Source organism: Lactiplantibacillus nangangensis (assembly GCF_005405065.1).
In the GTDB taxonomy this organism is placed as follows: Bacteria; Bacillota; Bacilli; order Lactobacillales; family Lactobacillaceae; genus Lactiplantibacillus; species Lactiplantibacillus nangangensis.
Window position 1 is genome coordinate 1 of sequence record NZ_BJDI01000003.1, and the last position, 56487, is coordinate 56487.

General features: G+C 43.8%; 62 protein-coding genes (1 of these 62 only partly in view). 43 read left to right on the forward strand and 19 right to left on the reverse strand.

Features of this window, described 5'->3' with window-relative positions; genetic code table 11:
• The 3 genes from tnpC to asnS form a co-directional block, all read left to right on the forward strand.
• On the forward strand, positions 1 to 869 hold an 869-nt coding region (gene tnpC, locus FFM70_RS03220; RefSeq protein WP_137615415.1), incomplete at its 5' end, for an IS66 family transposase.
• 276 nt (positions 870 to 1145) lie between these two features.
• Positions 1146 to 3512 carry a phosphoketolase family protein gene (locus FFM70_RS03225; RefSeq protein WP_137615416.1) on the forward strand — a complete coding sequence of 789 codons (2367 nt, stop codon included), beginning with the start codon at positions 1146 to 1148 and terminating at the stop codon, positions 3510 to 3512.
• Positions 3513 to 3984: 472 nt separating this feature from the next.
• Positions 3985 to 5376: an asparagine--tRNA ligase gene (gene asnS / locus FFM70_RS03230; RefSeq protein WP_137615417.1), complete on the forward strand. Its 1392-nt coding sequence runs from the start codon at positions 3985 to 3987 to the stop codon at positions 5374 to 5376.
• A 79-nt stretch (positions 5377 to 5455) separates the two neighbouring features.
• On the opposite strand, the gene FFM70_RS03235 is transcribed toward asnS, so the two are convergent.
• Together FFM70_RS03235 and FFM70_RS03240 are read right to left on the reverse strand one after the other, a co-directional pair.
• Positions 5456 to 6358, reverse strand: a complete 903-nt coding sequence (locus tag FFM70_RS03235) for an RluA family pseudouridine synthase (RefSeq protein ID WP_137615418.1) — start codon at positions 6356 to 6358, stop codon at positions 5456 to 5458.
• Between the two features lie 61 nt (positions 6359 to 6419).
• Positions 6420 to 6869: a universal stress protein gene (locus FFM70_RS03240; RefSeq protein ID WP_137615419.1), complete on the reverse strand. Its 450-nt coding sequence runs from the start codon at positions 6867 to 6869 to the stop codon at positions 6420 to 6422.
• 550 nt (positions 6870 to 7419) lie between these two features.
• Here FFM70_RS03240 and FFM70_RS03245 point away from each other — a divergent pair.
• From FFM70_RS03245 to FFM70_RS03260, 4 genes are all read left to right on the forward strand, one after another.
• Entirely contained in the window at positions 7420 to 10185 is a 2766-nt protein-coding gene (locus FFM70_RS03245; protein ID WP_171002285.1) for an SH3 domain-containing protein, read from the forward strand.
• A gap of 506 nt (positions 10186 to 10691) precedes the next feature.
• On the forward strand, positions 10692 to 11705 hold the full coding sequence (locus tag FFM70_RS03250; protein WP_137615420.1) for a lipoate--protein ligase: 1014 nt from the start codon (positions 10692 to 10694) through the stop codon (positions 11703 to 11705).
• Between the two features lie 13 nt (positions 11706 to 11718).
• Positions 11719 to 12102 (forward strand): hypothetical protein, encoded by a 384-nt coding sequence (locus FFM70_RS03255; protein ID WP_137615421.1) that lies wholly within the window; start codon positions 11719 to 11721, stop codon positions 12100 to 12102.
• Between the two features lie 12 nt (positions 12103 to 12114).
• Positions 12115 to 12564 carry a hypothetical protein gene (locus tag FFM70_RS03260; protein ID WP_137615422.1) on the forward strand — a complete coding sequence of 150 codons (450 nt, stop codon included), beginning with the start codon at positions 12115 to 12117 and terminating at the stop codon, positions 12562 to 12564.
• 138 nt (positions 12565 to 12702) lie between these two features.
• Here FFM70_RS03260 and FFM70_RS03265 read toward each other — a convergent pair whose 3' ends face one another.
• Complete coding sequence (locus tag FFM70_RS03265; RefSeq protein WP_137615423.1) at positions 12703 to 13350, reverse strand: VTT domain-containing protein; 648 nt, start codon at positions 13348 to 13350, stop codon at positions 12703 to 12705.
• A 421-nt stretch (positions 13351 to 13771) separates the two neighbouring features.
• On the opposite strand from FFM70_RS03265, the gene FFM70_RS03270 reads away from it, so the two are divergent.
• From FFM70_RS03270 to FFM70_RS03295, 6 genes are all read left to right on the forward strand, one after another.
• Positions 13772 to 14383: a hypothetical protein gene (locus FFM70_RS03270; protein ID WP_137615424.1), complete on the forward strand. Its 612-nt coding sequence runs from the start codon at positions 13772 to 13774 to the stop codon at positions 14381 to 14383.
• A gap of 214 nt (positions 14384 to 14597) precedes the next feature.
• Complete coding sequence (locus FFM70_RS03275; protein ID WP_137615425.1) at positions 14598 to 14891, forward strand: hypothetical protein; 294 nt, start codon at positions 14598 to 14600, stop codon at positions 14889 to 14891.
• Between the two features lie 137 nt (positions 14892 to 15028).
• Positions 15029 to 15874, forward strand: coding sequence for an aldo/keto reductase (locus tag FFM70_RS03280; protein WP_137615426.1), 846 nt, complete (start codon positions 15029 to 15031; stop codon positions 15872 to 15874).
• Between the two features lie 118 nt (positions 15875 to 15992).
• On the forward strand, positions 15993 to 16469 hold the full coding sequence (locus FFM70_RS03285) for a flavodoxin family protein (RefSeq protein WP_223877428.1): 477 nt from the start codon (positions 15993 to 15995) through the stop codon (positions 16467 to 16469).
• A 78-nt stretch (positions 16470 to 16547) separates the two neighbouring features.
• Positions 16548 to 17201, forward strand: coding sequence for an NAD(P)H-binding protein (locus FFM70_RS03290; RefSeq protein ID WP_137615427.1), 654 nt, complete (start codon positions 16548 to 16550; stop codon positions 17199 to 17201).
• A 12-nt stretch (positions 17202 to 17213) separates the two neighbouring features.
• Entirely contained in the window at positions 17214 to 17630 is a 417-nt protein-coding gene (locus FFM70_RS03295) for a MerR family transcriptional regulator (protein WP_137615428.1), read from the forward strand.
• 455 nt (positions 17631 to 18085) lie between these two features.
• Here FFM70_RS03295 and FFM70_RS03300 read toward each other — a convergent pair whose 3' ends face one another.
• On the reverse strand, positions 18086 to 18964 hold the full coding sequence (locus FFM70_RS03300) for a LysR family transcriptional regulator (protein WP_137615429.1): 879 nt from the start codon (positions 18962 to 18964) through the stop codon (positions 18086 to 18088).
• A 120-nt stretch (positions 18965 to 19084) separates the two neighbouring features.
• Here FFM70_RS03300 and FFM70_RS03305 point away from each other — a divergent pair, with 120 nt between their 5' ends.
• The 3 genes from FFM70_RS03305 (at position 19085) to FFM70_RS03315 (ending at position 21071) form a co-directional block, all read left to right on the forward strand.
• Positions 19085 to 19306, forward strand: a complete 222-nt coding sequence (locus tag FFM70_RS03305) for a hypothetical protein (protein ID WP_137606654.1) — start codon at positions 19085 to 19087, stop codon at positions 19304 to 19306.
• 19 nt (positions 19307 to 19325) lie between these two features.
• A complete protein-coding gene (locus FFM70_RS03310) occupies positions 19326 to 20327 on the forward strand; it encodes an alpha/beta hydrolase (protein ID WP_137615430.1) in 1002 nt (333 codons plus the stop codon).
• A 105-nt stretch (positions 20328 to 20432) separates the two neighbouring features.
• On the forward strand, positions 20433 to 21071 hold the full coding sequence (locus tag FFM70_RS03315; RefSeq protein WP_137615431.1) for an NAD(P)H-binding protein: 639 nt from the start codon (positions 20433 to 20435) through the stop codon (positions 21069 to 21071).
• A gap of 356 nt (positions 21072 to 21427) precedes the next feature.
• Here FFM70_RS03315 and FFM70_RS03320 read toward each other — a convergent pair whose 3' ends face one another.
• The 7 genes from FFM70_RS03320 to FFM70_RS03350 form a co-directional block, all read right to left on the reverse strand.
• Positions 21428 to 22603: an MFS transporter gene (locus FFM70_RS03320; protein WP_137615432.1), complete on the reverse strand. Its 1176-nt coding sequence runs from the start codon at positions 22601 to 22603 to the stop codon at positions 21428 to 21430.
• Positions 22604 to 22910: 307 nt separating this feature from the next.
• Positions 22911 to 23582: an NAD(P)-dependent oxidoreductase gene (locus tag FFM70_RS03325; protein ID WP_223877437.1), complete on the reverse strand. Its 672-nt coding sequence runs from the start codon at positions 23580 to 23582 to the stop codon at positions 22911 to 22913.
• Between the two features lie 18 nt (positions 23583 to 23600).
• Positions 23601 to 24275, reverse strand: coding sequence for an NAD(P)-dependent oxidoreductase (locus tag FFM70_RS03330; protein ID WP_137615434.1), 675 nt, complete (start codon positions 24273 to 24275; stop codon positions 23601 to 23603).
• Between the two features lie 24 nt (positions 24276 to 24299).
• Complete coding sequence (locus tag FFM70_RS03335; RefSeq protein WP_137615435.1) at positions 24300 to 24947, reverse strand: NAD(P)H-binding protein; 648 nt, start codon at positions 24945 to 24947, stop codon at positions 24300 to 24302.
• A gap of 13 nt (positions 24948 to 24960) precedes the next feature.
• Complete coding sequence (locus tag FFM70_RS03340; RefSeq protein WP_137615436.1) at positions 24961 to 25914, reverse strand: DMT family transporter; 954 nt, start codon at positions 25912 to 25914, stop codon at positions 24961 to 24963.
• A gap of 107 nt (positions 25915 to 26021) precedes the next feature.
• Complete coding sequence (locus FFM70_RS03345; RefSeq protein ID WP_137615437.1) at positions 26022 to 26372, reverse strand: hypothetical protein; 351 nt, start codon at positions 26370 to 26372, stop codon at positions 26022 to 26024.
• 143 nt (positions 26373 to 26515) lie between these two features.
• Positions 26516 to 27403 (reverse strand): LysR family transcriptional regulator, encoded by an 888-nt coding sequence (locus FFM70_RS03350; protein WP_137615438.1) that lies wholly within the window; start codon positions 27401 to 27403, stop codon positions 26516 to 26518.
• Between the two features lie 125 nt (positions 27404 to 27528).
• Between FFM70_RS03350 and FFM70_RS13900 the strand changes: the two genes are divergently transcribed.
• The 17 genes from FFM70_RS13900 to FFM70_RS03430 all read left to right on the forward strand — a co-directional run bounded on the left by FFM70_RS13900 (position 27529) and on the right by FFM70_RS03430 (position 43128).
• A complete protein-coding gene (locus FFM70_RS13900; RefSeq protein WP_179951158.1) occupies positions 27529 to 27924 on the forward strand; it encodes a DNA-directed RNA polymerase subunit beta in 396 nt (131 codons plus the stop codon).
• Entirely contained in the window at positions 27905 to 29197 is a 1293-nt protein-coding gene (locus FFM70_RS03360; RefSeq protein WP_137615716.1) for a Y-family DNA polymerase, read from the forward strand. Before FFM70_RS13900 ends, FFM70_RS03360 begins: the two co-directional genes overlap by 20 nt.
• A gap of 12 nt (positions 29198 to 29209) precedes the next feature.
• Positions 29210 to 29557: a hypothetical protein gene (locus FFM70_RS03365; RefSeq protein ID WP_137615439.1), complete on the forward strand. Its 348-nt coding sequence runs from the start codon at positions 29210 to 29212 to the stop codon at positions 29555 to 29557.
• 241 nt (positions 29558 to 29798) lie between these two features.
• Positions 29799 to 30707, forward strand: a complete 909-nt coding sequence (locus FFM70_RS03370) for an amidohydrolase family protein (RefSeq protein WP_137615440.1) — start codon at positions 29799 to 29801, stop codon at positions 30705 to 30707.
• Between the two features lie 27 nt (positions 30708 to 30734).
• Positions 30735 to 31319, forward strand: coding sequence for a sugar O-acetyltransferase (locus FFM70_RS03375; protein WP_137615441.1), 585 nt, complete (start codon positions 30735 to 30737; stop codon positions 31317 to 31319).
• A gap of 29 nt (positions 31320 to 31348) precedes the next feature.
• Positions 31349 to 32020 (forward strand): putative quinol monooxygenase, encoded by a 672-nt coding sequence (locus tag FFM70_RS03380; protein WP_137615442.1) that lies wholly within the window; start codon positions 31349 to 31351, stop codon positions 32018 to 32020.
• A gap of 31 nt (positions 32021 to 32051) precedes the next feature.
• Positions 32052 to 33059 (forward strand): aldo/keto reductase, encoded by a 1008-nt coding sequence (locus FFM70_RS03385; protein ID WP_137615443.1) that lies wholly within the window; start codon positions 32052 to 32054, stop codon positions 33057 to 33059.
• 157 nt (positions 33060 to 33216) lie between these two features.
• Positions 33217 to 34149: a DMT family transporter gene (locus FFM70_RS03390; protein WP_137615444.1), complete on the forward strand. Its 933-nt coding sequence runs from the start codon at positions 33217 to 33219 to the stop codon at positions 34147 to 34149.
• 635 nt (positions 34150 to 34784) lie between these two features.
• Positions 34785 to 35531 carry a WxL domain-containing protein gene (locus FFM70_RS03395; RefSeq protein WP_137615445.1) on the forward strand — a complete coding sequence of 249 codons (747 nt, stop codon included), beginning with the start codon at positions 34785 to 34787 and terminating at the stop codon, positions 35529 to 35531.
• Positions 35532 to 35618: 87 nt separating this feature from the next.
• On the forward strand, positions 35619 to 35753 hold the full coding sequence (locus tag FFM70_RS14035) for a hypothetical protein (RefSeq protein ID WP_263390598.1): 135 nt from the start codon (positions 35619 to 35621) through the stop codon (positions 35751 to 35753).
• A complete protein-coding gene (locus FFM70_RS03400) occupies positions 35754 to 36680 on the forward strand; it encodes a WxLIP family cell surface protein (protein ID WP_137615446.1) in 927 nt (308 codons plus the stop codon).
• Between the two features lie 25 nt (positions 36681 to 36705).
• Positions 36706 to 37155 carry an LPXTG cell wall anchor domain-containing protein gene (locus FFM70_RS03405; RefSeq protein WP_137615447.1) on the forward strand — a complete coding sequence of 150 codons (450 nt, stop codon included), beginning with the start codon at positions 36706 to 36708 and terminating at the stop codon, positions 37153 to 37155.
• Positions 37152 to 38720 carry a hypothetical protein gene (locus FFM70_RS03410; RefSeq protein ID WP_137615448.1) on the forward strand — a complete coding sequence of 523 codons (1569 nt, stop codon included), beginning with the start codon at positions 37152 to 37154 and terminating at the stop codon, positions 38718 to 38720. Before FFM70_RS03405 ends, FFM70_RS03410 begins: the two co-directional genes overlap by 4 nt.
• Before the next feature lie 233 nt (positions 38721 to 38953).
• Positions 38954 to 40294: an MFS transporter gene (locus tag FFM70_RS03415; protein WP_137615449.1), complete on the forward strand. Its 1341-nt coding sequence runs from the start codon at positions 38954 to 38956 to the stop codon at positions 40292 to 40294.
• Positions 40295 to 40364: 70 nt separating this feature from the next.
• Positions 40365 to 40727, forward strand: a complete 363-nt coding sequence (locus FFM70_RS03420) for a nuclear transport factor 2 family protein (RefSeq protein WP_137615450.1) — start codon at positions 40365 to 40367, stop codon at positions 40725 to 40727.
• A 69-nt stretch (positions 40728 to 40796) separates the two neighbouring features.
• Entirely contained in the window at positions 40797 to 41402 is a 606-nt protein-coding gene (locus FFM70_RS03425; RefSeq protein ID WP_307722486.1) for an NAD(P)H-binding protein, read from the forward strand.
• Between the two features lie 151 nt (positions 41403 to 41553).
• A complete protein-coding gene (locus FFM70_RS03430) occupies positions 41554 to 43128 on the forward strand; it encodes a cation:proton antiporter (RefSeq protein WP_137615452.1) in 1575 nt (524 codons plus the stop codon).
• Between the two features lie 56 nt (positions 43129 to 43184).
• Here the strand turns inward: FFM70_RS03430 and FFM70_RS03435 are convergent, their stop codons facing one another.
• On the reverse strand, positions 43185 to 43619 hold the full coding sequence (locus FFM70_RS03435; RefSeq protein ID WP_137615453.1) for a MerR family transcriptional regulator: 435 nt from the start codon (positions 43617 to 43619) through the stop codon (positions 43185 to 43187).
• 219 nt (positions 43620 to 43838) lie between these two features.
• Between FFM70_RS03435 and FFM70_RS03440 the strand changes: the two genes are divergently transcribed.
• The 3 genes from FFM70_RS03440 (at position 43839) to FFM70_RS03450 (ending at position 46171) form a co-directional block, all read left to right on the forward strand.
• Positions 43839 to 44540 (forward strand): hypothetical protein, encoded by a 702-nt coding sequence (locus tag FFM70_RS03440; protein WP_137615454.1) that lies wholly within the window; start codon positions 43839 to 43841, stop codon positions 44538 to 44540.
• Between the two features lie 64 nt (positions 44541 to 44604).
• Positions 44605 to 45861: an APC family permease gene (locus tag FFM70_RS03445; protein WP_137615717.1), complete on the forward strand. Its 1257-nt coding sequence runs from the start codon at positions 44605 to 44607 to the stop codon at positions 45859 to 45861.
• Positions 45862 to 45940: 79 nt separating this feature from the next.
• Positions 45941 to 46171, forward strand: coding sequence for a hypothetical protein (locus tag FFM70_RS03450; RefSeq protein ID WP_137615455.1), 231 nt, complete (start codon positions 45941 to 45943; stop codon positions 46169 to 46171).
• Positions 46172 to 46232: 61 nt separating this feature from the next.
• On the opposite strand, the gene FFM70_RS03455 is transcribed toward FFM70_RS03450, so the two are convergent.
• Positions 46233 to 46439: a type II toxin-antitoxin system prevent-host-death family antitoxin gene (locus FFM70_RS03455; RefSeq protein WP_137615456.1), complete on the reverse strand. Its 207-nt coding sequence runs from the start codon at positions 46437 to 46439 to the stop codon at positions 46233 to 46235.
• 787 nt (positions 46440 to 47226) lie between these two features.
• On the opposite strand from FFM70_RS03455, the gene FFM70_RS03460 reads away from it, so the two are divergent.
• Positions 47227 to 48348, forward strand: coding sequence for an aminotransferase class I/II-fold pyridoxal phosphate-dependent enzyme (locus FFM70_RS03460; RefSeq protein ID WP_137615457.1), 1122 nt, complete (start codon positions 47227 to 47229; stop codon positions 48346 to 48348).
• A gap of 81 nt (positions 48349 to 48429) precedes the next feature.
• Positions 48430 to 48750, forward strand: a complete 321-nt coding sequence (locus FFM70_RS03465; protein WP_137606635.1) for a thioredoxin family protein — start codon at positions 48430 to 48432, stop codon at positions 48748 to 48750.
• Between the two features lie 56 nt (positions 48751 to 48806).
• Here FFM70_RS03465 and FFM70_RS03470 read toward each other — a convergent pair whose 3' ends face one another.
• Entirely contained in the window at positions 48807 to 49613 is an 807-nt protein-coding gene (locus FFM70_RS03470; protein WP_137615458.1) for a MerR family transcriptional regulator, read from the reverse strand.
• Positions 49614 to 49711: 98 nt separating this feature from the next.
• Here FFM70_RS03470 and FFM70_RS03475 point away from each other — a divergent pair, with 98 nt between their 5' ends.
• The 3 genes from FFM70_RS03475 to FFM70_RS03485 all read left to right on the forward strand — a co-directional run bounded on the left by FFM70_RS03475 (position 49712) and on the right by FFM70_RS03485 (position 51893).
• On the forward strand, positions 49712 to 50656 hold the full coding sequence (locus FFM70_RS03475; RefSeq protein WP_137615459.1) for a zinc-binding dehydrogenase: 945 nt from the start codon (positions 49712 to 49714) through the stop codon (positions 50654 to 50656).
• A gap of 23 nt (positions 50657 to 50679) precedes the next feature.
• Positions 50680 to 51021, forward strand: coding sequence for an MmcQ/YjbR family DNA-binding protein (locus FFM70_RS03480; protein WP_137615460.1), 342 nt, complete (start codon positions 50680 to 50682; stop codon positions 51019 to 51021).
• An 86-nt stretch (positions 51022 to 51107) separates the two neighbouring features.
• On the forward strand, positions 51108 to 51893 hold the full coding sequence (locus FFM70_RS03485; protein WP_137615461.1) for an alpha/beta fold hydrolase: 786 nt from the start codon (positions 51108 to 51110) through the stop codon (positions 51891 to 51893).
• Between the two features lie 160 nt (positions 51894 to 52053).
• Here the strand turns inward: FFM70_RS03485 and FFM70_RS03490 are convergent, their stop codons facing one another.
• On the reverse strand, positions 52054 to 52479 hold the full coding sequence (locus tag FFM70_RS03490) for a hypothetical protein (RefSeq protein ID WP_137615462.1): 426 nt from the start codon (positions 52477 to 52479) through the stop codon (positions 52054 to 52056).
• Positions 52480 to 52661: 182 nt separating this feature from the next.
• On the opposite strand from FFM70_RS03490, the gene FFM70_RS03495 reads away from it, so the two are divergent.
• Positions 52662 to 52949, forward strand: a complete 288-nt coding sequence (locus FFM70_RS03495) for a LasU family protein (protein ID WP_137615463.1) — start codon at positions 52662 to 52664, stop codon at positions 52947 to 52949.
• A 121-nt stretch (positions 52950 to 53070) separates the two neighbouring features.
• Positions 53071 to 53562 (forward strand): LasU family protein, encoded by a 492-nt coding sequence (locus FFM70_RS03500; RefSeq protein ID WP_137615464.1) that lies wholly within the window; start codon positions 53071 to 53073, stop codon positions 53560 to 53562.
• 81 nt (positions 53563 to 53643) lie between these two features.
• Here FFM70_RS03500 and FFM70_RS03505 read toward each other — a convergent pair whose 3' ends face one another.
• The 4 genes from FFM70_RS03505 to FFM70_RS03520 form a co-directional block, all read right to left on the reverse strand.
• Positions 53644 to 53844 (reverse strand): hypothetical protein, encoded by a 201-nt coding sequence (locus FFM70_RS03505; protein WP_137615465.1) that lies wholly within the window; start codon positions 53842 to 53844, stop codon positions 53644 to 53646.
• 133 nt (positions 53845 to 53977) lie between these two features.
• Entirely contained in the window at positions 53978 to 54835 is an 858-nt protein-coding gene (locus FFM70_RS03510) for an SAM-dependent methyltransferase (protein WP_137615466.1), read from the reverse strand.
• 12 nt (positions 54836 to 54847) lie between these two features.
• Complete coding sequence (locus FFM70_RS03515; RefSeq protein ID WP_137615467.1) at positions 54848 to 55261, reverse strand: helix-turn-helix domain-containing protein; 414 nt, start codon at positions 55259 to 55261, stop codon at positions 54848 to 54850.
• A 17-nt stretch (positions 55262 to 55278) separates the two neighbouring features.
• Positions 55279 to 56487 carry the 3' portion of a M3 family oligoendopeptidase gene (locus FFM70_RS03520; protein WP_137615468.1) on the reverse strand. Its footprint extends 594 nt past the window's final position, so 1209 of the gene's 1803 nt are visible here — the last part of the coding sequence; the start codon falls outside the window, past its right edge; the stop codon is at positions 55279 to 55281.

Sequence of the window (56487 nt, forward strand, 5' to 3'; positions counted from 1 at the left end):
GGCTTCAACCACTCAATGAGTTATGCCGGAATGAATTAATGAAACAAACACATATCCATGGCGATGAGACTTCCTATAAGGTATTGCATGAACCGGGAAAATCAGCAACGACCATGTCATACCTTTGGTTAGCTTGTTCAATTCAGGATGCGAAAAAACCTGTTGTTTATTTTAAGTACGATCCGCACCGTAGTGGTGCGGTCGCACAGAAATTGTACAACAGTTATACTGGCAGTCTGCAATGTGACGGCTATCAAGCATATGGAACCTTGCCTGGAACAATCCAACGTTCAGGATGTTGGGCACATGTTCGCCGAAAATTCATCGAAACAGGGCCGACACCAAATAAAGTCGTGGGCAAAGCCAACGTAGCACTGGATATGATTAACAAGTTATTCAAAATCGAACAGGACCTTAAGACAAAATCATTCCAGGAACGGCTTAAAATTAGGCAAAGTGAAAGTAAACCAATCGTGGATGAATTCTTCGATTGGCTCAATAAGACGCCCGTAATAGAAAAGTCGGGACTTGGTAAAGCTGTTAGATACGCTCTCGGGCAACAAACGTACTTGATGCATTTCTTGGAAGATCCAGAAATTGAGTTAAGTAATAATACAGCCGAAAGACATATCAAAATAGCAGTTATGGGACGTAAAAACTGGCTGTTCAGTACTAGCCAAGCTGGTGCCCACGCCAACACTTTGTTTTTAAGCCTAATTGAAACTGCAAAAATGAATGGGCTAAACCCTTCTAAATATATCGAGTACCTCCTAGAAAATATTCCTCAGTTACCCATGGTTGATTATCAGGAACAACTGAAGGCTTATTTGCCATGGACCGAACAGGTACAGACAAATTGTATTAAATAAATTGACGCCCCCTTTAGTCACAGAATACGTGACCAGAGGGGGCGTTTCAATACGTCATCTTATTTACTGCTTACAAAAAATATCGTGATGAGAACCAGCGCGGCCCTAAGGCTGATACTGGTTCTTTTAAGCTAAAAAAGGGCAGAATTAAATAATTGGACCGTTCCAATTAACAAAAAGGTTGATTTTTAAAAATAAGCTGTTAAGATAGAACTTGTAAACGATGTCAGTTACAGACAGACAATAATCAAAAGCAAATTAAGGAGTGTTTTGAATATGGCTACAGATTACTCATCACCAGCATATTTGCAAGAAGTTGACAAGTATTGGCGGGCTGCGAACTACCTATCCGTTGGTCAACTTTATTTAAAAGCTAATCCATTATTACAACAACCATTAAAAGCAAGTGACGTTAAAGTCCATCCAATCGGCCATTGGGGCACGATTGCTGGTCAAAACTTTATTTATGCCCATTTAAACCGGGTCATTAATAAATATAATTTAAAGATGTTCTACGTTGAAGGTCCTGGTCATGGTGGCCAAGTCATGGTTTCTAACTCATACTTGGACGGTACCTACACTGATATTTATCCTGAAATTACGCAGGATAAAGCTGGGATGCAGAAATTGTTCAAACAATTCTCATTCCCTGGTGGCGTGGCTTCACATGCTGCCCCTGAAACACCAGGTTCAATCCACGAAGGTGGCGAACTTGGTTATTCGATCTCACATGGTACTGGTGCGATCTTGGATAACCCAGATGAAATTGCTGCCGTTGTCGTTGGTGATGGGGAATCCGAAACTGGCCCATTAGCAACGTCATGGCAATCGACTAAATTCATCAACCCAATCAACGACGGGGCCGTTTTACCAATCTTAAACTTGAACGGGTTTAAGATTTCTAACCCAACGATCTTTGGTCGGACTTCTGATGAAAAGATTGCGAAATACTTTGAAAGTATGAACTGGGAACCAATCTTTGTGACTGGTGACGATCCTGAAAAAGTTCATCCACTTTTAGCTAAAGCGATGGATGAAGCGATTGAAAAGATCAAGGCCATCCAAAAGAATGCTCGTGAAAACAATGATCCTAGTTTGCCAACTTGGCCAATGATCGTCTTCCGTGCGCCTAAAGGCTGGACTGGTCCAAAGTCATGGGATGGCGAAAAGATTGAAGGCTCGTTCCGGGCCCATCAAATTCCAATTCCTGTTGACCAAACTGACATGGAACATGCCGATGCCTTAGTTGACTGGTTGGAATCATACAAGCCAGAAGAACTTTTCAATGATGACGGGACTTTGAAGGATGATATCAAAGCGATTATCCCAACTGGTCAAAGTCGAATGGCTGCTAACCCAATCACGAACGGTGGGGTTGATCCAAAGGCCTTGAACTTACCTAACTTCCGCGATTACGCTGTGGATACTTCCAAGCGTGGCGAAGATGTTAAGCAAGATATGATTGTTTGGTCAGACTATCTCCGTGATGTCATTAAAAAGAACCCAGATAACTTCCGGTTATTTGGTCCTGATGAAACGATGTCAAACCGGCTCTATGGGATTTTCGAAGCGACTAACCGTCAATGGTTGGAAGATATTCATCCAGATAGTGATCAATTCGAAGCCCCAGCTGGCCGAGTTTTGGATGCTCAGTTATCTGAACATCAAGCTGAAGGTTGGCTTGAAGGCTACGTTCTGACTGGTCGGCATGGTCTGTTTGCAAGTTATGAAGCGTTCTTACGCGTCGTGGATTCAATGTTGACACAACACTTCAAGTGGTTACGGAAAGCCAACGAACTCGATTGGCGTAACAAGTATCCATCATTGAATATTATTGCGGCTTCAACCGTTTTCCAGCAAGACCATAACGGTTATACCCACCAAGATCCTGGTGCCTTGACCCATTTGGCTGAAAAGAAGCCTGAATATATTCGTGAATATTTGCCAGCCGATGCCAACACCTTGTTAGCCGTTGGTGATGTGATTTTCCGGAGTCAAGAAAAGATTAACTATGTGGTTACGTCTAAGCACCCACGTCAACAATGGTTCAGCATTGAAGAAGCTAAACAATTAGTTGATAACGGCTTGGGTATCGTTGATTGGGCAAGCACTGATCAAGGTAGCGAACCAGATATCGTCTTTGCTTCAGCCGGGACGGAACCAACTTTGGAAGCGTTAGCCGCAATTCAATTGTTGCATGACAGCTTCCCTGACATGAAGATTCGCTTTGTCAACGTGGTCGATCTATTGAAGTTACGCAGTCCTAAGAAGGACCCACGTGGCTTATCTGATGAAGAATTCGACCATTACTTCACGAAGAACAAGCCAGTTGTCTTTGCTTTCCATGGCTATGAAGATTTGGTTCGTGATATCTTCTTTGACCGTCACAACCATAACTTACATGTGCATGGCTATCGTGAAAATGGGGACATTACGACCCCATTCGATGTTCGGGTCATGAACCAAATGGACCGCTTCGACTTGGCAAAAGCAGCGATTGCGGCACAACCAGCAATGGAAGATACCGGTGCAGCCTTTGTTCAAGACATGGATAACATGTTAGCTAAGCATAATGCTTACATTCGTGATGCTGGGACCGACTTGCCAGAAGTTAACGACTGGCAATGGAAAGGCTTGAAATAAGCTTTAGGTCAATTTAATTAAGTTAATTTAACTGCGATCAATTCGATGAAGTGTGCCTGTCGAATGATCGCAGTTTTTTTGATGATTGAAGTATGCGTATTGGTTGAGATGACAGTTTGTAACGTTGGATTGAGTTGTATTTAATCACTATTTGTGATACCCTGACAAAAGTTGAATAAAACTAAAAAGAATTGAAACGGCCAACGTCAAATCGGCCCCGGTGTATAGCGAGCTAAGGATAGTGAGAGCTTAGTCGACCGTCCGATTTGGATAACCCCGTTTTTGTTGCTAGCTGAAAAATTGTAGTAGGCTAAGCCGTAACCGACACGTTATCAAGCGGAACGTCTATTTGGACGTTATTTAAAGTTGGTTTTGAAATAAAAACAATTTGGGTGGTACCGCGGAAAGAGCTTTCGTCCCTAGTGATTAGGGAGGTAGGCTCTTTTTTAGTTGTCACAGGAGGAGAATAGGAATGACCGAAGTTTTAGTTAAAGAATTATTTAGTGATCAGCATTTTGCTGAAGATGAAGAAGTTGTTTTACACGGCTGGGTAAAAACCGTCCGGGGTTCTAAGCGCGTTGGGTTTATCGAATTAAGCGATGGGTCGACCCTCAAACACGCTCAAATCGTTATGACGAGTGACTTGGCTGGCTATGATGAGTTAAAGAAGTTGCCATTGAGCACGACTATCAAGGTTACTGGGACCGTTGCATATACGCCAACGGCTAAGCAACCTTTGGAAATTCATGCAACCGCAATCGAAGTTGAAGGGGCGTCAGATAACGACTATCCTTTACAAAAGAAGAAGCATACGTATGAATATTTACGGACGATGGCCCACTTACGGCCACGGACGGATACGTTCTATTCAGTTTTCCGGATTCGTTCTTTAGCTGCATTTGCCATTCATCAATATTTACAAGAACACGGTTTTACTTACGTGAACACGCCAATTATTACGAGTAGTGATAGCGAAGGGGCCGGGGAGATGTTCCGGGTCACGACGCTAGACATGAACAACTTACCAAAGACGGCGGATGGCAAAGTTGACGACCATGAAGATTTCTTTAAAAAGGAAACCAACTTAACGGTTAGTGGTCAATTGCCGGTTGAAGCCTTTGCTTTGGCTTTACGGAACGTTTACACCTTTGGGCCAACTTTCCGGGCTGAAGATTCACACACGCAACGGCATGCTTCTGAATTCTGGATGATTGAACCAGAAATGGCCTTTGCTGACTTGCACGATATCATCGTGACCTCTGAAGCCTTGTTGAAGTCAGTTGTTAGCTACTTGCTTGAACATGCCAAGGACGAATTGGAATTCTTGAACAGTTCAGTTGATGAACATTTGCTCGAACGGTTGCACCAAACGGTTGACGAAAAGTTTGCACAAATTACGTATACCGAAGCAATCGAAGAATTGAAAAAAGCACCAGTTAAATTTGATGTTCCTGTTTACTGGGGGTTGGATTTACAAGCTGAACACGAACGTTACTTGTGTGAACAAGTTTACAAACGGCCAACCTTTATCACGGATTATCCAAAAGAAATCAAAGCTTTCTACATGCGTGATAACGAAGATGGCAAGACGGTTGCGGCCGTTGATATGCTGGTCCCTGAAATTGGGGAATTAGTTGGTGGGAGTCAACGTGAAGAACGACAAGCCCAACTTGCCAAGAAGATTCAGGATTATAAATTGCCACCAGAAGAATATGCTTGGTACTTGGAACTCCGGAAATACGGTGAAACGGTCCACTCTGGTTTCGGGATTGGTTTTGAACGCCTATTGATGTACGTCACTGGGATGGAAAACATTCGTGACGTGATCCCTTACCCACGGACACCAGGTAACGCTGATTTCTAATAATTTGTATTGATTAATTTAAAACTGCTCATTGCTGGCTTAGTTTCAAGTCAGTGATGAGCGGTTTTTTGAATGTCATTTAAAAGGACTCAATCTGCGAATCGTCTGAAAAAAGTGCTGGTAGTGGCGCTTGCACATCGATCGTATCAGTGCTGAACGGCCGTTGTAAATGTAACTGAATCGCGTGTAACATTAAGCGTGGCGCAGTGCTGGCGGCGTTATCGTAGAGTGGGTCGCCAATAATCGGATGCCCACTCGCGGCGAGATGTACCCGTAATTGGTGAGTGCGACCGGTTTGCAAGGTAAGTTTAACGAGACTTTGATGTGGTGTCGTCCTGATCACTTGATAATCAGTTATCGCTGATTGCGCACCAGGAACATCAATCCAGCGTTTCCGTTTATCGGTCGGGTGTCGTCCGATTGCAGCAGTAAATTGGCCTTGGGTAGCTTCAAAATGACCGCGAACCCAAGCATAATAGCTGCGGCGAATCTGTTTCGTGCTAATCAACCGGTCCAGGATGGGGACGACGACCGGATTTAAGGCCACTAGCATGGCGCCAGAGGTCATTTGGTCGAGTCGATGAACCATATAAGGTGCTTGACCAGCAGGAGCAAGATACGCTGCCAGATGATTCAGAATTGAGCCAACTTCACCGGGCTGGTTAGGGTGAGACTTCACACCAGCTGGCTTGTTAACGACTAGTAAGTCTTGATCTTGGTATAAAATGGCGACCGTTGCGGCACTATCAGGTAAATAGTTTGACGTTGGCGTCCGAAAGTCGGTTGGGACAAATTGAAGCGTCAACTGGTCGCCGGTGTGGACGAGCGTCGCTACCGAGGCGGGCAGTTGGTTGACCCATAGTCGTCGACCTTGACGTAGCTGCCCCTGAATCCGTTTTGGCAACAGCCATTGCTTCAGACAATCGCGGACAGTTTGCTGATTGAGAGTTGTGGGAATTGTTAACTGATAAGTCCATTGCATCCGGTGATTACCAACTTTCTTGGGTCAAAAAAATAGCGCAATATTGCGCTATTTAAAGAGATTATTTGTCAGGTTTAACGATCAAAACGTCGCACACAGCGTTCCGGCTGACATAGGTTGTGACTGAACCGACCATTAAGCGTTCCACTGCGGAAAGCCCGGTCGACCCAATCATGATTAATTCATTGTGGTGATCAGCTGGAAATTCGCGCGCAATAACCGTCTTAGGATTCCCAAAACGAACGTGCATTTCAACGTCGGTCACGCCGGCATCGATAGCTTCTTGCTTGAGTTCTTCAAGTCGTTTTTGAACGTCTTCTGAAAGTTTATAGATGACATCACCACTGACCGCACCGCCGTACGTGTCGCTGAATTGATTAACTTCCAAGACATTTAAAATGTCCAAGTGGGTCTGGTTACGTTTGGCAACTTCAATGCCGCGCTTTAAAACTTCTTCGGTGACCTTGGACCCGTCAACTGGTACCAAGATATTTTGATATTGTTGTAACATAATGGTTACCCCCGTTTGTGTATGCTCATTAATATGTTCATTTTAGCATTAATTTTCATAACTGTAAGCCTTTTAGTTTAGAAGTTCATAGGCTAGGAGCCACTTTGTTACAAAATGTAAAATTTTTTATTGATATCTTAATTATCATTACAATCTAAAATTTTTTATTGCTGGACTCCCATGTCGTCTTGGTCGTAAAACTAATCAATAATTGAGATTGGTAATTAGTTGATAAATGGGTATAAATAATATATCTTATAACAAGATGTCATGGTAACCGCTTAACTATGCAGTTGAAATTTAGCGAAACCAATTTTAAGGCCAAGAATTTAGTGCAATTATTTAATAAAAGTAGAAAATAGTTTATTAATTAAAACGATTATTATTGGGATTAATTAATATCACGTAATTTATATTACAATATTCGAATTGAATGTAACACGGCTAGATGCTACTATAATTGCTGTAACAGCAAAGCTCGGGAAAATTAATTAAGTGTTGGAATGAACAACATAACACAAAATTCAATGAAAGATTTGGGGAATTTGAATTGAAAATCGGAATGACAAAAGTAATTGCATCGCTCATGCTTAGTACTGCGCTCTTACCTGTAGTTGTAAGTAAGGCTGACTCGGCAACGTCTGGGACAAAAACACCCACGGCTAAGGCGAGTCAAACGGATGCCACTAACGATAAATTGACCAGTGATCACCAAACCAAATATGTACAGGCCAGTGAAACTCAAGTTGAAGAAACTGCAGTTGCGGTTGCTTCAACACCGTTAAAGGCAGTTCAGCCGGCTAGTGAGGTTGCCAAAGCGGTAGCCGCTAATAGTGCTGCAACGGCCCCGGTTTCAGCCACTAGCCAAGCTGTTGCAACTGACGCTTCAGCTAGTTCTGAGGTGGGAAGTCAATTTGCCACAAAGAATTCGACTTCACAATCAGCTTCAACAAGTGCTAGTCAAGAGAGTGCCACAAGTAGTAGCTCACAAGCAGCGACTGCAACGAGTCGTACGATTTCCGTCAAACAAACAAGTGCAACTGCGGCGAGTCCTGCAAGTGCTACTAGCCAAAGCTCGCAAGCAACCAGTGCTAATTCAGCCACAAGTCAGAGCTCACAAACCAGTGCCAGTTCAGCCACAAGTCAAAGCTCACAAACGAGTGCCAGTTCAGCCACAAGTCAAAGTTCACAGACGAGTGCCAGTTCAGCGACCAGCCAGAGTTCACAAGCGAGTGCTAGCTCAGCTACAAGTCAGAGTTCACAAGCCAACGCCAGTTCAGCGTCGACTAGAAGCGCTAGGGAAGCAGTTGCTGAGCCAGTGCCAGCTCAATCTAACATTCAAGCAAACCAAACGATTGGACCGGGCGCTTATGACGACAGCGTCTTAATTAGTTCAGCATTGTTTGGCTATCAAGACAAATTCTTTAGTGAAATTAAAGCTGGCTCTATTTCCGGCTGGCATAAATATGGCGTGTTGCCATCTGTCACTGCTGCTCAAGCTATCCTTGAAAGTGGTTGGGGTCGTTCACAGCTATCAACACAAGGTAATAACCTATTTGGGATTAAAGGTGATTATAATGGTCAGTCTATTTGGTTCCCAACGCAAGAATGGGGTCCAAATGGGTACTACTATGTTAATGCCGCCTTTAGAAAATACCCTAACTGGTCAGCCAGTGTTGAGGATCATGGGCGCTTCTTAGATGAAAATTCACGTTACCGTAACTTAATTGGTGAACGCGATTATCACAAAGTTGCCAATTACTTGCAACAAGATGGTTATGCCACTGCACCAGACTATGCGCAATCTCTGATTAACATGGTTGAAAGCTATGGGTTACAGAGTTGGGATCAAGAAGTTGCCAACGTGAAACCCGGCCAAGAACCACTTCCAGGTAATACCAATAATGGTAACAACAATAACACGAATACGGGCAACAATACGGCTGGCCGTTATGTGTTCAAAGCCAAAACCGATATTCATGCGGAAGCAAGCATGAATTCAGCGGTGGTTGGAACGTATGATGCTGGTGAAGCAGTTAACTATACGGCTAAAGTTGATGCCGGTGGTTATACTTGGTTGAAGTATCTAGCCTATTCTGGCAAGACACACTATGTCGCAATTAGCGGCAATGGTAATCAAAATACTAACAATAATAACAACCAAAATAACAATAACAATCAGAACACCAATAATAACAACGGTGGTCAAACCAATGTGATTGCTGAAAATGGTAGCTTCAAGTTTAGTGCCAAGACGAATATTCGAAACAGTGCCAGCAAGTCTGCCCAAGTGGTTGGGACTTATAATGTCGGTGAAAGTGTTCGTTACAATGGTAAGGTCAATGCCGAAGGGTTAACTTGGTTGAAGTATGTGGCTTACTCTGGCGCAACTCACTACGTTGCCATGGCTGGTGACACGATTCAGGCACCAAGCCAACCAGTCGTTGTACCAGCTTCTGGCGCTTACCGTTTTAACTATGATACGGCGATTAAGACTGCACCACAAACTAATGCACAAACAGTTGGAACTTATCGTGCCGGTGAAACGGTTTATTATAACGGTAAGGTCTCAGCTGAGGGTCAAACTTGGTTACGTTATCAGTCATACTCTGGTGCAGTTCATTATGTTGCCATGAGTGGCAATAACACGAACTCTGGATCAACACCAGTAGTGACACCGCAAAGCGGGACTTATCGTTTTAGTGGAACCACCGCGATTAAGAGTGCGCCTGACAACAATTCACAAACGGTCGGGACATACTATGCCGGTAACACGGTTTATTACAATGGTAAGGTCTCAGCAAATGGTCAAACGTGGTTACGTTATCAATCATATTCAGGTGCGTTGCACTACGTTGCCATCAGTGGCAATACAAGCAACTCAGCGCCGTCACAAACGATTGCTCAAAGTGGCGCTTACCGCTTTAGTGGCACCACTGCGATTAAGAGTGCTCCAAGTGCCAATGCTAGTACTGTCGGCTCATACAATTCTGGCGAAACCGTTTATTATAATGGTAAAGTGATCGCTAATGGACAGACTTGGCTGAAGTACCAAGCCTATTCTGGGGCGACACATTACGTGGCAATTAACGATGGCGGCGCGTCTGCCGGGACTTATAATGTCACAAATAGTCGCGGCGCGTTCCGCTTTGCGAATGCCACTTCGATTCGGAATGCACCTAGCATGAGTGCTGGGGTCGTTGGTCGCTACAATCAAGGTGAGACTGTTTACTATAATGGGACGGTCGAAGCTGAAGGTCGGACTTGGCTGAAGTACTTGAGCTATTCCGGCGCGACCCATTATGTCCCACGTTAATTGAAATAACGAGCAACCAAATTGTCTTTTAAATGACAAGGCTATATAATAAATGTAACGAGATGAATAGCGATTACGACCGCTATTAACTTCAGACAACCTGGTCGGCAATAGTGCTGACTGGGTTGTTTTTTGGCTAACATTGTAATCGCTTACATCGTGTGCTATAGTGGATACATCGGAAGAATCTCAGGTCAGACTCAACGTTACCCAATTGTTGTAACAAACCCGTCAAGTGATAGCTAGTGCAGTATGCAGCGTTTCCGCTAATTTCGGATAACCAGCTGACCAACTTCCATCTATTGATGGCACGAAATATCCATGGAGAGCGTGTAGCCGCCAATCAGAGCGCTCAAGGATGTGGATTGTGACTCAATGATGTTTGGGGGATGAAGAATTCCACACTCAATTTTATGATTCTTCCAAAAAATGGGCTCACATGGTGGGCTCTTTTTTAATTCGTAGCGTATGATTAAAGTAACCTAAAGCTGAGGAGCTGATATTAAATGTACTATGTTTCAATGAAAGACCATGAAATTGGTCGCAATTTAGCAACTGAACAGTATTTGATGAACAATGTTGAATTTGATGAACCATTAGTCTTGTTCTATTACGAAGAACCTTGCATTATTGTGGGTCGCAATCAAAACACATTGGAAGAAATCAATGCGGACTATGTGCGTGAACATAACATTACCGTAACACGGCGCTTATCCGGCGGTGGGGCGGTCTATCAGGACCTTGGAAACTTATGCTTTAGCTTTGTGGTCGACAGTGACAGCCAAGAATTTGGTGACTTTAAGACTTTTACACAACCCATTATCGATGTCTTACATGAAATGGGTGCGACAACGGCCAATGTCAGTGGTCGTAATGATCTTTTAGTCGATGGGAAAAAGTTTTCTGGTAATGCGATGTACTCTCGCAATGGCAAGACTTTCTCACACGGAACGTTAATGCTTAATGTGGATCTCAATGTGGTTCCAAATGCGTTGACCGTGCCAACTGACAAGATTGCGTCTAAAGGGATCAAGTCAGTTCGGAGTCGTGTCACCAACTTACGACCGTTCTTGGCACCAGAATATCAAAATATTACCGTACCAGAATTTCGAGATACCTTACTCACAAAATTATTCCACGTGGATTCTTTAGATGAAATTAAAGATAAGGAATACCAAGTTTCACCAGAACAACAAAAAGCCATTGATAAAATTTATGAAGACTATTATGCTAATTGGGACTGGGTTTACGGTAAATCACCGGAATTCTCAGTAAAACGGCGTCAACATTTTGATATGGGGACAATCGATGCACGGTTACAGGTTACCGATGGCCACATTCAAAATATTAAATTTTTCGGCGATTTCTTTGGTAGCGGGGATGTGCATGACGTTGAAAAAGCTTTAACTGGCTTACGTTATGATCATAATGTGATTTCTGAAAAATTAGCGGACCTTGATTTAAACCGTTACTTTACCGGCATTCCTCGTGAAGATATCATTGACTTAATCGCCGAGTAACAGGAGTGATTTAGTGAAACTCACACGACTAGTCGCATTTGCGTTTGTTTCCTTTTTTTGTTACGGTATCGTCAATTGGATGATGTCGACCAGTCACTTGCAGCTACAGGCGACCAAGATTGCGAGTGGTCAAATGTGGCAAGGCTTGTTGATTGCCCTAGTGCTTTACTTGATAGGTGTCTTGGCAGTTTACTTAAATCGAATGCTAGGCTTTTATGTACTCGGCCTAGTCTTAGTGATTTATTCACTCGGTTTAATCAGTGCTTTGATGTCTGGTTATCAGAGTAATGCCGGGATGGAAGTTAAATTGTTGTTAGAAGTTATCGCAGCGATTGGATTAGGCATCAATTTTTACACCGTGGTCTTATTGACCCGTTGGCGTCACAAAACTAACTAAACGAGGGATAGTATGCAACGAAACGTACAAACTTTTATTGACGAGGTCACCGCAGACAAGGTCGCTCAGACGACTGTTAAAGGGACCTATGGCAAGTTAAACGATCAACTGGATACTTGGTTAGGGGGATTCTTAGACAACGTTCAGGCGGATAAAATTGCCCAAGCAACGCTGGCCACTGATCACGATCCGGCGATTAGCTTTCGCTTGGAAACTAGCGTCATTAATTTGCCGCTGGCGAACTTGACCGAAATTGGTAAAGTGACAATGGCTGAAGAAACGATGCCCATCAATCTTTACATGATTGCCGAATCTGAAGCGTTTCAATCTGGCCTCAGAATTGATGAATTGGGGACAGCTGAAGCCGTGTTAGCTGACCAGGTTGCGGCTAAAAGCTTACTAACTACGTGGTTACAAGCCCAGACTGATCGGATGGACGAGATCATGGCCGCTGACAAGTAAACTTTACAGGACTTTAATGCTAAATTTACAATGAGCAGTTATAATATATGCATGGTATCAGAGCCAAATGAATACCTTCAGAACTAAAAAAAACGTCAATTTTGATTGGAGAGCGCCCAATCAAAATTGACGTTTTTTTCAGTTCTCAGCTAAGCGATGATGTTTGATGGCTTGATAAGCATAGCGTCCCAACACTGGTATGAAAATTAGGGCCAGCATGATCCAGGTGAAATTGTTTTCGACGAACGGCCAATCACCGAAGTAATAACCAAAGAAACAACAGCTTCCGACCCAGATGAGCACGCCCATGAAGTTCCAGAATTGGAAATGCCGCCAATCCATGGCCGTTGTTCCAGCAATTACCGGAATAAACAGGCCAATGAAGGGGATGAAGCGACCCCATAACATTGATGGCTTTTCATGTTCGTCAAAGAGGGCCCGCGTCGAGTCCAGTTTGGGTGAGCTTAACTCACGTTCTAAGCGATTGTGATGGTCGTCTAGGCGTCGAGTCAAACTGTATTTTAGCATGGCGCCACTTGTTGCTGACGTGACAAAGATTAATAATAATAGCCAGATATTCAGATTAGAACTAGCATTCGCGGCGATTGAACTGCTCAGGAATAATAATGATTGACCCGGTAAAAAGGCGAAAGCCAGGAATGCGGATTCCAGAAAAATGATGATAAATAATAAGCCATACGACCAGCCACCAATTTGGTTGGTTATGGTAACTAAATAACTCAATGGACGTAAGAGAATCGTCCATGCAATGGTGAGCCATGTCATATAAATTCCTCCTGTGATACCGCCTAAATATACCATTTTTAGGCGTACACGCCAAGAATAGTGACAAGTCAGGCTTGCAACTGGGCGTAAAAGATGGTAGTGTAGTTGATGCGATGAGTCGATAAAGTCAGATCATCAGTGATGATGGTTCCGCGCGAGCGGCTAGTGACTAATTTATTGATAGCGGGACATGCTTCTCCGACGTATTCGGAATGTTTGGGTCACTGATGTTGTGGAACGTCACCCCCGCTGGTTTACCAGTGCCGTGACTAAAGCGAGCTAACTGTATTTATACAGCCGGCTCGCTTTTTTTAGTAATTGTTAAGATTGAATTTAATACGGGAAAACGTTGGTAAATTCACTCAACTTAAGGTATCCTTATCTCAGAGTTAGATAAATAATTTTGGGGAGTTGATTAGTAATGAAAAAGTTAATTGTTAGTACATCTGTATTGATTGGCGTAGCAGTCTTGGGGGGCGGCTATTTACTATGGCCCAACGGTGCTCAAAGTTCGACTCCGGTAGCGACGACCACCATGAGTTCGGCTGTTACTAAAAAGGATACGAGCAAAGCTAATAATAGTCAAACTGCTCAATCAAAAGCGGCGACCAGTAGTGCAACGAGTGCTTCAAAGTCGACTGCAGTGGCTAGCTCATCTTCAACGACGCAAACGGCTGATAGCAGTTCAGATAGTCAATCCGCGAGTCAAGCGACGACTAGTAGCACGGCGACGAGTTCTTCTACTACTGCGACCTCAACCACCAGTTATTTAACGGCTGAACAAGTCAATGACTGGGCTTGGCAACAAGTTGCGACTGAATACCAAGGTACTAAAATGACTAAAGCAGACTTTAGTTTTAATCAAACACGGAAACCAGATAAGTTAGTTTACGTTGAAGTCCGCGAAGCGAATAACGATCAAGTTTCACATCTCGTTGCTACGTTCCGGGTGAACGCGCAAGGTCAGTTGGAAAAACAAGACACGACTAAAGGCGCGGATGCTTGGGATGTTGTTGCACAATCCTATCAATAAATAACTTGACTTAGAGTGCACTTTAAGATGTACGCTAAGACTGTAAAAGTGACTAAGTTTTAGGCTTAGTGGATTTAAGTTAGAATCCTCGAATGGAAACGGGGATTCTTTTTATTTTGCGATAATAGTAAGCGCCTTCTTGAACAATTGGCTCATCTACGGCATACTAGATAAGAGGAGTAGTTCGGTTAAATTAAGACAGGTGGCAATATTAATGGCAAAAGAAAAATATGATGCATATGATAAAAAAGTTGGTCGCACGGTTTTAGCTGTCGCAAAATGGGTTTCAATCGTGGCAGCCTTAATTGGGCCGTTTGTGATGATGTTCAACCATAATTGGGGGCTCGAACTTGGCACGCTGAGTGTCCTTTGTGGTGGCGTTGCCCTGTGCTTTGGGCCGACTGGTCGGACCGCTAAAGGCCAATGGCTAGCGTTGCTCTATACACTTGGCGTCGGAATCGCAGTCTTGTTGTACTTTGTTTTAGTCTTAAAGTTTATTCATTTTTAAATTGAACGCCGAAGGGACTGCCTTAATTTTTTAGGCAGTCCCTTCGCTGTTTGACTGAAACTTAGAAACAAAGTTCTTGCCTTAGTGTAGGACTAAGGGACTAAAGTAATCACAATCATTAAATTAGGAGTGATTTTATGGCAACAATTACGGAAACCTTTACGTTAAATAATGGCTTAAAAATGCCAAAAGTTGGTTTTGGCACTTGGCAGACGCGTCCCGGTAAGGAAACTTACGATGCTGTCAGCAATGCGCTAAAAGCTGGCTATCGGTTCATTGATACTGCGAAAGCTTATCGTAATGAAAAGAGTGTTGGCGAAGCGTTACACGATGCTGATGTGGCTCGTGAAGACGTGTTTGTTCAGACGAAGTTACCAGCTGAAACCAAGAGTTATGATGGCACGATGGCCGATTTTGACAGTAGCTTAGCAGCCTTGGACTTGGATTATGTGGATTCTTACATTATTCATGCCCCATGGCCATGGGCCCAAATGGGTTCAAATCATGACGCTGAGAACCGAGAAGTTTGGCGCGCGATGCAGGATATTTACAAGAGTGGTCGCGCTAAGTCTGTCGGTGTTTCAAACTTTAACTCGGCTGACTTGGAAAACTTACTCACTTGGGATGGCTTGACGGTGACCCCAGCGGTTGACCAGATTCAATATTATGTCGGTCACACCCAAGCAACCATCGTTCGGACGGCTAAAGCCAACCAGATCGTGGTGCAAGCTTATTCACCACTCGCCACGGGTGGTTTGTTAGCTAACGCCGACTTGGCGAAGTTAGCGGCTAAGTACCAAGTTTCCGTCCCACAATTAGCCTTACGTTTCATCATTCAAAATGGTGTCGCACCACTACCAAAGGCACGTGCGATGGCGCATGTTGAAGCCAATGCGCAATTAGACTTCGAAATTGATGATCAAGATATGGCGACGATGAATGCCATGGTTGACCGTGACAGTTATCATCCAGTGGGTGACTAATTAGATCATGTTTGAGCGGCATCCTCTGTCAAAAGGGGATGTCGCTTTTGACTTGCCTTAAAGTTCACTTTAAGGGTTAAACTGAGCTTGAAATTAAAAATAAGGGGTGTAATTGATAATGACTAAAAGATTAATCGTGACCTATTCCTGGTCCGGCAATACGGCGCAAATGGCAACGGCTTTACAGCAAGTCACTGGCGCTGATCAAGTCATGTTGACGGTCGCCGCAGACACTTTTTCAGCAGATATGTACGCGACTTCAGATATTGCCAATCAACAACTTGCGAGTGGCAAGTTACCCACGTTAACAAATATGTTACCTGAATTGAGTCAATATGACACAATTTTAGTTGGTGGCCCAGTCTGGTCAGCCAAGGTTGCGACGCCAGTCCGGACCTTTCTGACACAGTTGGGTGATTTTCAAGGTACCGTGTTGCCGTTCTATACGGATGCGGGGACGCCGGGCGGCTATGAAGCCGATTTTGAAACCTTATTACCAGCACCCGTGACTTTTAAAGCGGGGATTGGGCTGAGTGGCTCGCAGTTAGCAAAAGCGTCCACGATTTTACAGGGTTGGTGGCAAAAAGAAAATTAATTTGGCTTTTTGTCTTGCCTTGAAGTTACTGCAAGGGGTTATGCTTAGGCCATCAAATTGAAATTAGAGGTTATGAAAATGAAAAAAGTTTTAATTTTAGCTGCCAATGGTCAAATTGCTCGGCTGGTTGAACACCGCATTTTAACGGAGCCAGCTTATCAGGATATCGACTTGACTTTATTTTTACGACATGCGAATCGGCTCAGTGATTTAGCCGATAATTCGCGGGTTAAGCTGATCGATGGTGATTTGACGGATGCCAAGGCAGTGAGTGCGGCGATGGTATCCCAAGATATCGTCTTTGTGGCGGTAGTTGATCATGATGTTCAGAACCGGTTGACGAAGAACGTGATTGCCGGGATGCAGGCTAACCACGTGGAACGGGTCTTGTTTACAAATGTTCTCGGAATCTATAATGAAGTTGCTGGTGAATTTGGTCGTTGGAACACCGCTTCAATTGGCAGTGGTTTGACAAGTGCGCGGCATTCAGACGAGTTATTGCAATCCTCTGGCTTAGACTACACGACGTTGCGGTTGCCATGGTTGAATGACCGTGATGAGATTAAATATACGGTGACGACTAAGACTCAGCCTTATAATGGGGTCTCGGGTTCACGGCAAAGTATTGCTGATGCGGTGCTACAGATCATTGCTAGTCCAGATAAGTACAGTCGTGATAGTATTGGCATTTCTGATCCCGCCACTCAAGGTGAAGACCGGCCCGTCTATTAGGAGGTATTTTAAATGAATATTAAAGAAGCTAGTGAGCAGACTGGCGTTTCGTCAGCGGCCATTCGTTATTATGAAAAAGAATCCTTGATTCCGCCAATTGATCGAACGGAAGTTGGTAATCGCGATATTGATGCGCGAATTTTGCGACGGATTCGCTTTGTCACTCAAATGCGGTCAGCTGGCATGAGTATTGAAAGTTTACGGCGCTATATTCAGTTATTCGATGCACAGGAAGATAATACAAAGGAGCAAAAGGCTATTTTGACTGAGCAACTGGCTGTCATGGAAGAGAAACGTGACGATTTACAGGCTGCAATCGATCATCTGAATTATAAATTAAATCATTATGATGATCATATGGTATCGACTGAAAACGAATTACGTGAGTTGGAACGTCAACATCAAGCTAAAGTGGATTCGGAAGACTAGTGGCAAAAAGAGTCAAGGCCGAACTGGCTTGAATAACGTTGTTAAAAGATCATTGACAATGGCGTTAATCGCCCAAGCAAGGCTGTTTGACTGTGGTTTTCAAGTTAAGTTGAGTTTTAAAGTGGTTTGATTACTGGTATAATTTATTTGCATAGAGTTAATAATCTCTTTTCTTTTTGGGTTCAGCGCTATAAGAATAGCAGGGATTATCATCTCTGTGTTATACATAAGATTCAAAAAAAGGACTGTTCCGAGAAATTATCGATTTCTCGGAACAGTCCTTTTCAATACGTGAGCTGGGAATCTTGTCCCAGACTTACCCTTTTTTTGCCAAAACGATCAATGTTAACGCGTGCTGTTTCTGAATCCTGGTAAAAGAAGGTAACGTTGTTATAGCCTTTTTGATTAAATAATTCAGAAGCGGTTCTACTGATATTATCTTTCACCCGATTTAATCAATTGGCAAAATCCACTTGTAACTGTTCCACGAAACGCTCAGCTATTGGCGAAAAGACTTGGTACTTTTTCCAAATAATATACATCTTCGTTTTTAATTGGGGACTTAGTGGCCGAAACGTCAAACCACTAGTCGCACTGGTATCACAAAGACCCTTAAACGACAACAGCTTTCCCAGCCCGCTTCGAACAAAGACCGATCCATTAAATACCAAGTTGGTCGTTCCAATCAAATTTAAATTAAAAACTTCGTCACCTGCCCAGCGTGGGATATCATTTTTAATCGCTTGTTCAGAACAGATGATTGCTTGATGTTTCAAATCAGTCGGTGTAATGACTTCTTTTTGGGATAGAGGGTCTTCTTGCCGCATTACAACGCCCCAAGTGTCGGCACCAGGTATCTCTAAGTAAGTGTAATGATCTAGACGCGGTGGTTCAGCGATAATTGCTAAATCAGCCAATCCCTGATCAAGTTTATCGGTAACCAGCTCGGTATCTCCACTAACCAAATGAAAGCGCAAATCTGGGTAGCGTTGACGAAAAGTGCTAACGGATGCTGCCAAGTACCGAATCGATTGTGATTCGGCACAACCAATATAGAGATTTCCTCCCGTAAGTGTCGTCATAGCAGAAAATTCTGCGCTAGTTTTGTCCACCATCGCTAAAATATCTTCGGCCCGTTTTCGCATTAATGTTCCAGCAGTCGTCAATTTAATACCATAGTTATCACGCTGGAATAATTGCTTACCAATCTCATTTTCTAAACCCTTCAACTGTTTAGACAAAGTCGGTTGCGACACATGCAAGGCTTCAGCGGCTCGTGTAATACTAGCCTGCCTTGCTGCTTCAACAAAATATCTTAGTACTCGAATTTCCATAACTATCCCTTCTAAGTGAACTAGTTATTCTAAAATCGAATAACTAGTTATCGTTACAAAGTATTATACATAATTGAACGCAGCAGGTAAACTGTAATCACAGTAAGGGAAGGACAAAGCATGACTAACGCAAACAATAAACTTGGACTGCTCGAACAGAATCTCGCGGATGCAGGCTTTAATCAAACTGATAGTCAAAAAATCTTAGCTAGCTTTAACCGTGGCGATTATACTTGCCTGCAGCAAATTCTTCAGTGTCAGCGTCAACAATTGCTACAAACATTGCGCCAAACGGAATTTCAAATCGATTGCCTAGATTTTCTTGCTAACAAATATCATTAATCAAAAAGGAGATAAACACATGCAAAACGAAAAATTAACGCTTACCAAAGAATGGGATAAGACATTTCCGAAGAGTGATTTAGTTGATCATCAGAAGGTCACTTTCCATAACCGTTACGGAATCACTTTAGCCGCCGATATGTATACTCCTAAAAACGTCACGAGTAAACTGGCTGCTATCGCTATTAGCGGACCATTTGGAGCCGTAAAAGAGCAGTCTTCTGGTATCTATGCCCAAACGATGGCTGAAAAGGGATTCTTAACAATTGCTTTTGACCCTTCATTTACCGGAGAAAGTTCTGGTCAACCTCGATTCATGGCTTCGCCTGACATTAACACCGAAGACTTTCAAGCTGCCATTGACTTTTTGTCCATCCAGCCAAATGTTGATCCTGAAAAGATTGGGATGATTGGTATCTGTGGTATGGGTGGGATGGTACTCAATGCTGCAGCTTTAGATACTCGGGTCAAGGCTACTGCAATCATGACCATGTACAACATGAGTCGGGTCAATGCTAACGGTTACTTTGACAATGATGATAATGAAGTTGCGCGTCATGAGCTGAAAGTTACACTCAATCAACAACGGACTGCCGATTATCAAAGTGGTCGTTACCAACGGGCTGGCGGTGTCGTTGATCCACTACCGGACGATGCGCCACAATTTGTGAAAGACTATCACGCCTATTACAAGACCAGTCGTGGTTACCACGCTCGCTCAGTTAACTCAAATGATGGTTGGAATACAATTGGCACAATGTCCTTTATTAACCAACCGATTTGCCAGTATTCTAATGAAATTCGGAGTGCAGTTTTGATGGTCCATGGGGATCAAGCGCACTCTTATTACTTCAGTAAAGATGAGTTCAAGAAAATGACGACGAATTCTAAATATACTGAGAATAAAGAATTCCTGACAATTACAGGAGCCGTTCACACTGACCTGTATGATGGTGGCGTGAACCATAACTTAATCCCGTTCACAAAATTAGCTACCTTTTTTTCACAATATTTAAACTAACGAAATTTGAAGTTAACGAAAAAGTCCTTTGATTGGCTTATCGGAGGCTAGCATATCTGAGATAGGGGTTAAACCACTGTCATAGTGAGATATAGGAAGTATAAAATGAAAAATGTATTGATCCTTGGCGCAAACGGTCAAATTGCGAAATTAGTTCGCGATAGATTGTTGAAGGAAACTGAAGATAATTTAACATTATATTTACGTCATTCTAATAGATTAACGGTTAAGAACCCTAGTCGAGAAAGGATTATTGATGGGGATGTTAATGATACTAAGAAGTTGATAGAAGTCATGAAAGATCAAGACATTGTCTATGCGAACCTAGGCGGTAAATTTGAGCCGATGGCAAAAAGTATGATACAAGCAATGAATACCAGTCATGTAAATCGCCTCATTTACGTGGCTGGATTAGGATTATATCATGAACTTCCAAAAAAATTTGATGATTGGAATGAGAACGTTATTGGGCATGAAGTGATGGAGGATACCCGACGTGCGGCTAGGGTAATTGAAGATTCGAATGTTAATTTTACGATTCTGCGCTGTGCATATATGACTAATGAAGATAAAATTGATTATGAATTGACAGAAAAAGGTGAGGAATATAAAGGCACGATTATTTCGCGTAAAAGTATTGCTGATCTGATCGTTAAAATCATTAAAGATCCAACAATTCATCAAAAATCAAGTTTAGGAATTGATCAACCAGGTACCGATGGTGACAAACCGATTGGTTACTAGGATTAGTCCTGAGGATGTATTGTGCGAGTTAATGGATCGAGCCTATCAGGCACGTATGTCTAACTTGATGTTCAATTACGATATGGCGCTTTCAAGTTAACAAAAAGTGGTCCTGGAAATCATAAAAATGACTTCTAGGACCACTTTTTAACTACTCATCAACGGATAAATATTACGCTGAATTTTCTGGCAATACGCATTGTGTCAATGACTAAAACGATACAGCCAGTACTTTAGTGGCTGATTGGATGGGCAAACGACTGTTAAACCGTTAAAACAATCACATTATGCTCAGCACATCTTGATTCTTTCAATCATCAGAAGGTTTCAAAATATGTCTGTCCCAGACTGTTTTGTTAATGCTGATAGTGTTTCTTGAAGATGAAGCCGATGAGTAATAGTAGGCCTAATCCGCATCCCAAGACTCCGAAGACAGTCGTAAAATTACTGCGTTCAATCAGCCAGCCGATGATTGGAAACATCAGAATCATGACGACGCTGAACAACATGCTGGCAACACTCAGTAAAGTTGCACGTTGACCGCTTGGAATCAGCCGATTGTAATAGTTTGAAAGTAACGGCTCGATAACCGCCTGTAAAACGTTGACGGCTAAATAACTAGCAACTAACCAGCCGATATTGACCCAGAACGCGCTGGTTAAACTAATTGTTAATAGCAAGGTTAAAGTAATCAGGAGTTTTAATTGTGAAACCTGTTTTTGCAACCAAGGGGTTAGTTGGACGCCTCCAACGTTTAAAATGGCGGTCATGACTAAAATTCCGGAAATGAGGGGACCACTAAACCCATGGCTGGTCATCACACTTTGAAAATAGTAGTAATAGGTCGTGCCAATTGCGCTAAAAGCGGCATGAAATAGCATTAATCGTCGCAGTTGCGGTAACTGATGTAACCAATGCGCAGCTGCCCGCGTAATTTGCCAAATCGAATTGGTCGTAGCGACGGTTGCTTTCGCATGTTGTGGTTCGCGCAACGCTAAGATGACGATCATTGCGAGGACGGCGGCTGCGGCATAGAGCCAATAAGTCAGTGCCAGATAACCATGAATAAACCAACCCGCCAGCAGTACGCCAATGGTATCGGCTAATTCAATGGTTAAATTCATATTTTTAGTTACAACGGCAAATTTATCGGTTGCCTGATGATCTGCTAAGGTGTCATAGAGCAAGGCTTCAATCGTGCCAGATTGCAGATTATAGGCCCAAGCTTGTAAGACAAAACCGAGGGCGAACCACCAGAAACTGTGGGCTGTCAGCATAATGAGTGCATGGCAAATGGCGGCGACCCGACCAGCAATTAAAACGGGCTTGTCACCGAAACGGTCAGCCAAAATACCAGAGGGGACTTCGGAGAGGAGACTAGTGAGGTGAAAGAGACTCTCACATAAGCCAATTTGGACTAATGAAAGGCCTCGTTGTTGCAAGAAAATTACCCATAAACTAGTGATGCCGAAAAAAGCTAGAGCGGTATAGCCATAGCCTAAGTGGAGGTTGCGGTGCATAATTTTGATCATAGTGAACTCCTTCAAGGGTTGTGCGCAACGCTAATGTTTCGGTTGCTGTGACAGTGTTAAAGGTGACTTTGACGGCTGAAAAAAGTGCAGACTAAGCCCCTTGAAGGACAGTTGTAAAAATAATATTAGTCAGCAGGTTGATCCAACCTAATAAGTCAAAAGACACACTGTTTCACCGCTTTCTTAAAATTCAATGATAATTATATCAGTAATCTAATGATATGAGAACAAAAAAGTTGTGAAGACTGATTGCGATTGAGCAAAATCAGTCTTTACAACTTTTTGAGCGAGCAGTTATTCAAATTAGTTAATAACGCTGGGTTGGCACCGGGTTATTACCACTGACTAAGGTGATTCGTTGCCGAATATAGTTGTGTTGTTCAATAATATCCAGCATGGCTTGGGCGTAGTCGGCGTAAGTAATGTAGTCATGGCGACCATCGTTAGGATTTTGCGAGGCTGCCGCCTTAAATTCTTCACCTTCAACATGGTAAGTGCCAGTACCTTGGCGGGTTGGATCAAAGTTGTAGGTTGGGGTCACATATGTCCAGTCAATGTGGGTGTAAGTGCGTAAAATTTTGAGCCCTTCAGCGTGCGCGTTGCATAAATCTTGCATATAGTCAGGATAATAAAGCGGCAGTTCTTGCAAAGTCCGCTGATGAATCTGATCAAGGTACAGTGTATTCGCACCGCCGACTTTTAAATAGTGGATTCGAGTACCTTTAATTAGTTCGATAACATGTAACAAGCCTTGATAATGAACACTTTCGGTAGCTGGTGACCAGGCACCAACTGCATCAACAATCGCATCTAGGTTAGCGATATCATCTCGATTGATCTCAAGAATGTCCTTGATAAGGATTGGTGCTTGAAACAGGTTAGCATGACGGCGGTGAGCGACGCCGATAACCGTATGGCCGCGATTAAGGGCATTTGCCGTAATCAGTTGACCCACTCGTCCATAGGCACCGATAACCATGATTCTCAAAAAATCACCTCATTTAAAATTAGTTGGACAGTTGCCACTAGTCAGCGTGATTTGTTGCCGTAAATATTGTGGCTTGGCCAGAATGTCAATGATGCCTTGTGCAAAATCTGCATAACTGATGTAATCATTAAGACCATCATCGCCACGCAAATTTGCATGAAATTCTTCACCGGTAACTTGATAGTGTCCAGTGGCGGGCCCATCACTGATAAAATTAATTGGCGGTGTGACATAAGTCCAATTAATGGCTGAATAGGTCCGCAAAAGCGTTAAAGCCTGTTGACGTGCCTCACATAAAAAATGAAATTTAGCCGGATAGTAGCTCGCCAAATTTTGTAGTTGTTGAGAATGGTCACGATTAATAAACAAGGTATTGGCGCCACCAACTTTTAGATAGCGCGTTTGACTCTTATTTAGTAATTGAACGATTTTAGCGAGACCTTGATAGATAATTGGTGCCGTTTTGGGCTGCCAACCACCGGTCGCATCGACCACCGCGTCAAAACCCTGAACATCATTGAAAGTTAACTTGCGAACGTCTTTGAGCAGGAGGGTCGCACTTCCAAGCGCAATAGTGGGATGTTCTTTGTGTGCTACTGCGGTTAATTGCCAGTTCTGTTGTGCTGCGAGGCGACTGATTTGCTGACCGAGCTTGCCGTAAGCTCCTAGAATCATAAGTTTCATTGCGGATATCCTTTCAGAAAGAATTTAGTAGAAACTTGGTTTGGCACCGGCTGTATTTGGTTCGCTGATGCCAATCGATTGTTTAATTCCTTGGTCAGGATCTAAGATTAATGAGCTGATATAAGTTGCCACACTTTGACGTGAGACTTCAGTGCCCTTAAAAGCTTGGCCCTTTTGAGTTAATTCATAACTAACCGTATTTTTATCGGAGAACCATGCTGGTCGAATAATCGTGTAATCGAGATGACTCGATTCAACGACCTTAGCACCAGCCGCGTAAGCATCTAGGGTACTACCAAGCATCTCGGCGTTCCAGCGACCGTACTTTCCAGGAATTTCATTATAGATGCCGTTGGCTGAGATCCAAATCAGTCGACTAAGATTAGCGGTGTCCATGGCTGCAATCACATGTTGTGCTTGTTGTTTGAGATTGGCCCCATACAAGTTAGCATAGATTAAATCTTGACCTTGCATCGCTGCGACTAATTGTGCTTGATCTTTAACGACATCTGCCATAACGACTTTGACCCGACTATCCTGATGAATGTCAGCGGCTAAACGTTCTGGATGGCGTGCTAACAAGGTCATCTGAATTTCTGGATTGTCAAGAAGTTGCCGTTCGATTAAGGTTGCGATACTACCAGAAGCGCCTAAAATTAAAACTTTTTTCATTATTTGTTTCCTCCTAAAATGTGATGAATTTGACAGTTAAAACACCAATAAATAACAGTGATAAGCCAATGACCTTTGATCGTGTGAGTCGGTTAATTGAAGATTCAAACAAACCGTTATTCTCAATCAAAGCACTGCCTAATAGTTGTCCAAATAAGGCTAAGACGACGACTTGTCCAGTTCCGATAATGGGGACTAGCCAAGCGCTACCTAAAATATAGAGTGCGCCGATAATGCCGCCAATCCAGACCCACCAATAATTGAGTCCTTGTTTAATGGCTAAGCGGATATCACTAAAATTTGTAAAGGTAAATAAGTTAACAAGTAGCAGGCATCCTACCCCGATGGTGAAAGAAATAAAGGCTGCATGGATGGGTGACTTTAGGACAGTACCCAGGTGACCATTGATTGCAGTTTGGATGGCCATTAGCATTCCTGCAATCACGGCAAATAGTCGGTAAAACGCCCTTTTTAATTGTGTCTGGGTTGTCAGCTGCTTGTCTGTGTCCAATGGTTCACGATAGTCAAGTACTCCCAATGAGAGCACAACACCGACGATGATAATGGTCAAGCCGATGATTTTAGCCAAGGTGAGTGGATTGATTGGAGACTTGAATAGCCCAAATTGATCAATGATGATACTCATCATGATTTGTCCCATAATGGGCAGGACGGTTGTTTGTAAACTACCAATTTCTTGGAATAGAACCACATTACCGGTCAGTGCGATGGCGCCAAATAGGCCACCTAACCATAGCCAGCTTGGATTTTGACTAATGGTGGTTGGACTGATGACTAATGGTTGATGGGTGGCTAAACTGAGTAACAGTAAGAAGAGCCAAGCAACCAAGAATGAAACTCCTGATGATAAATAAGCCGATGAGACGAAGAAACGTAATTTAGCATTAACGGCGGTTTGCATGGCTAAACCGGTCCCCATTGCGACTGGAAATAGTAGAAGTAACATGTGATTCACTTCCTTGTTGAATTCTGTACTTGATTAAGCTTAATGGTTTGCAACTGAATAACCAATTTAGATTAATAAAGGGACTAATCGGTTTTTCCAATAAGTAATCAGTTGAGGACGATTTGATGTAGTAGTAGCCAGCAATTATTTTCTGCAACAAATTGCCATTGCAATTGGGCTTGAGGCATTAGTCTGTCAGTTAGTTGCAGACTGGCTTGTGTCCAAAGGGTGCCATGGGTGTGGCTGATTTTAAGTTGTGAGACTGCTGAAAAATCAAAATATCGTAAGGTCCCATTTTGAATCATATCGATCCAAGCATATTTAGATAGATGGTCGTCATAAGCGATGTGACAGTCAGCTGTCGGTGCTAGTGCGCGGTTCAACCAAACGATGTCTCGGGTTGTCAAAGCCGTAATGAGATGATCATAACAGGCCAATAGGATCGTTTGATTAGTCATCTTTTTGAAACTCCTTTCCAACTAGAACTAAGTCAACGATAGTTATCATAGTCGGTTTTGGACGGCTAACCAATCTGACTTTTAGATTAAATCAATCGGTTTTTGTGATAGCAAAAAAGCGTGATTCAGCAGTGAATCACGCTTTAATTAAATTGTTTCTTCAATATTTCAGCGAAAGTTTCAATATAATAGCCGGAGTTATCTTTTTTCCAGTAGGCATAGTAATGTTGTGTTAAATCGCGGCCATGGTCAACTAATTTTAAAACGCGATTGATTTCGGGATCAATGTGGCTGCCAGTTCGACTATTAACGACAATATAGCCCTGATTGGCAGTAGCCAACATTTGAGCTGCACCAAAGCTAGCAGCGATTTGAAAAGGACTTTGAATCCCTAAAACGTCGCGATAATACGTCTGTTCGGAAGCGTACTGGTCGGCACCAACGATTAAAATGCAAGGCAAATCAGCCAAGTCGGTCGTATCAATTGTTGTTGCTTTATCTTTAAAGGCTTTATTTGCGACCACCACCATGTAATCGGCCGAGGTTAGAAAGGTGTTTTCATAGTTCGTTGACAACTCGTGTCGTTGGTCAGAAAAGTTTAAGTCGATTTTGTCATCACGTAGCTGTGAAAATAGTTCATGGTAGGAATCACTGTGAATTTCCACGCGCACTTCGGGGTATGTTTTTGAAAATTCTGAGACTGCTTGAAGAAATTCTTGCGACCCAAATTTTCTAAGATAGCCTAAACGCAAAGTGTAAGTATTCTGATTATGTTTTTCGATAGCTTGCGTTTCGGTGACCAATTTGTCTACTTGATCTAAAATGACCAGACAATGTTGATAAAAATAGTTACCCGCTGAAGTTAATTCGAATCCCCGTCCTTGGCGTCGAACTAATGTGACGCCTAATTGTTCGGAGAGATTTTTGAGCTGCTGCGAAAGTGACGATTGTGAAATCTGACATTTTTCAGCGGCTTTTGTGTAACTATGATTTTGAACGACGGCAACGAAATATTGCATTTGACGGAACATAAGATCACCTCTATACACTAGTTTAAACGACTTAATTGCCGAATGCTACTGTGGCTGTTTTATATTTTCACTTGCATTTAAGAACGTACGTTCGTATAATGATGGTTAAAAGGTCGGTGATTTTAATGGCACAAGTTGTTCCTCGTGAAAAGTGGCTTTATGATGATCGTGGCATGATTAAATGGATGGGCTGGATTTTATCTGATCACAGCGCTTATATGGAGCAGGCTGGCCAACAAGCACGGCCTCGTGAAATTAAGCCTGAGATGCCAATGGCTCAAATTAGTGCTAATTTACAAACGGCTTGGGAGCGTAAGCAAGCGGTCGTACTTCAAAGCGATACCTTGGAAAACAATTGCTTTACGGCTGAATATCAAGGGCAAGTTGTTGGTTATCAAGGTGATCAGATCTATTTACAGTTGGCCAACGATAGCGTTAAATTTTTCCACTTGGATGAATTGCGCTATGTGGCATTACAAACTGCAGAAAAGTGGTGGCACCATGATGACACCACTCGATGATAAAAGTCGGTTACCAGAACGTGACATTATGTGTATCGATTGCAAGTCATTTTTTGCCAGTACGGAAGCAATCCGGCGTGGTGAATATCCACTGGCTGCAAAAATTGCAGTTTTGTCACGGTCTGAATCGCAAGGCGGGTTAATTTTAGCAGCGTCGCCGGATACCAAACATGATTACAACGTTCGGCTGGGAACTCGAAAATATGAAATTAAACCAGATATGGATATTGAGTTAGTTGCCCCGCACATGCGCGATTACATTACTTTGAATTATCGAATCAATCAGATCTTTCGTCAATTTACGGATGATGCCCATTGGTATGTTTACAGTATCGATGAAGCGTTTATTGATGTGACCCATAGTCATCGGTTGTTTGGGTCGAATCGTGATATTGCGACTCAGATTCAGAAAAAAGTTTTCAATGAAACGGGAATTGTCACGACCGTGGGAATTGGCCCGAATCCACTGATGGCCAAGTTGGCACTTGATAATGAGGCTAAGGAACAAGCACCTTGGCAAGCAGAATGGCATTATGAAGATGTGCCCACGAAGCTTTGGCAGATTGCGCCATTGACGAATTTCTGGTCGATTGGGAATAAGACTGCTGATAAATTGGAACGGATGAATATTCATACGATTGGTGACTTGGCCCATGCCGATCGGAAAGCACTGCGCAAAAAATTCGGTGTTTTAGGCGATGCACTTTATTTTCATAGTTGGGGTATTGATTATTCTGATTTAGCCAAACGTTATGTTCCGCGGGCTGAAAATAAAGGTTATGGTAACAGCCAAGTGTTAATGCGGGATTATACAACCCGGCAGGAAATCGAAACGGTGCTATTTGAAATCTGTGATCAAGTGGCGACACGTTTGCGTAAACACGATGTTTTAGGTGAAGTCATCAGTGTTCAGGTCGGGTTCTCAACCGCAGATGATGCGGCGCAACACGGCTGGAGCGCTCAGACTAAAATTGATCCGACGAATCAGACGAATGATCTGATTAGAGCCGTTCAATATTTATTTGAAAAGCGCTGGCAGGGGAATGCCCTACGTAACTTGGGTGTGCGTGTCAACCGCATCAGTAAGCCTAATAGTTTGCAACTATCCTTATTCAGCAATCAACGCCAGACAGAAGCTGATTTAAAGTTGGAACATACGATTGATCAGATTCGTAGTCGGTATGGTTATCGTGCGATTGTCCGTGGTTACAGTAAGACGGCTGCCGGGACAGCGATTGACCGGTCAAAACTGGTTGGTGGTCATCAAGCATAGGAGGTCATTTTTATGTTGAAAGAGTCTAAAACGTTGCTGGCTAATTTTGATCAGTATTTTTTACGACGTTATCAATGGCGCTATCATTTAATGATTGTGGATAATCATTTATTCGATTGTTACACTTTCTTTTTGCAGGCACAGCGCGCAAATGAGAAACTGTTACATAGTTATGATCTCTTAGAAATTCCGCGGGACGAAGCGTTATACCAACAAGTTTTAGCGGACTTGCAAGTCCATACAAAGTTGTCGATTGAATTTCGGAATACCCATCATTTGGTGCATCCTGGGACTAATATTGTGCATGATTTAGAACATGGTCATGGCCGTTCAACGAAGTATCATCGTGAACAGTCTTAAAATAAGATAAGACAACGCTAAGTAACCTAGAAATGATGGTCGACTTAGCGTTGTTTTAAATTGAGCTAATTTTAAGCATACTTATAAGGCATAAAAAAGCATGAAAACTAGGTATTTTACATAATTGAGTTGCGCTTGTATGATGTTGTCAAGACCATAAGCTTGTGTCGTATCTTTGTGCGTTCTTGTGACATTGAATTTGCAGGGCTATTTAGAATTGAAAGTAGGGGAAGTCGTTGTGATGGCAGTTATTGATGTTTTTGCACATGTGTTACCACCAAAATTTTTAGCGAAAATGCAAGCGCTTAAACCTGAAATTTTGGACCAATTTCCATATATGAAGAATGGGCTATTAACTGATATGGACCAACATTTGGCAAGCTTGCCGGCGGGTCATCAGCAAATTATTTCAGCGGTTAATTTGAATCCAGAAGACTTTGTGGGTCCGATTCAGGCAGCTGAACTCTGCCGCGCGGCTAATGCCGAAATCGCAGCGATGGTTCGTGATCATCACGATGTTTTTCCAGCTGGGGTGGCAATGTTGCCGATGAACAATGTCCCAGCGGCTTTGAAGCTGATTGACGAGCAGATCGTTAATAGCCAGGAGTTAGTTGGCGTGCAATTGTTTACGCAAGCCTTGGGACAACCAATCACGGCCGCAGTTTATGAGCCAATTTTCGCTAAGTTGGCTGAAATTGGGGCGCCAGTTTGGTTACATCCCGTGTTCGATAGGGCTAAACCGGCCAATAACGTCACGTTTAGTTGGGAATATGAATTGACCCAAGCCATGAACGGCATGGTCGCTGCGGGTTATTTTCGGCGCTATCCGAATTTGAAAGTCATCGTGCATCACGCTGGTGCGATGGTGCCGTTCTTTAGTCAGCGAATTAAATATATTCAATCTGCCGAAAATTATGCTGATTTTAAGAAATTTTATATCGATACCGCTATTTGGGGTCATCCGAAAGCGTTGGAATTAGCGTGGGATTTCTTTGGTGCTGACCACGTCTTGTTTGGGACAGACTCGCCATTTGGTATTCCACCAGTTGGGCCAACCGCAGTCATCGAACAAGCTGTCAATGACATGCAACTTACTGAAGGCCAAAAACAACAGATTTTTAGTGGAAATTGGCAACGATTAATGGCTTAGGCTGTTTTTTTGAGAGGAATTTAAAAAATGATGACTGAACATGAAAAATTATTAGCGGGACAAGACTATGATTATCGAGATCCTGAATTACAACAGCTTTTAGCACAAGGCCGAAAGTTAGTCAATTTAATTAATACGACTCAAGATGTGACGGCACGAGCTGACGCCATTAAAGCCTTATTTGGCAAAACGGGTCATGGCTTTGTGATCAACGGGACCTTTAGTGCGATTTATGGAAAACACATCAGCGTTGGTGACGATGTGTTTATCAACGGTAATTGTACTTTTCAAGATTCTAACTTAATTACGTTAGGTGATCGGGTCATTATTGCGCCAGATACGAAATTGTATTGTGGGGCACATGCTTTGGATGCCAACAAGCGCTTTGGGTCGCGGCCAGATGGGAGTAAGTATTTAATTACTTATACGAAACCGATCTCAATTGGTAACGACGTTTGGATCGGTGGCAATGTGACGATTATTGGTGGGGTGCATATCGGGAATAATGTTATCGTGGCGGCCGGTGCAGTTGTGACGAAAAATGTCCCAGATAATACGATTGTCGGCGGCGTTCCGGCCAAAACGATTCGGCTCCTCGCCCCATTAAGTTAGCGTAACTTTGGACAACTGAAAGGGTGACAATGATGACTCAGGTCCCACTATTTAGATTGTTTAATTTACGGCTTAAAGCCAGTGAGAAGGCGGCGTTTGCCAAAGTTGGTGAGCAAAACTTATTGACTTCGATTCAACAAGAACCAGGCACTCTCGCGATGTACACTGGGCATCTTGATGATCTTGGTATTGAAAATCGAGTGCTGGAATTGTATCGTGACCAAGCTAGTTATGAAGTTCATGCTAAGTCACCACAGTTTCAAACTTTCAAAACGGTTGCTGGTCGTGCAGTGGTTGACCAATCAGTGATGGCACTCACACTGTTATTATTATTGGAACAAGACCCGGCATTGCGTACGGTTGCGCCGACACAACAGGTCGTTGTTTTAACGGAACTGATGGCGCAACCAACCGCTACGGCGGAACTGCAGGTGCTAGTGAAATCAGCCGTTCGGCGCGCAATTGCGGCCGAAACTAGACTAGTCACGGCCTATTTTGGTCAAGTGATGGCGGAACCACAAAAATTCGTGTTGTTTGAAGTCTTTCAAGATGATGCGGCTTATCAACAACATCAACAGAATGCCGATGTTAAGGCTTTCAAACAAGCGAGTCAGAGTCTGATTACGCAAGCGACAACGACGATGATCAAGCCAGACGTTTTAGTGACTCAAGGCCAACTGACTTTTGAAAATCAGTTCTAAAAATGGTGATTGATTAGAAAGAGGCTGAAATATGGAATACACAAAATTTGGCAATACTGGTTTGGATGTGTCACGACTTTGCTTAGGGACGATGGGATTTGGCAATGCGTCCACGGGAATGTTTCCTTGGGCAATTGGGGCTGAACCGAGCGAACAAGTGATCAAACAAGCCTTAGATTTGGGTATCAATTTTTTTGATACGGCTAATATTTATTCGCATGGTGATAGTGAACGGTTCGTCGGCCAAGCTTTGAAAAAATTAGCGCACCGTGATCAAATCGTCTTGGCGACTAAAGTGTTCTTCACACCTGAAAAGGCGCCGAATGTCGCGGGATTGTCACGTAAAGCCATCATGACGCAGATTGATCAGAGCTTAGAACGCCTACAAACGGATTATGTGGACTTGTATGTGATTCATCGCTGGGACTACAACACGCCGATTGAAGAGACGATGGAAGCCTTACATGATTTGGTTAAAGCCGGCAAAGTTCGTTATATTGGGGCGTCAGGGATGTTTGCTTGGCAGTTTGAAAAGGCCCAAGCTGTCGCTGAATTGCACGGTTGGACGAAGTTTGTCTCCATGCAGAACCATTTGAATTTGTTGTATCGTGAAGAAGAACGTGAAATGTTGCCACTTTGTCGGGATCAAAATATTGCGGTCACACCGTATAGTCCGTTAGCTTCGGGTCGTTTGACGCGTGATTGGGCTGGCGAGACGAAACGGTATGCAACCGATAAAGTTGCTCGGAGCAAATATGATGCCAGCAAAGATCTGGATATGCCAATCATTAAGCGCGTGGGTGAAGTGGCGGCCAAATATGGGGTCGACCGCGTCCAAGTGGCGTTAGCTTGGTTGTTACAAAATCCGGGTGTCACGGCACCAATTATTGGCGCAACTAAAGCGCATCATTTGAGTGGGGCCGTTAAGGCGTTGGATTTGAAATTAACGCCGGCGGATGTCGCTTATTTGGAGGAACCGTATGCACCACATGAACTGGTCGGACCGCTGACGGCTGATCAAGTGGATTATCAACGTTAATGAGATAAACTAAAAGAATCAAGCCACAACTGGATTGATTCTTTTAGTTTATCTGGCATACTATCGTCAAGTCGCTCATAATAAAGGTGCAAAACGAAGACTGATAGTTGACGCGAAGGATCAAAGGGCAACTATGGTCTTCTTGAGAGGTGATTGGATGTTTTTGTTAGCACTAGTGCCAGTATTGATGGGGAGTGGCATCGCCATTCAGACGGCGGTCAATTCAAAATTACGCCAGTACGTGATTTCACCATACTTAGCGTCAGCGGTCTCATTCACGATTGGTGCACTATTCTTAATTGTTTTAACGCTAGTTTCAGGCATTAATCCACTGGTGGCTGGGGTAACAGTTACCAGCAACCCGTGGTGGATCTGGTTGGGTGGCCTGTTAGGCGTGATTGGGTTAACGACCAATTTATTACTTTTCCCACGGCTGGGGAGTATTCAGACCGCGGTATTACCACTGTTTGGCCAAATTGTGATGGGCGTTTTAATTGATCAATTTGGTTGGTTCACGTCACCTAAAACTGGCTTGACGAGCACCAAAACTATCTGCATTCTCTTGGTCACGGTGGGGATGTTGATTGCCACCGGGGCCTTTAACAAGCGACAACCGACTGGTAGTGCGAACAAAGAGTCGAAGCTATTATTACAACTATTCGGGATTGGCGCTGGCTTTTTGATGGCAAGTCAGATTGCCATCAATGGTCATTTAGGGCTCGTGCTGGGGTCATCGCTCCATGCCGCAACGATTTCATTTACCATGGGAGCCGTTTTATTGATACTCTTATTGGCAATATTGCGGGTCCCCGTTAAGAATCTGGAGCAGGCGGTCAAAGCTGGTCGGTCGTATTGGTGGATGTGGATTGGCGGTTTCTTGGGCGCTTTATATGTCTTTGGGAGTGCGTGGTTAGTCCCACAAATTGGGACGGGGCAAGTGGTTGTGATTGCTTTATTCGGCCAATTAGTCTTTAGCGCGCTAATTGATCACTTTGGGTTATTCCAGTCAAAAGTGAATCGCGTTTCAGCTGCACGAATCATGGGCTTGGTGCTGATGTTTATTGGCGTCGCCGGTATTCATTTCTTATAAGTCGTTATTACCACACACGTTCCACTGACGTACAATTTAAAAATACACAAGCTCGTCTCAACCAACGCCTATCAGGTCGGTTGAGACGAGCTTTTTAGGTTTCCAAGGTCGGATTAGCGGAACCTAATCATTGATAATTGGTATACCTTTAATATAACTAAAAATAATGAAAATTATTGATAAAGAATGACTTAACGCGGCATTCTCATTTACTAATGACTTAATTATTTCAACTAATTAACGAATTGGCCTAAATTATTAAAAATAGACATAATTATACATATGAAGTCTTATTTATTACTATAAATTCTTCGAATAACTAGTGACTAATGTTGACATGACAAGGAAACGGAGCCGTGCCAACTTTGCTTAAAAAAGCCTTAAAAAGGGTAATCAGCCGATTTTTCAGTTTGTTAAGTCAATATTTTTCTATCAGTATTTTTATATTAAACTATAAAAGTCATGCTACAATGCAATTGTAAATGGTTGACCGGGGTAATAGAGCAAGACCTGCGACATTTGTTGGGAGACTATTTCATCGTTGCTATAGACAATCTTATTAGTGGTTTGGAGACTGACCTAACTGATGACCTTGCCAAAAAATTTGGGGATTTAAGCAAAGGAGTGCAAGTATCATGAATAAAAGAGTAAGTAGTTTAATGTTAGCAGGGGCCTTAGTCCTTGGAAGTGTGTTACCAGTTGTTGCCAATGCGGATGCCGTTACGACCACTAGTGGTGAGACGAAAAGTTCAGTTACTTTTGAAGCACCGGAAAATGTGACTAAGCCAGTCGATCCAGATAATCCTGGCACACCAGTTACCGATCCTTCTGATGGTGGTGGCGCGACGGTTGATCCAACTGGGCCACTATCATTCCTATACGTTTCACCAACGATTGATTTTGGGAGTCAAAAAGCCCTTTCAACTGGACCACAAACTATTGATAATAAGTTGACTACACAAATTCAGGTTAAGGATCAAACCTTTGGCGGTACCGCTAATCCTAACCTAGTTACAGAAGTCACGGATACTCGTGGGACTAATGCCGGTTGGACCGTACAAGTTAGCAGCTCACCACTGAAACTAGCAGCTGGTGATGTGTTAAAGGGTGCCACGATTAATCTTGGTGCGACTGACACGACTAAGAATAAGATTTCTAACTCTGGCGATGCCACTGGCATTAGCGGGTCGGATGTTGCACTTGGGACTGAAGCAGGAACTGCAGCTACCATTTATGCGGCCGCTAAAGATGCTGGTGCCGGTCAAACCGCGTTCCAACTTTCACCAGATAACATTTCAATGACAGGAATTGATGCCAACGCCAAAGCCGGGACCTATACTGGTACGTTGACTTGGACTTTAAATGATACACCGGCTGAATAACTAATTTTGCGAAAAGGGTGATCATGTTTCATGAGCGCCTTTTTCGCACCTACATAGTAAAGATGGTATTTCGAGGGGGAGTCAGATATGCGTCTTTTAAAAAAAATAGTCTTAATTAGTTCAGCCTTATTAGTCGGACTCATCAGCGGCTGGGGGCAGCTGGTCAGCCAGGCCGCAAAAGCCCAAGTCAATAACAATGTTGGTTATAGTGTGGAAGCCTAATTGCCCAAGAATCAACTTGATGCAAAAAATTCATTTTTTGATTTAAAAATGACACCAGGGCAGACGGAAACATTGAAAGCGACCGTCTACAATCAGACCAATCGTGATATTAAGGTTCAAGTTGGGATTCATACTGCTTGGACGAACGCGAGTGGTGTGATTGATTATACGAATGTGCCAAAGTCTTTTGATCAATCACTAAAATATCCGATGAGCAAAATCAGTCAACTTCAAGGCCCAAAAACAATTACCGTCGCAGCTGACAGCAAAAGAGTCGTGACGACCCAAGTCAAAATGCCGAAAGACACGACAGATGGCGTGATTTTAGGTGGCTGGTTCTTCAAACGAGTCGACCAAAAAGTTACGAGTACCGTTAAAAATGCCAATAACATTCGGAGTGCTTACGCCTATGTGATTGGGATGAAGTATACGGTTGGGACTGTTCCAGCGCCTAATCTGTTGTTAGGAAAGGTTGATGCTGGGACTTACAATTATCATCGCGGGATTATCGTTAATTTGCGTAATCCGAAAGCTGTCATCATTCCTAATTTAAAGATGGATACGAAGATTACTAGCTTGAGCAGTGGTAAAGTCATCAAACATCTTAAGCAAGCTAACGTACAAATGGCGCCGAATACGGATTATCGTTATCCAATGCTGGTTGAGGACGCCAAACTTGAAGCCGGTCGTTATCATATCCATATGGTGGTTAAAAATAGCGCCCACAAGTGGGTCTTTGACCGTAACTTTACGATTACGAAGCAAGCGGCAAAGCGCGCTAACGACGCGATTGCGGATCAACCTAGTTTGAATATTTGGCTGTTGATTGGCTTAGGCGCATTGAGTATGTTACTACTAGTGCTCTTAATCTGGCTATTGATTTTCTGGATCAAACGCCGACGTCGTCAGACTGATAATCAAGCATAGTTAACTCAATAGGGGGGCGTTAACTTTGAAAAATAGAGAAAAATGGTGGGGGTTGATCTTAGTCTTGCTACTTAGCCTGTTGGCTCAATTCCAAGTCGTGCAAGCAACTGGTCAAAGTCAAACCCAAATTGGGGTAACTATTGAAAAAACAAGCGCTGACGCCGATCAATTGATGAAAGGTGATCAGCAGATTCCAAATGGTGAGCAAGTTCAAACGGATGCTGATGCCATTATGCCGAAAGTCGCCGCAGCTACGCCAAGCGGAGTAAACAAAGCTACGCCAAAACAAGTAACTTTGGAAAAAGCGACTCAAGTTGTGGCTAAGAGCTTGCGTCAAGGCCGGCTACCACAAACTGGTGAAGCAGGGCTGGGCTTGATGGTGATTATCGGCGGCATGCTGTTACTCTGTTGGTTATTAGTGTTAGTGGTTATTTGGCAATGGTGGCAGTCACGAGAGGGGCGTGAAACTCAATGAAACTTAAATTGATTTGGCGCCAACTCTTGTTAGTGCTAGTGGTCTTGTTGGGGTTCAGTTATGTGCATGTCCAAGTGGGTCACGCAGCTGGGTCCGGTGTTACTGGGGCGGCCACCTATAAGAAGGAAACCGGTATCAGGTTAGTGGCACCTGAATGGAATTCGATTAACCGCTACATCGCATTCACGTCTGTGACAGCGAACAACATTCAGGGTGACCGATTGACAAAATATACAGATAGAATTTATGTGAAAGTTGATCCTGATTATAAAACCCTAGAAGCCAAAGGGTTTAACTTTGATAAAGCCTATTTAGACGTAGTTGATGCGAATGGGAAATCGGTAATGTCGAGTAGTCCAGTTCAAGCGACGATTTCTTCGGGCACTAGTGCGACTTTTTCAACGACCAAGCAAACGTTATCGGTTAATTTATCAAAGTTAGGCACGACACAATTAAAATTACCTATCTATGTAGGTGTGAGGTTCAGTTCGACTACGCCTAATAATGATGGGAGTACACTCTGGATGGTTTATGGGTTTGGGATGTTTGAACAAAATGACGATGTTGTAAATAATATGAAAGATGTTACCATTCAAGATCCAGTTCAAAGTCTTAATCAAAAAATTACGGGGACAGCGGAACCGAATAGTTATGTTTCGACAGAATTAAATGGCACAATCTATGATACTACGGCAGATGCCAGTGGTAATTATACGATCACATTGCCTTTACCGCTGTCACTCTTGGGTGATCCAGACTCAGTTACTGTTTCTGAGAGTAATGACATGGGTGATATGAAGTCGGCCACTGCCACAGTGCATAAATCGATGCCAGTTTTAAGTTCGACTTCTAGCGGTGTCACGATTACACCTGCCTTACTTGAGACACTATCGTCAGATGATGATGTCTTAGCTTGGTTAGTTAAAGCAGCGGGGATCACGGTCCAAGATTCAGTGTCACATGAGATAGATACCCGTCCTAAATATAGCTCAACCGATAGTAATTTGGCGCAAAAGTTAACCGATTTAGCGACTGGTGACAGCACTAATATTGACGTTGGCGCAACCAGCAATGATGTCAAAGCACCAACTGACTTATCGATCAAAGTTACCAAGACGGCTGGCGAATTAAAATTCACAACAGTCAGTGATGCCTTATCCTACGGGAATTTAACGGTTCCAAGTACAACGACGTTATTTGCGCCAGTCAGCGCGCCGGATATTCAAATTTCTGACACACGGACTGCCGGGTCGCCATGGCATATTGCAGCGACAGCTGGGACGTTAACGGATGGTGCTGGTCACGACTTTAGTGGTCAGCTGATGTATGTTGATGGTAACGGTCAATCACAATATTTAGCGACGGCTTCCACAGTGGCGAGTGGCATGCGTGCCAAAGGAGTTACAACAGTTAAAACGACAGATGGCTGGGAAAATCAAAAAGAACAGCCATCAGGTATTGGGAAGCCGGGAATCTATTTGCAAGCGAAACCCAATATTTATACTGGGGGAAACCAAGCCAGTTATAGTGGTGATATCAACTGGCAATTGGTCGCCGCACCATAATGTCAGGAACCTAATCGTTATTAATAATGTTGACAATGGTCTATTCAGCCAATGGCGGGTCATTTTACTTGATTGAGAGTAAAATGACCCGCCATTTTTGTTGTGGCTTTAATTGGCAATCGAGTTGCTGCTATAGAAGCCGCTTTCATGAAAAAGTTTTGAATTTTTCCTTGCCTTGAAGTAGCTTCAAGGGTCTAAACTGCATTTATTCACTTAAAGACAAGGGGAACAACATGACAAAAGACAAACGCTTTGACTGGATTCTATTAATTATTTTATTCAGTTACTTCATGATTTTATTAGATAATTCGATTATTTTTACGGGAACAGTGAAAATTGCACAGGATTTGCACTTAAATCAGCAGACACTTTCATGGGTCAGCAGTGCTTATTCCTTAACATTTGGTGGGTTCCTATTACTTGGTGGTCGCGCGGGTGATCTATTTGGCCGCCGACGGATTTTTGAAATTGGCTTAGTCATTTTTTGTCTCGGGTCACTTATTGTTGGCTTAGCAGTCAACGCGCCAATGATCATTGCGGCACGCGCGTTTCAAGGCATCGGGTCGGCGATTTTGGCCCCCACGACCTTGGCGATTTTAATGGATACGTATGAAGGGCCAGCGCGTGTTCGAGCCATTGCTTATTATGGTGCGATGGCTGGGATTGGCGCTAGTGTCAGCTTAGTTATTGGTGGCGTCTTTGCTAGTTTACTCACTTGGCGGGTCGGTTTCTTCATTAACGTGCCAATCAGTATTTGGATGTTCTATTTGGCCGTCCGGCATTTGAAAGCCGACCACGGTCAAACCGATGGCAAGCTCGATTGGGTCGGTACGATTACTTCACTGATTGGGATGAGCGCCTTGGTTTACAGTATCGTTGGGACTTGGGCGAAGTTGCCAGCCTTGATTTTAGCGATTGTGATGTTAGCCGGTTTTATTTATCAAGAACGTCAAACGGCCCAACCGATTATGCCATTGCGCTTGTTTACGGATCGTGAACGTGTTGGTGCGTATGTTGGTCGTTTCCTCTATCTAGGGTCAATGTTGGGGTTCTGGTTTATTACGCCACAATTGATGCAAAATCAATTAGGCTTTAGCGCCTTAATGGCTGGGATTGCTTTCTTCCCGTTGACGGTAGTTAATTTTATTGTGGCGTTACAAGTGGCTCATTTGACCGCTAAATGGGGCAATGGTGGCTTACTCGTGACCGGGATTGGGTTGACGCTATTAGGTATGTTCTGGTTGAGTTTCTTCACGCCAACAGTTGGTTATTGGTTGGGGATTGCCTTGCCAATGGTCGTGATCGGGGTTGGTCAAGGCTTGTCACTTAGCCCGTTCACCGCTGCTGGAGTGGCACATACGCAAGGCGCCGATGCTGGGGCAGCGTCTGGTGTGGTCAATGTGATGCATCAGATTGGTGGTTCAGTTGGACTGTCGATTTTAGTGGCCGTTCAAAATATGGCTCACAGTCAAGTGGTTGGCTTTCAACATGCGATTTTAACCGGATCCGGTTTGTTGTTACTTGCTTTATTGGCAGCGATTTTCCTGATCGTTCCCGGTGAAAAAAAGCCATAAAGCGGTTGCCTTGCACTAACTGCAATGTTGTAGACTAAGTTTATGTTGATTATTAGCAAAGGTGATTATAATGAAAAATGAACTAATAACGTTATATCGAAATTATAATTTGGCAATGGCCGCGGATAATGTTGATCAACTCGACCAACTGTTAGCGCCACAGTTTACTTTGACGCATATGACTGGTTATGTACAGCCGCGGGCAGAGTGGTTGGGTGAAATCAAGACGGGACAGATGGCTTACTTTGATTCTCAAGAAGACCAGATTGAAGTGGTGAAGGTCGGTGATGGCTGGCGACTGACCGGTCAAAGTCGGGTGACGGCGTCAATCCATGGTAGTGCGCGCCACGCTTGGCCGCTACGAACGGTGATGTCGATTCAACGGCTAGCTGGTCGATTACAAATTATGACGGCGATTGTCACAACTTATTAAATAACGCATCAGTCGTTTCCCTAATGACAACGGCTGATGTTCAAAAACTAATTTAAGAAAAAGAGGACTATCAAAATGAAAAATGTTTTAATTATTGGTGCGACAGGTTCAGTTGGGTCAACGACGCGGGATTATTTGTTAGCAAATAGTGATGATCAATTAACGTTGTTTGCTCGACATGCCAATCGGATTAAGGCGACTGCTGGTCGTGAAAAAATCGTTCAAGGTGATGTGACCAATGTGAGTCAATTAGCAACGGCGATGGCGGGTCAAGACGTGGTCTTCGCCGCGTTGAGTGGTAATTTGAAAATGATGGCTGAAAGTATTGTGCAAGCGATGCATCAGTCGCAAATTAAACGGTTGATTTTTATTACTTCCATGGGAATCTATAATGAAATTCCGGCTTTCTTGGGAGCTGACGGCAATGTGAACCGTAATCCAATGTTGCGGGGTTATCGTGCCGCCGCCGATGTGATTGAAGCATCTGATTTGGCGTATACGATTGTGCGTCCAGGCTGGTTTGACAATGGCAGCGATGATTATGAAGTGACTCAAAAAGGCGAGCCGTTTGGTGGTCATAACGTTTCACGGCGGGCGATTGCTGACTTGGTAATGCATGCGGCGGATGATAACGATTATGTGAAGGCTAGTGTCGGAATTAATCGACCAGAATAGGTCAAAAAAAATAACGAAACTGGCGTGAAAGGCTGGCTCGTTATTTTTTTGGAAGCACTCACCGCAACGTATGGCAATTGTTTTGACTAGTCAGGTTAGTAAACAAACGGGTACAATTAACTTAAGTCCTAATAGAGTTGAGGAAAAGCTAATGGAAACAAAATTAATTTTATCCACATTTATGATTCTGATGGCGGCGGCAGTCAGCAATTTAATTGCACAGGGGTTTAAAAAGATTGCGCCAACCTATATTAATTTATTGATGGGACTGCTCGTGGGGCTATTGCCGTTGACGAACGCAACGGTGGCGAGCTTTAATAATGAGATCTTTATGACTGCGATTATTGCGCCGTTATTGTTTTTTGAAGGCCAGAATACACGGGTACTCATTGTGCGGCGCAAACGACGCTTGATTATCGGAACCGCGGTCGGGTTAGCCGTTGCAATTGCCGCCGTGGTTGGTTTTGCAGTGCATACGCTAGGGCAAGTAGCGTGGCCATTGGCTTTAATTATGGTTGCAATTAGTGCCCCAACTGATGCCACTGCATTAGATTCAGTGACAGGTGGTCGTCTTTTACCAGCCCATGTGGGCACTGTATTACGGATGGAAGCCTTATTCAATGATGCAACGGGGTTGATTATCTTGCAGGCCGGTGTACTTTGGTACACGAGTGGTCAGTTAGCGTTAGGCAAAAATTTAATGGCCTTTTTGTGGTCAGCCGGTGGGGGACTCGTATTTGGTGCTGGGCTTGCCTTTGGGTTGATGATCCTGCGGCAGTGGTTATTACGGTCACGCTGGAACTTTGCGTCTTCACAGATTATTATCTATTTAATGACACCAATTGTAATTTATTTATTGGCAGAGGAATGGTCCTTGTCAGGGATTATTGCAGTTGTGAGTGCTGGTCTCGTGTATAACGGTGAGGCGCAACGGAGTCGGTTTTCAAATCCCCGCCAATTTCATTTGTCGGTTCAATTAATCAATTTTGGGTCGGAAATTTTAAATAGTTTTGTCTTTGTGATCCTTGGAATTTTATTGGCGCGAATTATGACGGGATTTCAAGTTGGAACGGGACAACATTGGTTCTGGTTAGGCGTGCTGGTGTACACTCTGGCTTGGGGATTGCGGTATGGTTATGCCCGGCTAATTCATTTGAATCAACATGAGGCACTGATTTTTGCCCTTGGTGGGGTTCACGGGACTGTGACTTTAGCGCTGGCATTATCTGTCGGTGTTTTAACGACAAGTGACAACCAGTTAGTTCTTTTGGTTGAAACGGTCGTGATTATTTTGAGCATGCTAGTACCGACGCTAGTGTTGCCAAGACTATTGCCCGCCGCGCTGACCGCTAAACAGTTATCGCCAAAACTAGCAACGATGCGTCAGGCGATGGTGGCGGCTGGGCTAGCGCAACTTGAACAATTGACGCTTACGCCCGCAGTGAAGGCGAGCGTGACTTATGATTTGCGTGATCAGCTGCGGCAGAATCGATTGCGGAGTTTTCTCCAGCAATGGCGGCAACAGAGCTGGGAACCTGTCCAATTTAATGGCGATGAAGCGTTGCAAGAGCGGCGGGCGTTGATGCAAGCTTTCGACGCTGAACGTCAGTATCTATATAACTTAGCGTTGGAACATCGATTTGAGCCAAAAGTGATTTATGACTTATATAGTGAAATCTTATTGGCAGAGTCGTTAGTCTTAGATCCGGCTAATCAACCTGAGTAGCCAAAAATACGATTAATCGAATTGCTGATGACTTCGATTAATCGTATTTTAAAGTGTTATTGATTTTCTTGATAAACGTCGTGTTCCTCAGCTTCGGGAATGTTTGACGGGACAAAGCTATCGGACTTGTGATGAATCAACACATTGGCGTAGTGGTCAACTTTAAGGTTGATCGTTTTTAAATGATTTTGTAAATCGTTAATTTCATCGAGTGTGCGCGCTTGTTGGGCTTTCATCATCTCATACCGTTCTGGAACGGTGTTTTCGCCTTCTTGAACGAGAGCCAAATAGTGTTGAATCCGTTCCACTGGCATTCCAGTTTGACGAAGGCAGACAATGAGGTGTAGCCACTCCAAGTCGGTGTCTTCAAAGACCCGATTGTTGTTAGCGTCACGTTTAACGAATGGCAACATGCCATGGTCATGATAATAGCGAATACTGTATGTTGAAATGGCCATTTTCTTGGCAACTTCTTGAATAGTATAGGACAACTGTAACCCCTCCTAAATTTAGTGATACTAATTGAACCCTATCTTACCCCGACTTGACACAGTTGGCAAGCTTAATTCTATCAGCGGTAAAATAGCACTCCCTTATAGTCGGTTTAACCAGTTGCCAAAAAATGATGATTATTTTGCTTAAAAAGCTTGCCTTCGAGTAGTCCTAAGGTGGTAAGCTACATTTACCAGTTCAGTTAGGAGGGATAGACAGTGTGGCAATATTCAGTACAGTTAACTGGGCATGATTTTGAGCCAACGATGGCTTGGTCCAAAGATAGTCAGGCCGTGTTAGCACAGCTTAAAACGCGCGCAGATGTGGATTTGTTAAGCTGGAATCCGACGAGTGATGCGAGTGAGATTTATGCTCAGTACTCGTTGGATGAATTGGTCACGCGAATTGATCACACTGTGTATGCCCGTTTGCTAGAAAAAATGGCCCAGATCATGGCTGAGACGGGGCAGGACTTTCCGCCAAGTTTGCAACGGCAATGGTATCTGGTTGGTTATTTAGCGGTTTTGAGCCATCAGGCGTTGATCAATGCTGCGGCGGCCTTACTAGGTCTGACCGCATTGACGTTAAAAACACCACCAATGGCGCTGCCGCAAGCGGCCAACCAGCAATTACGCGGGCTGACTGATCAAGCGCGTTGCTGGTTAATGGCGGCTCAGATCACGGACTTACAATTATTAGCGACCACGCGACCATTACGAAAATTATTAAGTCAGCTCTTAACCCAAGCAGATCAGTTGGATTATTGCTGTGTGAGTGGTCAGTCGTATGGTTGGCAACTCGCTAACGATGCTTATTGGTTGAGTCAGGTTGAGCGGCCGACGTTTGACTTGACTCAATTGACGAGTCCGGTAGCTTATCAATTGATCCGGGCAGCTTATTTGGAACGAAAATTAGGTTGATGATCGTTATCAACAAGTGGAAAAGTTTGAAAGGTGTGACTAAGGTTTGAAGTCGAAATTTGGCATGTTAAGTGTGATTTTGTTAGGAATCAATTCCATTATTGGTTCGGGGATATTCCTATTACCGGGACAGGCGGAGGCGCTGATGGGTCCGGCCAGTATTTTAGTTTTTGTTTTTGATATGTTACTGATTGTTTCTATTGCACTCTGTTACGCAGAAGATGCGACCTACTTCAAAAGTAATGGTGGGCCGTATTTATATGCGAAGGAAGCGTTTGGCAACTTTATTGGTTATGAAGTGGGATTTAGTGTTTGGGCGATCAGTATCATTGCCTGGGCGACAATGGCGAATGCCTTTACGACCGCTTTGAGTGCAATTTTTCCGGTCCTGCAACAAGCGTTGTGGAAAGATTTGATGATTTTAGGGTTACTCGGTGGGCTGACTTTGATCAACGTTGCAGGTGTGACCCTGACAAAGGTCGTTAACAATATTGTGACGATCGCAAAATTATTGCCGTTAGTGTTATTTGTCGTGATTGGGATATTCTTTATTAATGGGGCCCATTTTACGCCCTTTGTCGTCAGCAATGCTAGTTTTGCCAATTCGTTTGGTTCGGCCGCAATTCTCATCTTTTATGCATTTACTGGGTTTGAAGCCATCGCCATTGCGGCACAAGAATTTCATAATCCGCAACGGACGATTCCCATGGCGATCATGGTGGTCTTAGCCGTTGTGGCAGTGCTCTATATTGCGATTCAAGTCGTTTCCATCGGTGTATTGGGTGGTAGTTTAGTTGGTAGCACGGCCCCAATTCAAGATGGCTTTGAAAAGATCTTAGGTCCCGTCGGTAAAACGATTGTGGCGGTGGGGACGATTGTTTCGATTCTCGGTGTCGCCACGGCCCAATCCTTCTACTTACCACGAATTGGCTCGTCAATGGCGGATAATGGCGTTATGCCTAAAATCGTGGGTTACCGTAATCGGCGGAACGTTCCCGCGGTGGCGATGGTGATTTCATTCTTGATTGCTTATCCATTAGCGATTTCAGGGACGTTCCAAACTTTAGCGGCGATTTCAGTGGTGTCACGTTTTGCGCAATATATTCCAACCATTTTAGCGGTGCTGGTCTTTAGACGACGTAAAACGCAAACTGGCGCCAGCTTCCGAGTCCCATTTGGCCCAGTATTACCAATTATTGCGGTGTTAGTTAGTTTATGGTTGTTGTCGAAAGCGACTGGCTTCCAGTTGATTATGGGCTTAGGTTGTCTTGTGATCGCGGTGCCATTCTATTTTCTAACGGCACACCGGCAACAAGTTTAAAACTTTTTCAAAAAAAGCTTGCCTTAGGGCTGGTCGAATGGGTTAAAATAAACTTATTGAATCAGAAAGGTGTGAGTCAATGAATTGTCAATCAGGCTGTGAGATCATTAAATTAGCGGCGGGGCGTGTTCGAAAACCAATGACCGTAGCAGCGGTCGCTAGTAGCGGGCGTCAAGCCTATTTATTGGCTCAACAACGGTTACTGACACAACGACTTGCGACGCTGGTCCCAGCTGAGCATCCAGTTATTGTGCAGACTCTGCAGTATGAGTTAAGTCAATTAACAAACCAATTAAGCTTAGTAAGTTAAAAATAACGACATTTTAAGTCAATTGTTGGCCTAAAATGTCGTTATTTTTTAATTTTCATGATTATTTTGAGGAATCTTTTAATTTTTTGGAATCAGTTAGGTCGGTTAAGAGGCTTAAACCGTTAATCAATTTTTTATAGTCGTTCAGATCTAAAATAATATATTTTTCCTGATCATCTTCCGTGAGAATAACTGGATTGGCAGATTTAACTTGGTCTAGTAGTGTTTGATAGTGTTCGAGCGCGGTTGTTGGCGCGATGGAAATCATAAGCGTTGCCACCTTTCATGATTAATTGTAGCGACTTGTCCGCTAAATTGCCGGAAATGACAATCGAAATTTACTAGTCTAGGTTACTGCTTGACGAGTTAACTGTGATTAGAGTAAGATGAGAATATAATTAAAACACATGTTGATGAGAAGAGTAGTCATGAAAAGTATGAGCAGGAAGCCGTGTTAACTGAAAATCGGTGATACTCGCAGTGATGAAGATGAACTCGGAATGTCTAGTGATGGTCGCAAGGCTAAACTAGCGGTCTGGCCGATATCCAGTGAGTTAGAGATAACTTGATAAGTTTAGCTAGGTGACTAGTTAATAAACTTGGGTGGTACCGCGCCAATGCGTCCCTCGTCCGTTAATGGATGGGGGACTTTTTGTGTTCAGAGTGTGAGGACCAGCGGGTTGCTCCTGAGCATAGCCTAGCCACCAGCATAATGCGGTTTATGCATTGTACTGGTGGCGTAGCTAAGCGCAGGGAACAGCTGGTCCGAGCACGTTTCGGCAAGTTTAAGTTATGCCTGAAAGAGGCCACCAACTTTACCAATCCAAGAAGCAGAGGCGTAGCTAAGTGGAGGGAGCAGCTGGTCCGAGCACGTTTCGGCAAGTTTAAGTTATGCCTGAAAGAGGCCACCAACCTTACCAATCCAAGCAGCGGTCGACGTAGCTAAGCACAGAACGCGGTCAGTCCGAGCAAGTCTAAGTAAATTCTACTCATCATCAACATCAGGTTAACCGTCAGGCACTCACTATTGAGAATAGAGAAAGAAGAATGACATCATGACAAGCAACTCAAATGACTTACACATTGAAACACTGTTGGCGCAAGCTGGTAATCGTACCGATGATCAAAAAACCGGGGCAATTTCAGCGCCAATCTACTTATCCACAGCTTATCGCCATGCTGGCTTGGGGCAATCAACCGGGTTTGATTATCCACGTGAAGCGCAACCAACCCGATGTATTTTGGAAAAGACCTTGGCAAAATTGGAACATGGAGTGGCCGCATTTGCGTTGTCATCTGGGATGTCGGCGATTCAATTAGTCTTTACGCTATTTCATAGTGGTGACCGCATCATTATTTCAGATGATTTATATGGTGGGTCGTATCGTTTCTTTGACTTGCTGCATGACCATTACCAGTTGAATTTCTCAGTCTGGGATGGCCAGGACCAAGCACAGTTGGCGGCTGAAATTGATGATCGAACGGTGGCACTGTGGTTAGAAACGCCTTCTAATCCGACGATGAAGCTGATTGATATTGCCGCAACGGCTGAAACGACCAAGGCGCATGGTATTAAGTTGATTGTGGATAACACGTTCTATACGCCTCTAATTCAAAAACCGCTCGATTTGGGCGCGGATATTGTGATTCACTCGGCAACAAAATACTTAGCCGGGCACAATGATATTTTGGCGGGGGCAGTTGTTGCTAAGTCGCAAGCCGATGCCGATCAACTGGAATTCAACTTGGTGACCACGGGGGCCGTGCTGGACCCCATGGATGCTTGGCTGTTATTACGGAGTTTGAAGACGTTGCCGTTACGGATGCGGCAACATGAGGCCAATGCGCAAGCGTTGGTGAAAATGTTAACGGCTAACGCGCACGTTGAAAAAGTGCTGTATCCTGGTCGGGGCGGCATGATTAGTTTTTATTTGGCCGCGGGGGTCAGTGTGGATAAGTTCTTGCAAGCGCTAAAAATTATCTCTTTTGCGGAAAGTTTGGGTGGCGTTGAGAGTCTGGTGACCGTGCCAGCTGTGCAGACGCACGCCGATCTGTCAGAAGCCGAACGGCAGAAGAAAGGCATCACCGCTAACTTACTGCGGTTATCCACAGGTATTGAAAACGCGGACGATTTACAAACCGACCTTGAACAAGCGCTGGCCGTTGCGGCAAAATAAGGCAAAAGTCTTTACTTACTTTTTGTACGTGGTAAACTATAATTATTGAAACGATCCTGATAATTATTGGAGGCATTTTAGATGGCAACAGCAACTTTAAGTAACGAAGAAATCCGTGAACGCATTAAGACGGGTAAGCACATGTTATTCTTTACGGCGGATTGGTGCCCAGATTGCGCCTTCATCAAACCGGTTATGCCTCAAATCGAAGCAAAATATGACCAATATGATTGGATCACGGTTGACCGTGACGCCAATATTGATATTGCGCAAGACATGGGTGTCATGGGTATTCCAAGTTTTGTTGGGATTGAAGATGGCGAAGAAACTGGTCGCTATGTGGACAAGTTCCGCAAGACCCAAAAACAAGTTGAAGATTTCTTAGATTCATTAGAAAAATAGTAAAAAGAGAACGCTGATTGTGGATAACTTCTACAATCAGCGTTTTTTAATCGGCACTATTGAATTTGATATTGTAACCGGACGACGTTTGACGCGGCTTTACTCGTGAATTGTTCAGTTAAATTCAGTTGCCAGAGCTGGTCAGTAATTTGAATTTGGTGTTGTTCGCGGTAGTCTGTCAAAATTTGTAAGGCGATGCAAATGTTTTTCATATCGTTTGTGGTATCAATCGCTAGGTAGCGTCCGGCTGGCTTTTTGACAAGTGGGAGATCTCCAGTATCAGTTCGGGCATCAATGGCTTTCAACATGCAAAATGATGCGTCGGGATACTGATTGGCGTTGCTGTCGGGCAGTTGGGTGAGAAAGCCCGAATCTTGTTGATTGACTAGCTTTAGCCGCCCTAGTTGTTGATAAAATTCCGTATAGATGGCGGCAACTTCCGCCTCGGTACACGCCACGGATTGGCGCGACCGGCAAAATAAGCTGGCGGGCTCTTCACGAATAAAAGGCCGGTTCTTGACTGGACTTGCTTTAGCGGCAGGCTGATTAAAGCGGTCAGTCAAAGTGGCGCGTAGGGTAGTTAAATGATCCAGCTGGTCATTAATTTCACCCAACACTTTTTGCAGATCGACATTTAAGGCATCACGGTCGGTGGCCTGACTGAGTCCCTTAATTTCTGAGATGGGCAGGCCTAATCGCCGGAGTTCTAAAATAAACGTCAGTGGATAAAGTTGATCATAGTCATAATAACGGTAGCCGTTGTCGGCAACTTTTTTGGGTTTAAATAACTCTTTTTCATCGTAAAAAATAAGGGTACGCCGCGTGGTACCGGCTAATTTGGCAAATTTTTGAATAGTGAGCATCAGAAACCTCCAGGTTAAAGCTTGACTGTCACGTTACGTCACACTTTATACTTAAGTCATTGGTTAAGCAACTAAAAAGATGAATGGAGTCGATAAAGATGCGAGCAGTTGTTATTGAGAAACCTGGAGATCCAGAAGTCATGCAGTTGGTAGACCGGCCAATGCCGAAAGCGACCGCCAATCATTCGGTGATGCGGATCCATGCTTTTGGGGTTCACCGTTATGAAGCGCTAACCCGGGCCGGTGGGTCACCATCAGTCAAGTTTCCGCGGGTAATTGGGGTGGAAGCAGTTGGTGAAATCAGCGCAGTCTCAGCGAACAGTTCACTTAAAGTGGGTCAAAGAGTGGTGACTTTAATGGGTGGCTTTGGTCGCGAAGTAGACGGCAGTTATCAAGAGTATGCGTTGGTTGCGGATAAAAATTTGTATCCCGTTGATTATGCAGGGGACTGGGTCACGTTAGCACAATATCCTGAAAACTTTTACACTGCTTTAGGGGCGCTGAAATCACTTAAATTACAAGCTGGTCAAACCTTATTAGTTCGTGGTGGCACGAGCGCTGTCGGCTTGGCTTTGATTCAATTTGCCAAAGTCTTTGGTCTCAAAGTGACGGCAACCACGCGTCGTAAGGCGATGTTGCCAGCTTTGACAGCCAACGGTGCCGATGCAGCAGTGTTGGATACAGAAAACCAGTTGGAAACTGACGCGTTATTTGATGGCATCGTTGATCTGGTTGGGACAGTGACCTTAACCAATTCGATTGCTCACCTAAATCAAGGTGGGACCGTCTGTTTAATTGGTTTGCTAGCCGGTGAATGGATTGTGGAAAACTTTAATCCGTTCACGTTGGCCGGCAAGTCGCTGACTGTTTTTGATTCAACGGCAGTTGATCAAGCCATGGTCGATGAAATGTTTACGTTGATTAACAAATATGCGCTGAGTATTCCGATTCCCAAAGTCTTTAAGTTGGCGGATATTCAGGCTGCGCATAAGTATGTCATGGCGAGCCGAGAATTAGGGCAAGTGATCGTCGACAACGATTAGTTTTACGATGGGGGCGCTGAAGAATGACTGAACAGGAGTTGATTGCGTTAATCATGGTCCAAACGGATGGTTATTTAGGCTACCCTTTTAATCGACCCAATCAAAAATCTGGCGTTATTTTTTCGGTGATTAAACATCGGTCGACTCATAAGATGATTGCCATGGTTTATACCAAATTAGATCAGCTATTCGTTGATGCCAAGCTACTCCCAGAACACAGTGAAAGTCTGCGATTGTTGAAAGGGGTTATGCCGGGGCAGCATTTGAATAACCACTATTGGACGACAATTAATGTGACGACAACAGAGTTAACACGAACCGAACTCGTTAACGTGATTGCTGAAAGCGCCAAATTAACGGCATAGGACCGAGCAATTCAATGGTTTTCAGTTGGTTTGTCGGCGATTCTCTGCTACACTGTTAACTATTAATTCTGAAAATGGTGATAAAAATGGGTGCAACAGTCTTTGAAGATGTGATCGTTCGAGCCACTAAATTGGACGATCTACCAGTATTACATGTGTTTGCCGCAAGTCAGGCGCAAACTAAATTACCGACGATCATTGATTATCATGGTTGGACCACGCCGACTTCTTCGGAGCTGGTTGCGAGTTATCAATTGGTACAAGCCGGTTTTCGGGTCATTTTACCAACAGCCTATTTGCATGGTAGTCGCAATGATGGCACTGATTTGGACCATCATCCAGAACATTTCTGGGAAATCGTGGGTCATTCGGTGGCGGAGTTTCCTAAGTTAGTCGATGCTTTGGTCACCCGTGGCATCACTGATCCTGATAAAATTGGGGTCATGGGAACGTCTATGGGTGGGATTACCGCTGCTGGAATTATGGCGACTCAAGCGCAGGTCGTTGCTGGGGTCTCGTTAATTGGCTCACCAGAACCAGTCGCTTTCGCGAAAGATCAAGTGGCCCAGATTCCGGCCGACCTATTGGCAAAGCTACCAGCTGATTTGTTGACTAAGACCTATGACCAAATTGGCCAATTCGACTTATCACAACATGTTGACCGCTTAGCCGGGCGTCCCATGTTCTTCTTTAATGGTACAGCGGATACGATGGTACCTTATAAGTATGTCGAAGACTTTGAACACCGTTTTGCGACTGATGCCGCGTTGCAACAAACTGTTTTCAAACAGGCAACGGGTGGCATGCATCATGTGCCACATAAGATGCATCAAGCCGCCGTTGAATTCTTACAACAGCACATTATTGGGTAAGAGTGTGACAAAGGGCGGTAGTTTGTGAGCATTAACGTGGAATAGTCACTGATTTCGGGTTAAGCGGAGCACACTGCCATTTGTTGCACGTTTTGACAATGAAAATAGCACAGCACTCAGAAATTAGGGTTTCAAACTAGTTTCCGAGTGCTGTTTTTAATTAAAAATTGCGAGCTACTTTAATGCCAGCAACGAGTAATAGCACTGGAGTGGCGACTGCCATCAAGACAGTCCGTTCAAGTAGATAGAATGCAAAATTCATACGATCATCGCGGAGATTATTACGGAAGTCGATATCATATTTATTGGCGATTGGATTAGTTGTGTTCCCTGGATTCAGCTTCAAGTCGATGGTCGATGAGTGCGAGGCTAGCGATTTAGTTTTGAATTTGCCAGTCCGTAACTGTGGCACCCAAGCCATTAGTAGAGGATAAGCAATGAGATAAGAACTTGTTAAATATAGATTCGGTAAGTTCCAGACGAGGTGCAAACTGCCGTTAGGATTGGCGGTCACAAAATAAAAAATAATAATAAATCCGAGTAAGCCCCATAAATAGTCTGTGATGAGATGTCCAATTAAACGCATGCTACCCAACTCCCTTTGCCTGAATGTGATGCCAGTTTAGACCACTGGTGTGTGGAAGACAATCCAAATTATTAAATTGGTAATTATGCAAACGAAGGTCGCTGAATGCGGACGGTAAAGGCTTGGTTAATGTTGAAAACTCAGTTAAACTTGCCATAAATGACGAGAGAGTAGGGATACGGATGCGAAAACAATTGGGATTGATCAGTCCAACATTGATGATGTTAGTGACACTTGGCTATGGGGCATATTTACGTTTGATGGTCCGTGCCGGTTGGGAGAGCTGGATTGCTTACAGCATGGCTGGACTTGGGCTGTATGCGTTCATCCTGTTTTTTGTTGGTGGCATCGGCAAGGCCATGCGTGGGGAAAAACATTTTGATAAGCGCGAGAAGTTTTTTTACGGTTATTTAGGTAGTCTCTGGGCGTTGGTAGTTGTGATTGGGATTTATTTGATGGGGCATAATTAAGAAAGCAAAGTAAGCGGGTGATGGCAAGCAAAGTGGTGTTGATTGGGAAAAACTTGTGGTGAAGACGGACCCAGACTTGGTGCTATAATCAGTGCAAAATCTTGAAAGTGAGCTGAGGATGATGCATTTAACACGACCAGTGTCATTTTATCGCAAAGTTGAGTTCTACTTTGGCTTAGTATTCACTTACGGCGCTTTAATGGGAATTTTCACTTCACAAAACTTGTACAGTGTTGGGCTATTAATTCCAGTCTTGATTGTTGGTGGGATGACAATTTTACGAGCATTTGTCGATTTTCCATTAATCAATGTTCAGGCGGCTAGTGCGGTTCAACGAGCAACTTGGCTGTTGCCGACAGCCGTTGGGCTATTATTTCTGGTACTTGGTCAGATTGGTCGGATTCAGCAGCATCCACGGTGGGCGCTAATTACTTATGTGGGTGCGTTAGGGTTATGCTCATATGCCGTAATTTTGACGTTACTTGGTTTGCGGACGACTGTGCAACGTCAACTGGCACCGGATGATTTGCCGACCAAGTTTTTCTGGGGATATTTATTGCTTCTCATGATTGTCAGCGCAGTGACGTTGATCAGTCTCTTTCTAAAACAATAATGAGGCATCAAAATAGCGACTAATCACAATTTTGACTTGTGGTTAGTCGCTTTATTTGTGAAGGTGGATCGGACTGTTAAACTAAAATTCGTTCTTTTTTGATTGTGCTAGTCCGAGTTGTTCCAATTCAGCTGCTGTGAGTGGTTTGGCAGGATTTGGCGTGTAGACAATCGCATCGGCTGGACCATTGCTCACTTCGTACGCAACTGGACGAAGTTTAATGTTGTTTGGAATTTCAAAGATATGATCTTGATCGGATTTAATTGGTTTGACCAGTGTCATGGCTGAGTCCTTTCTTGTGACTAGATTGGTTAACCTAAAGATACCGCTAGTTGCTTAGTTAAGATACTCGTTGCTATCCAAATTAATAAATAAGCTGTGACTAACCCTTTTTCTGATTAGTCACAGCTTGTTTTTAATCGACGACGTAAACTTGATCGTGAATCAAATCAAATGGTCGATAATGATTATTCAAGGCGTTAACGGCAGCATCTTCACGATAATGGGCCGCATCCCAAAATTGTTTCGAGCCGGTCGCACCATATTTTTCACCGATGCAGATCAATGGAATTTGTTGCTCGCTGGCACGCATGGCTTGGAGTAATTCCCAATCCAGCGGCAATTTGTCGGGTGACCAGGCCATAATCACGAATTTGACTTGATCAGCGTATTTTTCAAAGGCGCTAACGGCATCTAAAGCTTCAATGGTGGTCACGGGTTGTTTGCCAGTTTGGTTGTCTTTTTCTTTTGTCCAGGCCTTAGAGTCGGTGGTGATAATCGTTTGGCTTGGATGTAATCGTGAGAGTCCTTTGGAAATATAACCGTTGCCGGCCATGACTTCTAAGACAGGTTCGTTGCCAACAAAATCAGCTAGGTCTTTTAAGAAGGGCGCATTGATGTAAGCCCACATGCCATATTGATCTTCAATGTAATCACGAAAATCGCGCAAGAGTTGGTCAATTTTAGGTAGCGCCGCTGAAAGCTGATTCCACTCTGCGTCACCCGCGGGATCATGTAACGCGTATTTGGCATTGATCCGCGCGAAGAGTTGATTTTGGAAATCATCTGGCACTTGTAAAAGTGGTAATGGTTGCGGCGCTAAGCCAGCCGCCATTAGCCGATCCGCTTCCAAGGCATTATTGATGAGAACCAAGACTTGTGGGTCATCCTTGAAAAGTTCCCGATAATGACTAAGTTGCACAATATAAGGTGCTGATTGGGTCGATTGTTTTTTGGCGCGCTTTTTCAGTTGTTTTAATTTCTTGGGATTCATTTAAATAAACTCCTAGTTGTCAAAGTGGAGATCAAGTTCTTCTTGACCAGACTCATCGGGGGTTGCCCGTTGTTGGCGACCATGCAAGTAGCCGTTCATCAATTGGAATAACTCGTAACGATCTTCACTGGAGAGGCGCTCCTGATTGAACGTCAAAGGTTTACCAGATAAGAAGATTCGGCCAAGGTCATATTCTTCTTGGTCCGCTCGGCCAGATAGGTAGTCCGTGGTCACGTGGAAGTATTCGGCAAGTTTGCGGACTTCCAAATAGGAAGGTGTCCGCAAGTTGCGCTCCCAGTTACCAATTTGAGCGGCCGTATTTTTCCGGGTCAATTCAGCATCTGGCAGTTGATTTAAAGCAGTTGCGAGTTCACCAAGGGTCATTTTTTGCCCACGGCGTAAAGCGCGTAAACGTTCTGGAAACATGTGCTCACTTCCATTCATTATAATAGTGGCGCGGATAAAGCCATAAATTCGTCAATATCGCGCTTGATCAGGGCGACGCCGGCTTGCCAAAAATCAGGTTTGGTGAGGTCAACGCCGAGATGTTTCTTGGCGAGGGCTTCGGTCGACATATTAGCGGTATCGCGTAATAGGGCAATGTAGCGGTCTTCAAAGTGGTCGTCACGCTTAGCTTGTGCGTAGATGCCTAGGCTGAATAAATAGCCAAAGGTATACGGGAAGTTGTAGAATGGCACATCTGAAATGTAAAAGTGCAATTTGCTGGCCCAAAACATCGGATGATAGGTGGTCAAGGCGTTGTCGTAAGCTTCTTTTTGGGCGGCTAACATGAGTGCTGAAAGCTCATCCGGCGTCACAATATGTTGTTGCCGGGCCTGATAAAAGCGCGTTTCAAAGAGATAACGTGCATGAATATCTAAGAACATTGCGAGTGGATTTTGCATTTTCGCGTCTAACAGATTTAGTTTAGTCTTAGTGTCAGTCGCCGCTTTAACGTTAGCATCCGCCACGATTAACTCCGCAAAAGTCGAAGCCGTTTCAGCCACGTTCATGGCGTAGTCTTGCCGCCAAAATGGCAAATCTTTGATGACGTCGGCATGAAAGGCGTGTCCCAGCTCATGTGCTAAGGTCGCAGTGTCGTTTGGTGATCCCGTAAAGGTCATGAAAATCCGCGATTCTTTAGTTTCTGGCAAATTATCCATATAACCGCCGGGACGCTTATTCGGTCGGTTTTCTGCTTCAATCCAACGATGTTCGAAAGCGTATTTGGCTAACTTAGCCATCTTAGGGCTGAATTTTTGGAAGTTGCTGATGACAAATTCAGCAGCCTCATCATAAGTTTGCGTATTTGTCGCATCCCCTAAAGTTAGTGGGGCTTCCAAATCTTGCCAATCCAACTGGTCTTTGCCCATTAAAGCCGCTTTGCGTTGCAAATAGTGGATCAGCATTGTTTTGTTGCGACTAACGACGTCATACATGGTGTCGAGCGTGGCCTGACTCATGCGGTTCAAGTCAAGGGGCTTGCGTAAGAAGTTAGTTGTGCCGTGTGCTTGATAATTTTGTAACCGAAAGCCGGCTAAATGATTCAGGGTATCGGCAAATGGGGCGGCATTTTGTTGCCAAGCGTGTTCCCAACTGGCCATTAAATCGGCCCGTTGTTGGTTAGGCATGGCCGCTGCGAGCATGTTTTG

What these genes read in the sequence shown, in the direction of transcription:
- FFM70_RS03225 (WP_137615416.1), top strand. Translation starts at nt 1,146, where the DNA reads ATGGCTACAGATTACTCATCACCAGCATATTTGCAAGAAGTTGACAAG.
- asnS (WP_137615417.1), top strand. Translation starts at nt 3,985, where the DNA reads ATGACCGAAGTTTTAGTTAAAGAATTATTTAGTGATCAGCATTTTGCT.
- FFM70_RS03235 (WP_137615418.1), bottom strand. Translation starts at nt 6,358, where the DNA reads ATGCAATGGACTTATCAGTTAACAATTCCCACAACTCTCAATCAGCAA.
- FFM70_RS03240 (WP_137615419.1), bottom strand. Translation starts at nt 6,869, where the DNA reads ATGTTACAACAATATCAAAATATCTTGGTACCAGTTGACGGGTCCAAG.
- FFM70_RS03250 (WP_137615420.1), top strand. Translation starts at nt 10,692, where the DNA reads ATGTACTATGTTTCAATGAAAGACCATGAAATTGGTCGCAATTTAGCA.
- FFM70_RS03260 (WP_137615422.1), top strand. Translation starts at nt 12,115, where the DNA reads ATGCAACGAAACGTACAAACTTTTATTGACGAGGTCACCGCAGACAAG.
- FFM70_RS03265 (WP_137615423.1), bottom strand. Translation starts at nt 13,350, where the DNA reads ATGACATGGCTCACCATTGCATGGACGATTCTCTTACGTCCATTGAGT.
- FFM70_RS03270 (WP_137615424.1), top strand. Translation starts at nt 13,772, where the DNA reads ATGAAAAAGTTAATTGTTAGTACATCTGTATTGATTGGCGTAGCAGTC.
- FFM70_RS03275 (WP_137615425.1), top strand. Translation starts at nt 14,598, where the DNA reads ATGGCAAAAGAAAAATATGATGCATATGATAAAAAAGTTGGTCGCACG.
- FFM70_RS03280 (WP_137615426.1), top strand. Translation starts at nt 15,029, where the DNA reads ATGGCAACAATTACGGAAACCTTTACGTTAAATAATGGCTTAAAAATG.
- FFM70_RS03285 (WP_223877428.1), top strand. Translation starts at nt 15,993, where the DNA reads ATGACTAAAAGATTAATCGTGACCTATTCCTGGTCCGGCAATACGGCG.
- FFM70_RS03290 (WP_137615427.1), top strand. Translation starts at nt 16,548, where the DNA reads ATGAAAAAAGTTTTAATTTTAGCTGCCAATGGTCAAATTGCTCGGCTG.
- FFM70_RS03295 (WP_137615428.1), top strand. Translation starts at nt 17,214, where the DNA reads ATGAATATTAAAGAAGCTAGTGAGCAGACTGGCGTTTCGTCAGCGGCC.
- FFM70_RS03300 (WP_137615429.1), bottom strand. Translation starts at nt 18,964, where the DNA reads ATGGAAATTCGAGTACTAAGATATTTTGTTGAAGCAGCAAGGCAGGCT.
- FFM70_RS03305 (WP_137606654.1), top strand. Translation starts at nt 19,085, where the DNA reads ATGACTAACGCAAACAATAAACTTGGACTGCTCGAACAGAATCTCGCG.
- FFM70_RS03310 (WP_137615430.1), top strand. Translation starts at nt 19,326, where the DNA reads ATGCAAAACGAAAAATTAACGCTTACCAAAGAATGGGATAAGACATTT.
- FFM70_RS03315 (WP_137615431.1), top strand. Translation starts at nt 20,433, where the DNA reads ATGAAAAATGTATTGATCCTTGGCGCAAACGGTCAAATTGCGAAATTA.
- FFM70_RS03320 (WP_137615432.1), bottom strand. Translation starts at nt 22,603, where the DNA reads ATGATCAAAATTATGCACCGCAACCTCCACTTAGGCTATGGCTATACC.
- FFM70_RS03325 (WP_223877437.1), bottom strand. Translation starts at nt 23,582, where the DNA reads ATGGTTATCGGTGCCTATGGACGAGTGGGTCAACTGATTACGGCAAAT.
- FFM70_RS03330 (WP_137615434.1), bottom strand. Translation starts at nt 24,275, where the DNA reads ATGAAACTTATGATTCTAGGAGCTTACGGCAAGCTCGGTCAGCAAATC.
- FFM70_RS03335 (WP_137615435.1), bottom strand. Translation starts at nt 24,947, where the DNA reads ATGAAAAAAGTTTTAATTTTAGGCGCTTCTGGTAGTATCGCAACCTTA.
- FFM70_RS03340 (WP_137615436.1), bottom strand. Translation starts at nt 25,914, where the DNA reads ATGTTACTTCTACTATTTCCAGTCGCAATGGGGACCGGTTTAGCCATG.
- FFM70_RS03345 (WP_137615437.1), bottom strand. Translation starts at nt 26,372, where the DNA reads ATGACTAATCAAACGATCCTATTGGCCTGTTATGATCATCTCATTACG.
- FFM70_RS03350 (WP_137615438.1), bottom strand. Translation starts at nt 27,403, where the DNA reads ATGTTCCGTCAAATGCAATATTTCGTTGCCGTCGTTCAAAATCATAGT.
- FFM70_RS13900 (WP_179951158.1), top strand. Translation starts at nt 27,529, where the DNA reads ATGGCACAAGTTGTTCCTCGTGAAAAGTGGCTTTATGATGATCGTGGC.
- FFM70_RS03360 (WP_137615716.1), top strand. Translation starts at nt 27,905, where the DNA reads ATGATGACACCACTCGATGATAAAAGTCGGTTACCAGAACGTGACATT.
- FFM70_RS03365 (WP_137615439.1), top strand. Translation starts at nt 29,210, where the DNA reads ATGTTGAAAGAGTCTAAAACGTTGCTGGCTAATTTTGATCAGTATTTT.
- FFM70_RS03370 (WP_137615440.1), top strand. Translation starts at nt 29,799, where the DNA reads ATGGCAGTTATTGATGTTTTTGCACATGTGTTACCACCAAAATTTTTA.
- FFM70_RS03375 (WP_137615441.1), top strand. Translation starts at nt 30,735, where the DNA reads ATGATGACTGAACATGAAAAATTATTAGCGGGACAAGACTATGATTAT.
- FFM70_RS03380 (WP_137615442.1), top strand. Translation starts at nt 31,349, where the DNA reads ATGATGACTCAGGTCCCACTATTTAGATTGTTTAATTTACGGCTTAAA.
- FFM70_RS03385 (WP_137615443.1), top strand. Translation starts at nt 32,052, where the DNA reads ATGGAATACACAAAATTTGGCAATACTGGTTTGGATGTGTCACGACTT.
- FFM70_RS03390 (WP_137615444.1), top strand. Translation starts at nt 33,217, where the DNA reads ATGTTTTTGTTAGCACTAGTGCCAGTATTGATGGGGAGTGGCATCGCC.
- FFM70_RS03395 (WP_137615445.1), top strand. Translation starts at nt 34,785, where the DNA reads ATGAATAAAAGAGTAAGTAGTTTAATGTTAGCAGGGGCCTTAGTCCTT.
- FFM70_RS14035 (WP_263390598.1), top strand. Translation starts at nt 35,619, where the DNA reads ATGCGTCTTTTAAAAAAAATAGTCTTAATTAGTTCAGCCTTATTAGTC.
- FFM70_RS03410 (WP_137615448.1), top strand. Translation starts at nt 37,152, where the DNA reads ATGAAACTTAAATTGATTTGGCGCCAACTCTTGTTAGTGCTAGTGGTC.
- FFM70_RS03415 (WP_137615449.1), top strand. Translation starts at nt 38,954, where the DNA reads ATGACAAAAGACAAACGCTTTGACTGGATTCTATTAATTATTTTATTC.
- FFM70_RS03420 (WP_137615450.1), top strand. Translation starts at nt 40,365, where the DNA reads ATGAAAAATGAACTAATAACGTTATATCGAAATTATAATTTGGCAATG.
- FFM70_RS03430 (WP_137615452.1), top strand. Translation starts at nt 41,554, where the DNA reads ATGGAAACAAAATTAATTTTATCCACATTTATGATTCTGATGGCGGCG.
- FFM70_RS03445 (WP_137615717.1), top strand. Translation starts at nt 44,605, where the DNA reads ATGTTAAGTGTGATTTTGTTAGGAATCAATTCCATTATTGGTTCGGGG.
- FFM70_RS03450 (WP_137615455.1), top strand. Translation starts at nt 45,941, where the DNA reads ATGAATTGTCAATCAGGCTGTGAGATCATTAAATTAGCGGCGGGGCGT.
- FFM70_RS03455 (WP_137615456.1), bottom strand. Translation starts at nt 46,439, where the DNA reads ATGATTTCCATCGCGCCAACAACCGCGCTCGAACACTATCAAACACTA.
- FFM70_RS03460 (WP_137615457.1), top strand. Translation starts at nt 47,227, where the DNA reads ATGACAAGCAACTCAAATGACTTACACATTGAAACACTGTTGGCGCAA.
- FFM70_RS03465 (WP_137606635.1), top strand. Translation starts at nt 48,430, where the DNA reads ATGGCAACAGCAACTTTAAGTAACGAAGAAATCCGTGAACGCATTAAG.
- FFM70_RS03470 (WP_137615458.1), bottom strand. Translation starts at nt 49,613, where the DNA reads ATGCTCACTATTCAAAAATTTGCCAAATTAGCCGGTACCACGCGGCGT.
- FFM70_RS03475 (WP_137615459.1), top strand. Translation starts at nt 49,712, where the DNA reads ATGCGAGCAGTTGTTATTGAGAAACCTGGAGATCCAGAAGTCATGCAG.
- FFM70_RS03480 (WP_137615460.1), top strand. Translation starts at nt 50,680, where the DNA reads ATGACTGAACAGGAGTTGATTGCGTTAATCATGGTCCAAACGGATGGT.
- FFM70_RS03485 (WP_137615461.1), top strand. Translation starts at nt 51,108, where the DNA reads ATGGGTGCAACAGTCTTTGAAGATGTGATCGTTCGAGCCACTAAATTG.
- FFM70_RS03490 (WP_137615462.1), bottom strand. Translation starts at nt 52,479, where the DNA reads ATGCGTTTAATTGGACATCTCATCACAGACTATTTATGGGGCTTACTC.
- FFM70_RS03495 (WP_137615463.1), top strand. Translation starts at nt 52,662, where the DNA reads ATGCGAAAACAATTGGGATTGATCAGTCCAACATTGATGATGTTAGTG.
- FFM70_RS03500 (WP_137615464.1), top strand. Translation starts at nt 53,071, where the DNA reads ATGCATTTAACACGACCAGTGTCATTTTATCGCAAAGTTGAGTTCTAC.
- FFM70_RS03505 (WP_137615465.1), bottom strand. Translation starts at nt 53,844, where the DNA reads ATGACACTGGTCAAACCAATTAAATCCGATCAAGATCATATCTTTGAA.
- FFM70_RS03510 (WP_137615466.1), bottom strand. Translation starts at nt 54,835, where the DNA reads ATGAATCCCAAGAAATTAAAACAACTGAAAAAGCGCGCCAAAAAACAA.
- FFM70_RS03515 (WP_137615467.1), bottom strand. Translation starts at nt 55,261, where the DNA reads ATGTTTCCAGAACGTTTACGCGCTTTACGCCGTGGGCAAAAAATGACC.